The organism is Bacteroidia bacterium (genome assembly GCA_020852255.1).
Classification (GTDB): domain Bacteria; phylum Bacteroidota; class Bacteroidia; order JADZBD01; family JADZBD01; genus JADZBD01.
In genome coordinates this window covers 115343-173013 of sequence record JADZBD010000018.1, presented here as the reverse complement: position 1 = coordinate 173013, position 57671 = coordinate 115343, and the positions used below count along the sequence as shown (strand labels likewise).

Below are 57671 nucleotides of genomic sequence, written 5' to 3'. Positions count from 1 at the left end.
GTTTCTCCCTTCTCATTAATGACTACTTCAGATGAGTTCACATAGGGTGCATTCACATGTGAACGCCGGACACTGCCGGGTTCACTGATCTTATCGTTTGCGCTTCGGAAACTGCTCCTTATCGTATAGTACCCCGGCCGATAAAGCCGTTTTTCCATCATACAGGAGGGAAAGACTACGATCACGGTTAGCCACACGAAAAGTCCGACTAAGCCGCGATTAAATAGTTTCATCGTAAGACAAATGTAATAAATATATAAAAAAATCAAACTTCTACCTAAACCACTTCCCGGCCTTTGGTCTCCGGTGCGGACATCCTGGCCAGCAGCAGGGTGTACGTTTACCTGCTTCCAGTTCCTCCTTCATCCTGACAATATGTTGTTTTCTGGTATCTTCTTTTTTAACAATCGTCACCCAACATATCCACTCATTGCGCTGAATAGGAGTAAGATTATTCCAGCGTCCAGCGATTTCTGCACTTTTACTCAACATCTTTTTCATGTCGTCCGGCAGCTTGTGTAATACTCCGTTTAAAAGAGTTGTTTTCATATACTCACAGGGATTATCTTAATGAGGCACGAGGATGAAACCGGCGTATAGTATCGGCTAAGAATTTGCGGTCGAGATGAGTGTATATTTCCGTAGTTGTAATTGACTCATGACCCAGCATCTCCTGTACCGCCCGGAGGTTCGCTCCTCCCTCTACCAGATGGGTGGCAAAGCTATGACGCAAGGAATGCGGGCTGATGGTTTTCCGGATACCGGCCATCGCGGCAGTCAACTTAACAATTTTAAAAACAGAAACACGACTCATTGCTGCGCCGAACCTGTTTAAAAACAAGGTGTCCTCATGCCCCGGCTTTACGCCCCTGCGCAAACGATCGCTCTCCATGTATAGTCTGATGTACTCCTCCGCCCTGCTGCCAATCGGAACCAGCCTTTCTTTATCACCTTTCCCAATTATCCGCACAAATCCTTCTCTGCTGATACGACTGATCGGCAACTGTACCAGTTCCGATACCCGCAACCCGCAGGAATACAAGGTCTCCAGTATGGCACGGTCACGCGTACCGCCCTGGGCCGACAGATCAACCGCACCGATCATCCGGTCTATCTCCTCCACTGATAAGGTGTCCGGCAACAACCTGCTTTGTTTCGGTGCTTCAATCAAATCTGTAGGATCCTCCTTCACTATACCTTCCTGAATAAGAAACCTGTAAAATGAACGAATACCAGATAAAATCCGTGCTTGCGATGAAGCACTCATCCCAATCTCTGTGATCCATGCCAGAAATTCCTCAACATTTGCTAAACTAAGACTTGCCGGAGATAAATCATAACCCCTTAATTCCATGAAACGAACAAGCAGATTCACGTCGTGTACATAGGACTCTACTGAATGACCCGATAAGGACCGTTCCAGACGTAACCAGGAAGTAAAACCGGAGATCTCAGGAGACCAATTCATGCAACGAAAGTACAAAACATCCATTTTAGGTTAGCGTTTCTCACATTATCTATGTGTGCCGATATCTATATCCCCCTATCTTTACGCCATGAAACTTCTCATCCTCTCCGGTCCAAACCTGAATATGCTTGGAAAACGAGAGCCGGGGATTTACGGCCACCTGACTCTGGACGAGTTACTGGCCGGACTCCGGCAGGAATTTACCGCTCACCTGCTGGATCATGTGCAAAGTAATATTGAAGGAGATCTTGTAACAGCGATACAGCAGGCTGATGGAAAATACGACGGTATCATTATCAACGCGGGCGCCTATACGCACACGTCTGTAGCTATTGCAGATGCCATTGCCTCCGTGAAAATACCGGCCGTGGAGGTACACTTGTCCAATATTTTCTCAAGAGAAGATTACCGGCATGTATCCTATCTCGGTGCACGATGCGCGGGAAGCATTTCGGGATTCGGAATTGAATCCTACCGCCTTGCAATCCGTTATTTTTCGGAGAGAAAAGCCTGAATGTTTAGATCCAGGAACCGGGTCTTACCTTTAACAAAGTAATCCCACACAAGACTGCGGTCATAAATACCGCCTCGTGCATAGGATTTAATCTGTGCTTTTTCTGAAGCACGTTTGACAAGACATGAAGATAACCGGGAATAGAAACTAAAATGTGCGCGTGCCACAGCCCAAAAGTGGGCCGGTCCTCCATCTGCCAGAAATTTGAAGGCCGCGATGCCGTCCATGCTCATTCGGATCAGCATCTTAGGAAAGAAATATTCAGGAGCGTGATTCTTGCATAAGAGCACCAGGTTGTTTCGGAAATTTAAAAACGTCTTTTCCGGATTCACCTTGTTCAATGTTCCGCCGCCCATGTGATAAACCGTTGATCCCGGAACATATACTACCCTGTAACCCCGGTTACGCAATCGCCAGCACAGATCTATTTCCTCCATGTGTGCAAAAAAATCCTCATCCAGACCTGATACCTCATGGTATGCAGTGGACCGAATAAAAAGACAAGCTCCCGTTGCCCAAAAAATATCCCGCTCGTCATCGTATTGTCCTTCGTCTTTTTCGAACGTATTAAATATCCGTCCACGGCAAAAAGGGTATCCGTATTTATCGATAAAGCCACCGGCAGCCCCGGCATATTCGAACTCCTCTCTGCGGTAAAAACTCCTGACTTTGGGTTGGGCTGCAGCAATTCGTTTATCCGCATCCATCGCGGCGATAACAGGACTCAGCCAGTCGCCCTGAACCTCAACATCTGAGTTTAATAAAACAAAATATTCAGCATCCAGCTGCTTCAATGCGCGGTTGTATCCCCCCGCGTAACCTGCATTCTCCTCATTGGCGATAATCCTTACCTGAGGGAATTCTTCCCGAAGCATCTCCAGGGAACTGTCTGTACTTTTATTATCGGCAACTACTACCTCTACCCCATCGGGTTTCCCGGATAGCAAACCGGGCAGAAACTGCTTGAGAAGATCTTTCCCGTTCCAATTAAGGATGACAACGGCAACTCTCGGCACTATTTGGGATTGTTGAAGTTCTCCTGCGTTTTATCACCAAAGAGATCTACGCCGGGTTTTTCAATATCAAAGTCAGCCGAATGGAAAGTTCGTGCTTTTAGTTTCATTTGCCATCGTGAATCGTATTTCTCGCCCTTTGCATCTGAATGCAGCAAGGTATAATTGTTTGTTGCCAGATCTGTGTTATAGAAAACAAATTTTTTATTCACCTGGTCCTTTAATTTGTGGTAATGCCATATTTCGTAGGGATAGGTGCTGGGTTCATTTTCCGACACCGTGCGGTCGTTTGGCGCTCCGTACATCAGGTACACGCGACCTCTGTCAGTCTCATAACCTTTTATTGTTCCTGCTTTGAATACTTTATTCACGAGCGCCACCTCTTTCTGATAAGCGACGAAAGCAGCTTCCGGATTCATGGGCGAACGGTTAAGCCAAAAACTATAAAGGTAACGTTGCATGGTGGAAACATCAGACTTCAGTATCTGGTTGTCTGCATACTGTTTTTCGTTCTCATCGGAGACCGGACGCAGGGAACGAATAATTTCAATGAGTGAATCCTTGTTGTGAAATTTCTCTACAAATGTTCCCCCGGTATTCACGGTTTGAATATCAGGGATATCCAGCTTTGCTCCCGGGTTATTGCGCTGAAAAAAAGCTTTGCGTTCCGTGATCACCTCATTCATTTTATTTCTCATCTCTATCACCAGGTTGTAATTACCAGTGGGAAGATCCGTAATATTCATATCGGCAAGCACAATGTTAACTCCCGCTGTGGTCATCGTACTGAACTTCCGGAACGATGCCAGCCGCTGTCCGGTCATATAATTTTCGATGTGATAATTTACCAGGAACTTCTCGCCATCACCAAGAATTGCGCGGGAATTATATATCTCAGCGTAAAAAACCATCTTTTGAAGATTCGGCGGAAAGAAATTAGAAACATAAGGCACTATATCCATCCCACTTTTCGTAAGCGGACCGTCCATTTCTGCCTTTTTATAGGAGTCCACGAACTCCACATCTGAAATCACCACCTTATCCGTACGGAACGAAACCGTTACATCCACCTCTGCGGAAAACGAACGGCCCTTCTTCTTGTTTTTATCAGAGATCGTGAATTCCAGTTTATAAATTCCTTCCTTCAAAGGAATTCGCTGCACATCCACAAAATTCGGACACTTGTTTGTATCGGCTGTCTCCGGTCCGGCCAGCACATACTTCCTGTAGGCCCGAATGGAATCTCCTTGCCGGAAAAGCAGATTTACTTCCACATCACCTCTGAACATAGAAGTATTCTTTACCCGGATCTGCTCCACGGTGTTTCCCAGTACCGTAAGGTAGGTTTCAATGTAAGGCCCGTTGGCAGGGCTGTTGAATGTGGCGTAGGTGAGCAGCGCCATTACCTCTTTTCCGTACCCCGCATGGCCTGTAGCCAGGATCATTAATGCGACAAGTAATCGTTTCATTTTCAATATTTTAAGTAGAGGGATGCTTTGAATAGCGAGGGACGTTTAACAAAGGTACTAATTTGCCGGCCGGAATGCAAGCCTGGCTCCGGCTCAGTTTCCTATAACAAAGAATTCTGTCCTGCGATTCTTCGCACGGTCTGTTTCGGTGTCGTTGCTGGTCAGGGGGGCATCGGGTCCGAAGCCTTTAAAACCTGTGATCTGCTCCTTCTTCACTCCGAAGGAGATCAACGTTTCCATTACTGTGAAGGCGCGGTCCTTGGAGAGGGCCATATTATCATTTCTGTCTCCCACGTTATCAGTATGCCCGTGAATTTCGATTTTAAGATTAGGATTTTTTTTCAGCCAGGCTGCAAATTCTTCAAGCACTACCAATGATTTTTTGTCCAGTTCCGCACTTCCCGTCTTATAGTAGATATTACTCAGGCTGTATTTCTCTCCGGTTACCACCGGTTTTGGGGCAGGTACCTTCACTTTGGTAATCAGTTTGTCAGACTGAACGGAATCCTTTTTTGAAATCAGTGTGCTGGTAAAGGAATGTTTCGGCGTTTCCACTTTAACAAGAATATCATTTCCCTTATCTGCGATTATACCCCTGTATTTACCATCGGTGGTATCATACACTGCTTTGACAGTTTTTTTTGTTTGGGAATCTTTTATTTCGATTACCGCGTCTTTCAACGGTTTGCCGTTATCACCTTTCAGTTCACCTTCAAGAAAAACCACTTTTTCAGGGCGTGCCTTCTCATAAAGATCAAAGGCATAAATATCATATCCGCCCATGGATTTATTTTTAGTCCGGCGCGGATCATCCGAAGCAAAATAGGCCAGGCGACCGTCGGTGCTAACAATCAACCCCACCTCATCGCCTTTTGTATTAATCGGGATGCCAATATTTTTAGGTTCCATCCAGTTACCCTTTTCATCCATCTTGGAATAATAAATATCCATGCCTCCCACGCCGGGCCAACCACCGTCCAGCGTAACAGAAGATGGTCCGCTTGAAAAATACAAGGTATAGGAATCAGAATGCATAAAGGGTGCTTTCTCATCTCCGTTCGTATTAATCTTTGGACCACAGTTTTTAGGTTGTCCCCATAGGCCGTTCTGATCCCGCTGTACGTACCAGATGTCTGTTCCGCCTAATCCGCCCGGTCTGTCACTGGCGAAATAGATGGTATTTCCGTCTGCAGAAACAGAAGGTTGTGAATCCCATTTATCCTTTGTGTTAAGGTTAGGCACCTTTTTTATTTCACCCCATTTACCCTTAACGTTGATACAATACCAGATATCGCATTCAGCCTGCGGTCCGCCTTCATCTTTACAAATAGTAAAATACAGTGTCTTATTATCAATGGTCATCGTAGCGCCGCCCTCGTTGGTACCCCTGTTAAAAGGATCCGGCATCCAATTGCCATTGTCAAAATCTCCGTTTTCCTGTCGTTTACTCACCATGAACCTCTCAATTATCCTGTCTATATCCACTCCGGCGTCTTTTGTCTGCGGCTTCACCTGGCGGGTGAACAGCGCCGTAGTGTTATCCGGAGAGATAACAGGAAGATATTCCGGCCGCTCAGAACTAAGCCCTTTTACAAGGTTGGGATCGTACGGTACAGGATTTCCGTAAAGCTCATCATAAACCACCGACCATTTATAAAGCGATTTCATATCCACCATGAACTGCGCATATTTCTGGTCATATTTCTTCTCATCTTCAGACTTAAAATCCATATACAACTTTGAGTACTTCTTACAGTCTTTATAATTTTTTGCCTCCCATGCGATGATGGCAAGATAGTAGTACGGGTCGGAATGAAGGTTTGGGCAGGCGGCGATCACCTTTTCATAATACTTACCGGCGGAAGCAAATGAAGCATCGCGGTTTTTCATTGTGATCACAATGTGCCGCGCGTACTCAAGATTGATCCTCGCATCCTCCGGATCTTCTTCCATGGCTTTTTTCAGGAATTCCATGCGCTCCTTGTACTCGAATTTCTTCTTGTCCTGTGATTTTTTAAAATACTTCAGCGCATTGGCATTTTCGGTTTCCGGACAATCATCCTGTTTCTGTCCATCCTCTACCGGCTCTTCCTCTTTAACGGGTTTTTCCTTTTTGCCTTTTTTGGTCTCCGTTTTCACCTCCGGATCCTCCTCTCCGTCATCCTGCGCTGCGAGCGGTGCCGCCCACAACATACATAAAAACCCTATCATCCATATATTCTTCACGGTCTCAGTGTATCAAATGTTTTGCCAATTTATGGTATCCCGAACCCTAATCCGTCCTGAATCAAAAGCCGTGGGGGCTCCCCTACTTCAATGCATCCGCTTTGGCCTTCGCATCGGTCATGATCTTATCCGCTTTCGCATTTCCGTCAGTGATGATTTTATTGGCTTTTTCATCCGTTTCCTTTCTCATTTTTTCCGCCGCTTTTTTAGCGGCTAATTTTTCAATCGGATTTTTCGCTGCCTTTTCAAGTTCATCTGCTTTGGCATAGCCTTCTTTACGTACCTGTTCTGCTGTTTTTGCAGATTCATCTTTAACCTGCTGGGCCAGCTTCTCCGCGTCTTTCATGATTTTCTCTTTTTCCGCAGTCAAATCCTTTTTCACATCCTCTATCTTATCTTTAACCAGTGCTTTCACGGTATCTTTCACCATTTCCTTAACATCTTCTACCACATTACCGGCGATGTCTTTTACGTCTGTTTTAACGGTTGGTTGGGTTACGGTTCCCCCGAACAGGGCGTTCAGCTTCACCTTCTCCGGCAATTTGGCACCAACTCCGAGCATATTCGCCTTCGTAAGCATATTCCCAACCAGTTGCTGCGCACCGGGAGGCATATCCTTTGTCGGCACTTCAAATCCCATTTTATAATTGATGGCCTGATCAAAGCCTGTGGAGCCTTCCACCTCTCCGTTCACACTGCCGGATTTGAATGGGAATTTGTCATAAGATACTTTACCCTCACTGAACGCATACTTAATGGTCATGTCGGAAAAATCAGCTTTTTTGAATTTGTCAAACCCTCCCAGCGCGTCAGCAAGTTTATTCAGCGGTTCAAAGCCGGAAACAAGCACCTTACTGGTCTTCAATACTCCTTCTCCCTTCATTGTATTCCAGATGGGCATCATCGCCTGGTCGAGTGAAGATGTGTACGTTACATCAGTGCTGAATTTCCCCTGGGTATATTTAGCAATAGGCGCAAGCTTCTGCACGGTATTAAAATACTTGTAGGTTTCGGGGATATCAAAATCCTTAATATTCAACCGGAAGTCTACCTGCGGATCACGGGGATTCAGCGTAGAATAAGTGCCATTCATTTTCATACTGCCTCCCAGCAAATTCATCATCAGATCATTCAGCAACACCTTGCTGTCGCGGATCACCACAGCGCCTTTTACATTGTTCATATTGATATCGTCGTACACCAGTTTACCAATTGTCGAATTCAGTACGAAATCAATGTTACCCGGAACCTCAATGACGCTGAGGGAGGAAGTATCTGCAGTGGTGGGAGCGGGCGCTGTTGAATCAGCTGCCATGAATTCATTGAGATCAATTAGAGAAGAGCGCAGGCTGAAGGTGCCTTTCAGCAAGGAGTCTTTAAAGAAATACTGCATAAAATTTTCTATCCTTCCGTCTGCTTTATAATCACTTACTCCCATTACAGCATCGAAACCTTCCAAGGCAACGAATTTCGGGGAGAAATTCATCGTCATTGTATTAATCTTCATGGATGGCATCCCGGTGGTGGAATAATTCATATTGCTCACCTTCACTGATCCTTTCGCTTCAAAGTCTTCGTATTTTTCCTGCTCAATGCTGGAATATCTTCCGGCAAGTTTAACATCCGCATCGATCAGCCCGTTAAGTTCATCCCCTTTGTCGAGGGGTATAACATCTTTAATCGTACTAAGATCCAGCTTACCGAGTAGCTGTCCGTTTATGCCCGGATCAGAAACCGGATGTTCCACATGCATTGTCATATCCAGAGGATTTCCCGCCATTTCCATATGAAACTTCCTGAGGTCAGTTACGGTAGCATCCGGATCGCCGGTTTTATTATCCACCTTAAGATCCACGAAGATGTTGTTTACGGCTTTGGGAAGCGAAGGATACTGGAACATGGCATTATCTATTTTCAGGTCCAGTCCGAAAGCCGGAAGTTTATTCTCAGTATACATTCCTTTCGCAAATCCGCTAAACGCAAGAGCGCCGGAAGTTTTAACCGAGGCAAAATCCTTGGAATAAACGGCAGGGATCAGGGAAAGAAAGCTTCTGAATTCGCTTTGTTTGCACTTGAAAGAAAGGTCCATGTCGTATCCGTTCTCCGGCATACTAAACCATCCGTCCATTCCAAACCCCAGTTCATTGAGGGCAAGTTCATTCTCCTTAAAAGTAAATTTGCCGGCTGTCATGTCTGCCCCCAGGGCTGCTTTCACCACCATCCTTACTTTATTTAAGTACGGAATACCTTCATAGTTGCAGGAAAGGGCAGCTATGCTTATGTCATTTTCCATTACAAAGTTATCCTGAGTAAAGTCGCCGGAAAGTTTATAATTGAAACTATCTAAAGCGGCCGTGGTATTCAGACTTGCGTCGTCGTAGCGTATCCATGCGTTCACGATTTCAAGTGATTTAAGACTCATCTTAAATCTGGCGGGGGCACCGGTATCCTGAACGGCTACTATGCCGGTATCCGGACCAGCGATGGCAATATCGTAACTGGCTGTGCCATCCTTCAGTACAGTAGCCTTGATGCGGGGATGATCCAGCAGTATCTGACGTATCTCATACTGATCTCCGGACAGCACACTCATGAGATTGATGGTAGCCGAAAGGGTTTTCACCGAAAAGAGAGTATCTCCTGCAAAGGGTTCCGCATTAGCCACGGAAATATCGTTAATCGTAAGTGTCAGATTGGGAAAAGAGGAGAACACGGTTAAATCAAAATCTCCGAAATCAACTTTTGCTTTCAGATTCTTGTTAGCTTCCTCCTTCACCACTTCCACTATTTTTCCTTTAAACAGGAAGGGGGAGGCCACAATAAACCCGATCAGCAGCAAAAGGATAAGGATGGTCCAGCGAATGATCTTTCCGAAAATGTTTTTCTTCTTCATAGTATTATTCATTAATGCGTGAGGTGGCATTGCGGAGAAGGTGATCTGCCACTACCAGTGCGGCCATCGCTTCAACTACAGGAACAGCCCTTGGCAGAACGCATGGGTCGTGCCGGCCCTTGCCGAAAATCGATATTTTGTTCATTCTCTTGTTCAGGGTTTCCTGCTCCTTCATAATAGTGGAGATGGGCTTAAAAGCGGCACGGAAAATCACATTCTCCCCGTTACTGATCCCACCCTGAACTCCCCCGGAATGGTTAGTGCGGGTTCGTACCTTTTGCTCGCCGGCAGAAAAGTAAAACGCGTCGTTGTGTTCTGATCCGGGGAGTTTGGTACCTTCAAAACCACTGCCGACCTCAAATCCTTTGCAGGCATTGATAGAAAGGATGGCTTTTCCCAGATCGGCATGCAGTTTATCGAATACAGGTTCGCCCAGCCCGGCCGGCAGGCCGGTGATCAGCCCAGTAATAATTCCGCCTACGGTATCACCCGATTTGCGAGCTTTTTCAATACGTGCCAGCATGGCCCGTGCAACCAACTCGTCCGGACAGCGCACAAGATTCTTCTCGGTAACCGACAGATCCAGTTTATCCGCTTTTTTGAGCAACTTAACATTTCCCACCTGGGAGGTAAAAGCATAAACCGCTATGCCGTACTGCGCAAGCAACTGCCTTGCAATAGAACCTCCCACCACCCGGCACGCGGTTTCCCGTGCTGAAGCACGTCCGCTACCAGTATGATCCCTGAATCCAAACTTTGAATCATAGGTAAAATCTGCATGGGAGGGTCGCCAGGCTTCCAGCAAATAATCATAATCTCCGGAGCGCTGGTCATGATTACGGATAATAAAACCAATGGGTGCACCAGTAGTTTTTCCCTTGAAAACCCCCGAAAGGATCTCCACCTTATCACCTTCTTTGCGGCTTGTTGTAATCTTCGATTGACCAGGGCGGCGGCGGTCTACATCCTTCTGAATCTGCTTTAGGTCCAGTGCCAGACCAGCTGGGCAACCGTCAACAATCCCCCCGATAGCCGGACCATGTGATTCACCAAAAGTGGTAAGTGTAAAGAGGGTTCCGAAGCTACTGCCGGCCATGCAACAAATTTAACCAAAATATGAAGGCCGGACCGGTTCATAAAAATGTAGTTTTTCACCGGGAGTTTTGACGTTTCGGACATCCTTGAAGGCGAATATTTCTCATCTTTGAAAAAGAGATGTCCCGCCTGCTCATTAAGAATATCCGGCAACTGGTTGCCGTACACGATACTTCCCCGGCATTTCTGCGAGGGAAAGAGATGGGGAAATTACCTGTTTTAGAAAATGCCTGGCTGGCCTGTGAAGACGGTAGGATCTCTGCCTATGGGAATATGGAGGATTTTCCAGGGATAGCCGACTGGAGTGGATTGGAAGTAATGGATGCAGGGGAAGGCGCGGTAATGCCCTGCTGGGCTGATTCGCACACCCATCTGGTGTTTGCCGGATGGCGGGAGGGCGAATTCGCAGACCGCATTGCAGGGCTTAGCTACACACAAATCGCCGAAAAAGGAGGCGGTATACTTCACTCGGCCCGTAAAATGGCCGGGGCCAGCGAACAGGATCTCTTTGAGGCGGCCATGCGACGGTTGAATGAAGTGATTCTCCTGGGAACGGGCGCCATCGAGATCAAAAGCGGATACGGACTTTCTCTGGAAGCGGAACTGAAGATGCTTCGTGTGATCGCAAGAATAAAAGCAACCGCACCTGTTTCTGTACGTGCTACCTTTCTTGGTGCGCATGCGGTTCCGGAAGGCATGAGCAAGGAAAAATATTTGGATCTCATTATCCGCGAAATGCTACCGGCCATAGGAAGTGAGAAACTGGCCGACTACTGCGACATTTTCTGCGAAAAGGGGTATTTCTCTGCTGACGACACACTGAAATTGCTGGAAGCCGCTGCGAAGCATGGATTAAAAGGCAAGGTACATGCAGAACAACTAAGTCATACTGGTGGAGTACTGGCAGGTATCCGGTCAGGTGCACGAAGCGTAGATCACCTCGAATTCATTTCAGATGAAGATATGCAAGGGCTTGTTGAAAGTACAACCATTCCTACCCTGTTGCCCGGCGCACAGTGGTTCCTTCAGTTGCCCGCACCTCCAGCCAGGCAGATGATTGAAGCAGGACTGGGCTTGGCGATCGCGAGTGATTACAATCCCGGCTCCTCTCCCTCCGGTAATATGCATTTCATGTGCAGCTTGGCCTGCGTGCAGTACCGACTGTCGCCTGCGGAAGCCATCAATGCCGGCACCATAAACGGGGCCCATGCAATGGATCTCGGTGATGTAACCGGCAGCATCACACCGGGTAAAAGGGCGAATCTTATCATTACCGATCCTATTCCGTCTATTTCATTTATCCCTTATTCATTTGCAAGCCGGTTCATTAACCGGGTGATCATAAATGGCAAAACCTATGAAACAGCTTATTGAATGTGTCCCGAATTTCTCGGAAGGACGAGATATAAACGTTATCCGTCAGATAACTGACGCCATTGAAAGCGTGGAAGGTGTAAAGCTACTCGGTGTTGATCCCGGAAAAGCTACTCACCGCACGGTGGTTACATTTGTGGGTGAACCGGAGCCTGTGAAGGAAGCGGCATTCCGGGCTATAAAAAAGGCCGGAGAGTTGATCGACATGAGTAAGCACAAAGGCGAGCATCCGCGGATGGGCGCAACGGACGTGTGCCCGTTCATTCCTGTTTCCAATATCAGCATGGAAGACACAGCGGTGCATGCCCGTGCACTTGCAGAACGTGTAGGCAAAGAACTGCAAATCCCCGTTTACCTGTATGAAGCAGCGCAGGCGGACAAGAGCAGAAATAATTTATCGGTGATTCGTGCCGGCGAATACGAAGGCTTTTTCAAAAAGATTAAACTTCCGGAATGGAAACCCGATTTTGGCCCCTCCGAAATGGATCCGCGCAGAGGTGCTACGGTTATCGGGGCGCGTGATTTTCTCATCGCCTACAACATTAATCTGAACACTACTTCCACCCGGCGAGCCAACGCAGTGGCTTTTGACGTGAGAGAGGCGGGACGCAGCAAAAAGAACGAAAAAGGAGAAATAGTAAAGGACAAAGCAGGTCAGCCTGTGATCATTCCCGGTTCATTGAAATGTGTCAAGGCCATTGGATGGTACATTGAAGAATACGGTGTAGCGCAGATTTCGATGAATCTGACCAATATACATGTCACTCCTGTTCATGTAGCCTTTGATGAGGTTTGCAAACGGGCAACAGAGCGCGGCCTGCGCGTAACGGGAAGTGAGCTCGTGGGGCTTATTCCCCTGAAAGCTATGCTGGATGCAGGAAAATATTTTTTAAAGAAGCAAAGAAGATCTCTGGGTATCCCGGAAAGGGAAATCATTAAGATTGCGGTTAAATCCCTTGGGTTGGATGAGTTAGGTCCTTTCAACCCTGTGGAGCGCATCATCGAGTATCGTTTAGCAGAAGGAAGTAATCAAAAACTTGCCTCGATGAGTCTGGTAGACTTCGCAGATGCCACGGCGGCTGAAACTCCTGCACCCGGAGGCGGATCATCGGCGGCATATATCGGGGCGCTGGGTGCCGCACTGGGAACAATGGTTGCTAATCTCTCTTCGCATAAAGCCGGGTGGGATGATCGTTGGGAGGAATTTTCCGATTGGGCGGTCAGGGGCCAGGAAATCAAGGAACGTTTAATTTCCCTGGTAGATGAAGACACTGATTCATTCAAAGAGATTATGAGTGCTTTTTCACTGCCAAAGGGTACCGACGAAGAAAAGAAGCTACGTTCGGCGGTTATACAGGAAGCAACAAAGCATGCTACACTGGTTCCCTTCCGTACCATGGAAGCTGCTATTGCCTCACTGGATTTGATCAAAACGATGGTTGAAAAGGGAAATCCAAACTCCATAACCGACGCAGCGGTGGGTGCCCTTTGTGCCAGAGCCGCCGTGCTGGGAGCGTGGATGAATGTACGGATCAATCTGAAAAGCTTGAATGACAAGGCCTTTGCGTCGGATCTTCTGAAAAGAGGGAACGAAATGGCACTGAAGGTTCAGGAAAAGGAGAATGAAATTCTGAGAATCGTCAGTGAAAAGCTATAACCTTTTAGTGCAGATTTCGTTAGCAGGAATATGATCCGGAGCCTTCGTATGGCTTTACTGAAGCACCCCGTAATAAGGGCGCTGCTTTTCTCATTTCCGTTCCGTCTGGTACTTCTCAACTTCAAGAAAAACCTGGTTTTTCTCGTTATCTGGTCCGTTCTTTTCGGCTTCATCACCGGACATCTTGGTACACGATACGGTGTACCCTATTTGTTCCTTAACCCTGAATACCTCGAAGAAAGCGGTATGCTCGCTTACTTCATCATGGGATTTGCATGCGGTGGATTCATCATGGCTTACAATATTTCCAGCTACGTAATGAATGCTTTCCGCTTTCCTTTCCTTGCAACCCTACGCCATCCCTTCTGGAAATACTGTCTGAATAATTTTATTCTTCCCACCACCTTTCTCGCTATTTATATTACACGTATCGTTCTTTTTCTGCACCGCGATGAACTGATTGGCTGGGGAGATTCTCTGAGCGCTGCCGGGAGCTTCCTCACGGGTGCCGCATTGTTCATCGGGTGCTCCTTTCTGTATTTCTTTCGCACCAACAAGGACATTAACAAACTCTTCGGTATCCGTCATGACAAAGACATCCCGGTCCCGTCTGCACGAAAACTGAAGGCCTTCAAAGAAATGGGCGTCCGGAATCCCAATCTCATCACTGAATCTCGCGACTGGTATGTGGAAACGTATATGTCCGGACCCTTCCGTTGGAAACTGGTACGCCCCGTTAAACATTACAAACGCAGCATCCTGCGCCAGGTTTTCCACCAAAATCATAAAAACGCCTTTTTATTCGTGAGTATTGCCCTGGTGTCGCTTTTCGTACTGGGATGGCTGGATCAAGTTCCGGTACTTGCCATACCTGCCGGAAGTTCGATTTTACTTCTCTTCACCATGTTGCTGATGGTAATCGGTGCCATGTATGCGCTCTTCAGGGGTTGGGCAAACTTTGTTATGGTGGGATTATTTCTTCTGTTCAATTTTATGTTTACACTCAAGTGGTTCAACAGTACGAATGAGATCTACGGCCTGAATTATGCTCAGAAAGCGCAGTACGACAATGAAACACTGATGCGGCTTGGCACCGACAAGGAAAGTCTTGAAACGGACAGAAGCAACACTCTTTCCATTTTGCAAAGTTGGAAAGCAAGGGTGACCGGCGGAGATACCAGCCTGAAACCCTTAATGGTGATCTTCAACACCAGTGGAGGTGGTATCCGTTCTACTTTATGGACCACCTATCTCATGCAGGTAGCAGATAGCCTTACGAAAGGAAAATTCACACGTCATACCACATTAATTGCAGGTTCTTCCGGAGGAATGATCGGCGCGGCCTATTACCGCGAACTCGTGAATCTGGAAAACAAAGGGAATCACATCCCACGTAACCACCCCGTTTATTATGATAATATCTCCAAGGATCTGTTGAATCCTGTGGCGTTTACCATTGCCACCAACGACTGGTTTCTGCCTATCCGGTCCGTAGTGGTTAACGGAGAGAAGAAACCGAAAGACAGGGGATATGCTTTTGAAGAAAAGCTCAACGAGAACACATCCAATATTCTGGACGTTCCCCTCTCCTACTACAAAGATGCTGAGGCAAAGGCAGAGATTCCCATGATGGTTTTCAGTCCGGTTATTATTAACGACGGCCGAAAGTTGCTTATTTCCGCCCAGGGCATCTCTTACCTTACCCACGTACCCGATCCTGAAGAAATGAAATGGAACAAACTGCCCAACTCAGTTGAATATTCCAAGCTGCTGTCTGGTCAGGATCCGGGCAATGCCCGCATGCTGAGCATACTGCGAGTCAACTCTTCCTTCCCCTATATTTTCCCGGTTGCAGGCCTTCCCACCGAACCCTGTGTGGAGCTGATGGATGCCGGACTCAGGGATAACTACGGTACGGAAATTACGCTCAAGTATCTTTACACTTTCCGGGAGTGGATCCGTCAGAACACCTCAGGTGTGCTCATCGTTCAGGTACGCGACAAAAAAAAGATGGTGGCGGTTACGGAGAATAAGGGGAAAAGCCTGACCCAAAGCCTGTCAAAACCTCTGGGCTCCCTTTACCTGAATCATTTCACGGTGCAGGATTACAACCACGAAGATTTGCTTATGTACATGCAGGACTGGTTCGGCAGCAGCCTGCATGTGCTGGATTTTGAATTACGTAATCTCGAGGAAGATAATATTTCCCTTTCCTGGCATCTGACCAACCGTGAAAAAGAAAAGGTTCTCGGGTCACTGACTATGCCCGAGAACCGTAAAAACATGGAACTCCTGGTACGTATGCTTCGTTAACTACTGCACTGCCACCCGCAAGGTGCGTACCGAGTTTCCGGATGTAAGACGCAGCGTATAAACTCCGGAAGCCAGGTTACTCATATCCATTTTAATCTGATGATTTCCGCCGGACAAGTGCCCGGCCGCGATTTCCTGCACTATTCTTCCCAGTGCATCCGTAACCTGAAGAATTACCTGACTGCTACCGGCCAGCATGAAATTAACAGTAAACTGGTCAGTCGTTGGATTCGGATAGCCGTAAAATGCAACAATACTCTGATTGTCATCCATTCCGCTGGAGGTGAGATCCCATATTTCAAGATCATCCAGCGCTGCTTCGATGAGAGATCCTGCCCCTGCATCCTCTGCAATAAAACGGAAAACCACCTGCGAGGACGGGCTACTGACATCGGATAACTTGAAGGCATACCGGCGGTAACTGTGATCCGCTACACTCGTATATTCGATGGTATCCCAGTTCACACCGCCGTCGTTACTTACCAGCGTTTGCCAGTAATCCGTTCCCGGTGTAGCTCCCTGATCATTGCTATACCATCTCCAGTAAGATACCACCGGATTCATATAAGAAGACAAATCATATAGAGGTGATTCAAGCGTTGTACGGCCTCCGTCCACATCTTCAGCTCCGGCCCCTGCCATGGAACTGCTTGTGTTTTCCGTCACAAAACATTTTGATCCTGGAGAAGTGTGTTGTGTGCCCGGCTGAACAATGCTATTCGGATCCGGCCAGGTGAGATAAGAGGCAACAGGCGGATTGGCAAACTCCCACACACCGGTTGTAGCATTATCACCCGTAGCACCCGGAAACCAGCTGGGATTGTTTATATCATAATTTTCAAAATCATCAATCACGATCCGTATATAATCCACCAATATGTAATAAGGGATGTTCGGATTGGATGTTGCATCTGCTCCTACCGGAAGTACATTAGCAACAATTGTATTGTTGTTATCCGTAGCGGCTACATAATAACGGACAATGGTTCCCGAAGCCTGGGCAGGAATGATACCCGTCATAGCCGGTGGAGTTCCGGTCATCAGTACCTGATTCCAGGGAGATACATCATCCGTTCTCCAGAAAAGGACTGCGCCTGCTGTTCCGCAGATATAATTCGCATTTGTCAGATTCACATTTACCGCGATGGGTGCGGCAGGAGGAGCCGTGAGCACTTCTGAATGCGTCAGGTTGACGTTGGTAATAAGGGTGATCCCATGCATGGCAAATCCCTGCAGGATTTGGATACCATTGGGGGTTCCGTTACATATGTTGTTGTCACCTCCGTTGCTGGGAACATCATCGGCCTGCAGCGCCTCCACCAGAATATCATAGTAAACCTGACCTTCCGAGCCGTCAGGGCCTGTTACCAATGACCAATGCGTATCGGTGAAAAGTTTATTCATATAGTTAACGTTCAGCAGTTGGGATACATCCCACCATGCACCGGCAATGATCTCTCCGTCAGCATGAACCTCTCCGACAATATCTTCCGGGTAACGTTTGAGGTCCTGATCGTAACGCCGGATGGGATCCTGGTTTGCAACATAGAAACCAACACCGAGAAGAGGACTTTGAGTAATGGAACAACCCCAGACATCACTGTATCCTTCTCCCATTGCGCCGTTATTGAATGAAGCGCTCTGCCATTGATAAAACTTATCGCTGATGCCATGGCCGTATTCATGGTAAACCACATCGGCACACTGGGAAAGACAGTTACAGGTAGCATCTGTCTGATAAAAGTTAATGGACGGGCCATTGTAAAATGCATTGCAGCTTCCGTTTACATCTATATTCGTAGTTAGCGGGTTGTCCATACTTGGGAATGTGGGAAACCAGGATTTCATGTAATCGTGCACCATGTTTACATGATAATATCCTGATAACTCACGGATATTGGCGTTAGAATTGAAAGAAATATTGTTCACGCCTGGATTCAATGTTCCGGAAAAAGACGGCGTTGTATTATTTGTATTCACGTCGCACCAAAGACCTTCCAGGTAGAAAGTAGCGGTAGTTGGAGTGGTGTTCGTAAGACCAAGGTATCCGGTTTGGTCGGTATACTGGTTGCTGCTGTTCACATTGATGCGCATGTTCACAAGCGGAACAGAGGAACTGGGATTATATACATGACTTGTATAAACCGTTGCGCTCATGTTTACATCCGTATTGGCCGACACGGCGTGTTTCACCATATTGGTACGTGACAGGACTTTTCCGCTGTGTGCATCTATCAGGGTCCGGTAATTAACAGGAATATTTTCCGCGTCCTTACACAGAACATTTACTTCGTACACCAGGTGATACGAATAGTTACGATAGCCGGGTACAGGAAGGATAAACAAGTCCGGAGTTACGGAAGAAGAATTAATTTGATGAGTAATCCCTGTTTTTGCGGCGGTTTCAGCGGCCTGTGAGGAAAGTGATGGGATGATGCTTAACGTCGATATGTCAAACAAGTCCATCCCGAAACCAACCACTTCATGGGAAGGCGTCATTTTAACCTGCAGGCGGCTGTCGAGCACACGCACTCCTTGATAATACTGGTAAAAATTAACGAATTCGAAACCTCCTCCCACAGGAACTGATGAAAGCCGCAGATCGGACCAATTGATACGATAGCCGGCGAGATAGGTGTTCACAAAACTTTTGGCTCTCAGTTCAGCCGTAGCACCGCTCACCGGCACGGGAGCCCCGTACGCCTTGTGCGGTTTCTGACTTTCTTCATTGAATAGTACCTGCCATGATCCTGCTGATTTAAGGAATTGCTCCCATGCATGCGAGAGCCTCAATACCTGCTGGTAGGCAGGATCAGGAAGCTTTTTATTGTTTGTAACATAGCGTACCTCGTGTCGGTCGGAACTATGGTTAATTCCACCGGATATTGCCGGCAAGGTAGCCGACAGGACAATAAGGGAGAGTAATGTTGTTTTCATACCACAAATGTTATCCGGTAAATTACGGGAATTTACCATGAAAAGGCAAGTGTAGTCGCTATTTCAATACATTTGAGGCATGAGGGATTACAAACATTTCACGCCTATCCAGATACGGTTCAAGGATATAGACGCCCTTGGGCATGTAAATAACGCCAATCACATCACCTACCTTGAGCTGGCACGGATCTCGTACTTCGAAGAGGTAGTAGGGTCTAATATCAACTGGAATGAAAAAGGCATTATCCTGGCTAATTCTTCCATAGATTATCTCTCACCGGTCTACTTAAAAGAGGCGCTGAAAGTGGGGACACGCTGTTCCGGCCTTGGAACAAAAAGTTTTACTCTTGAATACAGTATGCAGGTGGAACGCGGAGGTAAAACAGTTGAAGTGGCGAAGGCCCGTACCGTATTGGTTTGCTACAACTACCGCAAGTCACAGCCTATGAACATGCCTCCTGTATGGAGGAAGAAACTCGTTGCTTTTGACCAGCCGAAGCAGAAATAGTTGTTTTATCTTTGCCATCATGAGACATCTCCTTCTACTTTCCGTCATCCTGATCCTGTTTATCTTCCCCTCCTGTTCCGGAGAATCTGAAGACAATGCCAACAGTCCCGCAGACAGTACCGCACAGGCAGGTCCTTTCAATGATTCCACGGGTTACCGCAATCCGAAATACTTCTTTAAATCGCTGCCTTCCCCCCTTGCCATGGCCGCTGTTTTTCACAGCTCCGGGCTGCCTTATATCGACGGAGTCTGTCATGATCCCAAACGGGCATCTAATTATACACTCCATAAGACCAAAGCCATTAATCTGGGCATCTATTCGGCGGATCTTGCTTACCAGGTGGTGAATGATCAGCCCCAATATGCTCTCGCCTACCTCGATGCCATCAAACGCCTTTCCGACGAGCTCGGAATTAAGACGGCATTTAACACCGAAGGCTATATTCATCGCTTCCGGAATAACGTGGGCAAGAAAGATTCCCTTGCTTTTCTGGTTGCTGAGCTCAAACAGGAAATGGATACGTTTTTAAGTTCGAATGAAAGGGAAAATACCGCACTGTTCATCTTTTGCGGGTCATGGATCGAATGCATTTATATTGCCACCCGCAGCATTGAATCCAAGCCGAACGAGGTAATTGCCAATACCATTGCCGAGCAGAAATATCTGCTGGACAATCTGGTAGAATTACTAACCGGTTATGAGAAAGAACCTAACTTCAAGGATCTTTTCGACGCGATGAACGACCTGAAAGCCAGTTTCGATCAAACGGTATCCAGCGTCGGGGAAGGAGTTTCGGTGACGGAGGTTAACGAATCTTCGCTGAAGGAAATATCCCGCAAGGTTTCCGACATCAGAAAACACCTTATTACCCTGTAATCTATTCCTTGGATTGCCGGTTACGGCTTTTCTTCAATGTACTATGCGTACGGAAATCCCCGCTTTCCGTTTTTTCAACAATATAAATTTCCCAACCATGCTTTTGCGCAAAGGCCATGGCCTGTTCAATTCCCATACCAGCCAGCGCATGTGAATACAGATCCGCAGAAGTAGCATCCTCTGCGATAACGGAAAACGAAATAAAAGAAAACGGAACCGGTTTGCCGGTGAAAGGATGGATAACCGGTAGATAATCACCGCCGGGAGTTGATACTGCTTTACGCGTAAAACCGGAAGTGGCCACAGAAGCGTCTCCCAGCTCAATGGTGCTCTCATAAAATATATCGTCAGACAATTCCGGACGTTCGAATCCAACCTTCCATGGTTTGTTCTTCATCCGTCCGGAAGTGCGGATCACCTTGTCTACCTGTACGGAATAATCACTAATTCCTTCCAGTTCCAGATACTCTGAAATCAGATCAGTCAATAATCCCCGGCACAATGCTTCGGGATCAATCATAGCGGATCGCCGCAACCGGATATTTTCCAGCCAGAATTTCTGATCTGCATTCCGTTGCTCCTCTCCTACCTGCCGCGGGGTAAAGTCCCTCACATACAAGGCAACATCTCTGTTTCGCATCTCCCGCAGCAGCGAGTCCAGTTCCTCCGGGGAGGGCTCCCGCCATCCTGGTTTCAGTTTTTTGTAATTCAAACCCCAGCGCTCTTTCAGGGCACCTGTAGTAAGAGGCAAATATCCGCCGGTTATACTATCCGCTACTTTCTGATTGCGCACGGCGCGGATCATGGTTTCCGTGAGTATGAGCGTGGTATCATTGTGGTTCAGTCTGAATAACACCGAGTTCGTGTCATCAGGTGACATACTGGCCGCATAGGACCAGACAATACTGTCTATTTCCTGAGCCAGGTCGCGCCGAAGCGTGTCGTGATACAGAACATGGTAAACCATTCCATTGTAAAATCCATCCGTTTCGAATAGTCCTGACCCTGTATCCGGGGGTCCGCATGCATTCATTAAACAGGTAGCGTAAATAATGGCACAAACCTTGGGTATATTTGCATTCAGACGCATGAGCAAAAGTACATATTTCGCACTGGTCGTACTATTCACTGCTGCCGGATTATCAGCACAAGATAGCGCGGATTATTTCGGTAAAAGACCGTTCACATATAGTGATGCTACTTATGATTCGCATATTCGCAGTGTCCTGCTTCACCCATTCAGTGACCCCACCGGCTTCCCTCTGTTGCAGCTGAATGACCCTCAGGCCAGACTACTGCTGAGTTTTGACTTGCTGGGCGGGGAAGACAAAGATTATTATTATACAGTGATCCATTGCACGCACGACTGGCAACCCTCGCCTCTTCTGCAATCGGAATATATAGATGGTTTCTACGATGAACAAATCTTTCAGTACTCCCCGTCGAGGAATACCCTACAATCCTACATTCACTATGAGCAATTTATTCCTTCTGCGAGTTTGCGCATCACCAAAACCGGAAATTACCTGGTTAAGGTATTCCCGGAAGGAGATCCCGAACATCCGGTACTCAGCAAACGCTTTCTGGTAATCGCCGGCAGACTATGGTGTTTCGCAGGAGTGAACCAAAGTTCAGAAGTGGATTCACGATGGGAAAAACAGGAGCTGGATTTTGACCTGGACTACAGTTCCCTTCCTGTAGTAAACCCTACCTCTGAATTAAAGATCGTTATCCTCAAGAACAGAAACTGGAATCGTTCAACAGCCGCTCCTGCGCCATTCAGTCACTTCGACAAAAAACTTTCCTTCCGCCTGAATGAAGCCCTGCGATTCCCCGGCGGAAAAGAATTTCGTTATTTTAACTGCAACAATATCCATTCGAAGAGCGAATGGGTGGAGGAAATCATGACGGATTCCTCCGCAAGCTACTTCCGCTTACTCCCAATGAAACCACTTAACAAAACCCACTACCTGGAATACACTGACCTTAACGGCGGTTATATGCCGGATCTTGCCTTTTCTAAACAGCCCGAAAAGGAAGCAGATTATGTTTTTGTAGAGATTACCCTGCAGACTCCGCCTTTTCCGGAAAAGGGGAATATGTATATCTATGGCCAACTCACCAACTGGGAATGCCAACCTGAATACCGGTTGAAATATGATGAATCTGCAGGAGCGTACAAAACCCGGATATACATTAAGCAAGGTTACTATAACTTTCGGTTCGCATTTCTCTACCCCGGAACGGAAATTCCGGATGAAGAAAAGGTGGATGGCACCAGTTATGAAACCGAGAATGAATACATCATCCTTGTATACAGGTCGTCCCCCGGCTCCAACTTTGACTCGCTGGAAGGCTTTAGGTTAATTAGGTCATACTACTGATATTCAAGCAAGTATACTTCTACTAATTGTCAATAAGCAACTTTGGGCACTAAAATTGGTCTTATATATGAGTTCCAACTCCTAATTTTGGCAAATGGTCACCTCAGTTACCAAAGGAATACGGATAGTAGTACGTACTCAGTATCAGGATCTTTACTCAAAACCTGACCAGGGCCACTTCCTGTTTACCTACCGGATTACCATAGAAAACAATTCCGAATACACGGTGAAATTACTCCGCCGTCACTGGTTCATCTTTGATAGTTCATCCGAACGGAGAGAAGTGGAAGGCGATGGCGTGGTTGGGCAACAGCCTGTGCTGATGCCGGGTGACATTTACGAATATGAGTCGGCTTCCAATCTTACGACAGAATTGGGTAAGATGTCCGGTTATTATATAATGGAAAGGCAGGCAGATAAACTGCAATTCCGGGTAGAGATTCCGGAGTTTGAGCTGGTGGTTCCCGCTAAACTTAACTGATTTTTCGTACGCATATCTGATTCTGCTTTTCTCAAAGAGATCCGAGCACTGCGAGAATCGCTTCCAGTTTCTTTCGCGCTACACCCGGAGCAAAGTCATAACCATTGATCATCAGCGCAAAGGAGTACGTTTTTCCTGAACCGGACCGAACATAGCCGGCATAGCTTCTTACACCAGAGATATAACCTGACTTTGAATACACAGATCCATTAGAGAGTTTGAGGCCTTTGAAGATAGCATCGTAAGCCGGTGATTTCGCGAATGAGGAGAGCATGCGGCAAAAATGAGATGCAGATACCCGGTTCCCGGGACTGAGTCCACTTCCGTCGAGCGGAAAAAAGCCAACGGTATCTATCCCGTTTTTCTTCATCCATTCTTTGATTACCCGCAATCCGCCTACTCTGCTTCCCTGTCGCTCCTTTGTTACAGAAAGCGATTTCAGTAAAGCTTCCGCGAACATGTTATGGCTTGCCCTAAGGGTAATCATTACGATCGTATCAAGCGGTGCGGAGCGGTGAACAAAAATCTCCTTTCCCGGTTCATTCACTTTACATGTTCTGTGGGTTCCATACCCGCCAGTTTTGATTCCTGCCTTTCGGAACAGAGAGTCACATACATAGGCCAGGTATTCCGCCGGATCGGGTAGTGATCCACGGACGCCGAACAGTTTTTTCTCCGGAGGAAGGGTACCTCTTATCATCCGCTTATATGTATACTCCCGGCCATAAATAAATGCTTTGTCACTGGTACCTTGTGCTGTTACTTCAGAGTAGAAAGACATTCCGGGAACAAGAGGGTCGGCATAAAGAAATTTTGCAGCTGTCCCGGTTTTAAAAGTCTGAAAGAACAATGTGTAGGAATTATCCAGATAATTCAGGCCGGCCGCACCTGCTCCGTAATAATTTCCCACATCGCTCTCCGGCCAGGATGCCGGCGCCAGAGAATCTTCCAAAACACTTCCATCAGCAATTACCTTCCCCGTGATCTCTTTGATCCCGAACCGGGTCACCTGATCGATCCAGTTCTGTAACGCCTTAATTCCACCGGGGTTCAGGTAGCGGGAGCCGGTGGTAGGATCACCGCTTCCGCGTATAATCAAATCACCGGTGAGCACACCGGTCAGCGCATCGAACTGTCCGGAATACGCAACAGCGGTGTTAAAACGATGAGCAGGGCCCATTTTATCCAACGCTGCGGCACATACAAACAATTTCAGTGCGCTGGCCGGTGTCATCAACTGATCCCGGCTCATATCAAGAATAAAACTATCCTGCCGGATATCCATCAGCGCAAAAGAAATTGTGCCGCCCTTCATCTCCGGGTCATTTTTCAAAGCATTCAGCTCCTTTTTCAGCACAGAAAGCTCACCCGAACCCGGAAAAGCAAGGGAAATCACTGCCAAAAAAAGCATTAACCCCCTGATAGACAATTTTTTGACGGCCTCCATTCTGCGGTTTGGATATTAAAAATATTCCTATCTTTGTTTCCCGATAGCATTCCCCTTATTATTTCTCAACAAGTTTAATGCAATAACCTTCCGTCCGATCCGGACATTTCCTATCCTGATTTATCCCCCCCGACCCTGCTTTATCGCCTGATCACAGGTAAACTAAACTGAACCAATCCATTTATTATGTACGATGCCATTGAATTAAACGGAAAACTCGTTGCCGAGATCAAGGAGATCGCAAAAAAGCTTGGCGTATCGAGCGAAGGAATGAAAAAGGGTGAGATAATCACAAAGATTCTTGAAAAGCAAACACTTGACAAGGCCGGACCTGCTAAGAGCAAAAAAACCGAAGAAGCGGAAGAGCCAATGGCTATTACCGAGCCATCAAAAGACAGCACAACAGGCGAACTTCCGGCTTTTGTTCAGACCACTACTTCTGCGCAAGAGCAAAAGCCACAACAACAACAGCAGCAGCATCAACATCAGCATTCCAACCAGCAGCGTTTTGAGAAGAAGCCTGAACCTTACAATTTTGACAATATTGTATCAGCGGAAGGAGTACTGGAGATGATGCCTGACGGTTATGGATTTCTTCGCTCCGCGGATTACAACTACCTGAGTTCGCCGGACGATATCTACGTATCTCAATCGCAGATTAAGCTTTTTGGTTTGAAAACAGGGGATTCTGTACTAGGAACAGTACGGCCGCCCCGTGAAGGTGAGAAATACTTCCCGCTCGTAAGAGTGGATCAGATTAACGGGCGAAGTCCGGAGTACGTCCGCGACCGTGTTCCCTTTGAACACCTGACTCCCTTATTTCCCTACGAGAAGTTCAATCTTACGGGGCACCCGCAGGAAAACTTCTCTACCCGTATCGTTGACCTGTTTACACCCATTGGGAAGGGTCAGCGAGCGCTGATCGTAGCACAGCCTAAAACCGGTAAAACGGTGCTGCTCAAAGACGTGGCAAACGCGATTGCCGATAATCACCCGGAAGCCTACCTGATGATCCTGCTGATCGACGAGCGTCCGGAAGAAGTCACGGATATGGCACGCAGCGTGAAGGCGGAAGTGATATCTTCTACATTTGACGAACCTGCAGACCGTCATGTTCGGATTGCCAATATCACTTTAGAAAAGGCTAAGCGCATGGTAGAGTGCGGACACGATGTGGTGATTCTGCTTGATTCCATTACCCGTTTGGCCCGCGCATATAATACCGTACAGCCCGCATCAGGAAAAGTACTCTCCGGAGGAGTGGATGCCAACGCCCTCCACCGACCGAAGCGGTTTTTCGGTTCCGCACGAAAAATTGAGAAGGGAGGGTCGCTCACGATTCTGGCCACGGCGCTTACCGAAACAGGATCCAAAATGGACGAGGTTATTTTTGAGGAATTCAAAGGAACCGGTAATTCAGAAATGCAGCTGGACCGTAAACTTGCCAACAAGCGCATATTCCCGGCTATTGACATTGTCTCCTCCTCTACCCGCCGCGACGATCTCATGGTGAAAAAGGAAATTCTTCAGCGTATTTGGGTTCTTCGTAATCATCTGGCCGATATGAACCCGATCGAAGCCATGGATTTTATCAGGGATCACATGAAAAACACAAAGAGCAATGAGGAATTCCTCGTTTCAATGAATAGCTGATGAACCGTCCTCTCAAATTCGGACTTATTGCCGGCGGTATTAACTCTGCCCTCTCCCTCTTTATTTATTTTTCTGACCTGAAGCCTTCTACCTTTTTTATGGTACTTCAGTTCATTCCGCTCACAGTTACCATTCTTTGCATTTTCCTTGCTGTGAATAAAGAGAGAAATAGCGGCAATGCTTTCGATTTCAAATCTGCCATCCGGGCCGGCGTCATTACTTCCCTGGCAGGTGCCGTCGTATATGGCTGCACTACCTTTTTTCTTTGGTCGATGCGGGATCCGGAAACCCTGAAGAATGACATGTACGACTATATTGAAGTACGAAAGAATGAAGTGAAGGTACCTGCGGATTCCGCCGGAAAGGCAAAACGCCTGGAAAGAGTACTGACGGCCGGAGACAGCGCTTTTGATAAACAGATCTACTCCCTCGCCATCCAGAATTATATAGAAGCCTTCGCCATTGATCCGGGGAATGAACGGGCGATGAAGAAGGTGGAGGACATGGTAAGCATCCAGAAGACCGAGTACGCCAAAGTGGGGAATACGATCAGCGGTATCGTTCAGAATATTGTTTTTCAGGTAGTGATCGGCGCTGTTATTGCCGCAATATCTTTCTTCCTGCTCAAACAGCGCTAAAGAGTTCCCTCCCCAGCGCCGCAAAATCCACTCCGTCAAAATTTCCGGAAGTCATCATCAGTAAATTCGTTGTTCCGCCTGCTCCGAATTTACCGCAGGAACGAAGACGCTTCAGCAACGCCCTGCTCTCCGTATAAACCTCTAAATCATTGCGTCCGAAGGCCGAGCGCACCTGCTCCGGAGTGACTGGCGAGAGTTTCTTGTGTTCAATTGTATGCGGATTAAAATAAACAACAGCAGTATCTGCTTCGTCCATGCTGTTTTTATACTCTGAAAGAAATGCCTCGTTCAAGGAGGAAAAGGTGTGCAGTTCCATGCAGGCCAGCAACGGACGATCCGGCCATTGTGCTTTCATGGCAGTTACAGTTGCTTTTAATTTACTGGGAGAATGAGCAAAATCCTTATAAAACACCGCCCGCTCTGTGATCGCAACAGGTTCCAGACGTTTTGCCGCCCCCTTAAAGCCCGACATGGCATGCAGAAAAGCATCTTCTTCTATTCCAAGCTCAAGGCAAACTCTTTTAGCAGCCTCCAGATTCATCAGATTGTGTTCTCCGAAAACCTGAAGGGGATAGACATTCTTTCCTGAACGCAGCACCGTTACACCATTCACCACCTGATGATCCGGTATTCCATATGGGGTGAGCTTGATGCCGGGAAACGATTCCGCACACAACCTATTTAACTCTTCGTCTTTAGCACAATAATACACTGTTCCACCGGGCATTATCGTCCGGATAAACATCCTGAATTGCTCTACATATTCTCCAAAAGTCGGGAACACATTGATATGGTCCCACGCGATTCCGCTCAGGATGGCAAGATGGGGACGGTACAGGTGAAATTTCGGGCGGCGATCAATCGGAGAAGAGAGGTACTCGTCTCCTTCAAGTATGATCACAGGAGCTTCGCGGCTAAGTCGTACCATCGTTTGAAAGCCCTCCACCTGTGCGCCCACCATATAATCAAAATCCTTGTGCAGCGTACGAAGCACGTGCAATATCATGGAGGTGATAGTAGTTTTTCCATGGCTGCCGCCAATTACCACCCGTTTTTTGTCACGGCTTTGCTCATAGAGGTATTCCGGATAAGAGAATATCTTCAATCCAAGTGCCTTCGCCCGAAGCAATTCAGGATTGTCTGCGCGGGCATGCATTCCCAGTATGACCGCATCAATTTCTTCTGATATCCGGGACGGATCCCACCCGATGGAAGAAGGGAGTAACCCTCTGGATTTAAGCCGCGAAAGAGAGGGTTCAAATATCTCATCATCCGACCCGGTGATCCTGAATCCTTTTTCGTGCAGCGCGAGTGCCAGATTATGCATCGCCGCACCCCCGATAGCGATCAAATGAATATGCGGACTCACGTCGGCAAGATAAAAAGAAAATCAGGAAAGACGCTTTTTATGAAATACGTATCTTCGGGTACATGCCGGTTCCGGCCGAAATACTGCATCAATATTGGGGATACCCCCGGTTTCGTCCGCTTCAGGAGGAAATTATCCGCGAAGTGCTTGAACGCCGCGATTGCCTTGCGCTGCTGCCAACAGGGGGCGGTAAATCCGTTTGCTATCAGGTTCCGGGCCTGCTGCTGAAAGGAACCACCCTTGTTATTTCCCCCCTCATTGCCTTAATGAAAGATCAGGTGGAAAACCTGCAGAAGAAAAATATTTCCGCCGTTGCTATTACCTCCTCCATGGACAGGCGGATGCTGAATGTTGTACTCGAGAATGCAGTGCAGGGGCAGTATCGTTTTATTTATGTTTCACCGGAACGATTGTTCACAGCCCGCTTCCGTGAGCGTATTCCTCACCTCAACGTACAATTACTGGCCGTAGATGAAGCACATTGTATTTCACAGTGGGGATACGACTTTCGTCCGGCTTATCTCGGGATTGCGGAGATAAGGGATATCCTGCCTCAGGTGCCTGTACTGGCGCTGACTGCAACGGCCACACGAGAGGTAGTAACCGATATCATGAATCAACTTGGCTTTACCAAGCCCAATATAATCAGGAAGAGCTTTGAACGTGCGAACCTTACGTACCGCGTGAGGGAGGAAGAAGATAAACCGGAACGCTTATTCCGAATTTGTGAATATTTCAAAGGCACAGGAATCATCTATATGCGCAGCCGGAAGCGCACGGAAGAATGCTCCGCATTCCTTCGAGCGAGGGGAATTACGGCAGACCATTATCATGCCGGGTTGGAGCCCGCAGTCAGGGAAAAAAAGCAGGAAGACTGGATCCATAACCGAACCCGGGTGATCGTTTGTACAAATGCCTTCGGCATGGGAATCGACAAACCGGATGTCAGGTTTGTGATACATGCTGATGTTCCGGAAAACCCGGAAGGGTATTTTCAGGAAGCCGGACGTGCCGGACGTGATGAACGGGAAAGCGTTGCAGTGCTGCTATGGAACAAAGGCGATCTGCTAGAACTGGAACAGCAGTTTGAATCTTCTTTTCCTTCCAGGGAAGAACTTCAGTCTGTTTATCAGTCGCTTGCTCATTATTATCAGATCCCTGTCGGAAGCGGTGAAGGGCTGGAGCTCGTATTGCATATCGAAGAATTCTGCAATCGCTTCGGTTTCCGCGCCGTGATGGTATATCATGCCCTGAATCTCTTCCGAAGAGAAGGATGGATAGAACTCAGCGAAAGTTATCTGCACCCCTCGACTGCTATGGTGATTGCTTCCCGTGCCGATATTTATTCATTCCAGGCCGGAGACCATCGGGCTGCGGAATTTTTGAAATTATTGCTGCGATCATATAGTGGATTATTCGATTTTCCTGTAAAGATCAGTGAAGAAGCTCTCGCACGCCGGGCCAATATCACCTGGTCTGAGGCAGTAAAAATGCTGGAACACCTTGACCGGCAAAAAATGATTGCCTACACACCGCAGAGCGGCGAACCCAGGATTACCTTCCTGGTTCCCCGGATGGATGCGAAGGAACTCTCTATACGTCCTGAATTTCTTCGTATACGTAAGGAACGCGCCCGGGCACGACTTGATTTCATGCTTCATTATGTACGATCCGGCGCCCGATGCAGAAGCCGCCTGCTCCTGGAATACTTCGGAGAAACTGACACACGTGACTGCGGTAAATGTGATGTGTGCCAAAAACAAGCCGCTTCCGGGAATACGGCAAATCAACGCACCATTGAGGACCGGCTGAAAAAGCTGAACAGCGAAGGCATACGGAAACTAAGTGACGTTATGGAACGATGCCGGGAATTCGATGAGCAAATGGTACTGGAGCTTATCCGGGAGATGAGAGACAATAACAGGATTGAAATTATTGATTGAAAATATAAAATAACTTCTATGAGATACTTATTCTGCGTACTTCTAGCTCCTCTTCTCCCCTGTTTTCTTTACGCGCAGCCCCTGGTTTGGCAGTCAAGGGGGACAGGAGGTGGTGGGGCGTTGTTCTCTCTGAGCATCAACCCTGCCAACAGCAATGAATATTATGTATCCTGCGATATGGGAGAATTATTTCACACTACCAACTTCGGGCAGTCGTATGACCAGGTGAATTTTACGGAATTGATAGGAGGACACAATTCCAGGGTTGCCTTTACGGCTGCCGGTGACCGATATTCTGTTTCCTACGCGAACAACCAGATCGTACCTATGAAGAGTACAGACGGAGGCGGAACCTGGAATCCCTTGCCCGGAAATCCGGATCCATCGGAAGAAACATTTCATATTTCGGCCGACTATAATAATGCAGCACGGGTGATTATTGCCTATTATGGATCCATTCACTTCTCCTCCAACGGAGGCAGTACTTTTACCCAGATCCATACAGCCCTCTCCGGGGCAGGCAATGTGATCGGAGGCACCTTCTTCGATGGAAATACTATTTTTATCGGCACCAATGACGGCGTTTTGGTATCAGTAAACGGAGGAGGAACCTGGAACCTGGCAGGCCTCTCCGGCCTTCCTGTAAATGAACGGATATTTTCCTTTGCCGCAGGAAAATCAGGCAATGTTACACGGCTCTTCTGCCTAACCGGCGATGTGAACGATATCTATGTAGGACTGGTGGGATCTGATTACTGGGGTTTTTACCGTGGGGTATACTCCTGTGATTACGGTTCCGGCAACTGGATACCGAAGAACACAGGTATTGTGGTTAATACAGATTATCCCATGTTTGTTGCAATGGCGGAAAACGATATTAACACCGTTTATCTTGCAGGAAGTAATTCTAACGCTGAGCCAAATATCATGAAAACAGTGAACGCCGGAAGTAGTTGGACCCGCACCTTTACCTGCGCCAACAACCAGAATATCAGCACCGGCTGGAGCGGACAGGGCGGCGACCGGGGCTGGTCCTACGGAGAATGTCCGTTCGGAATCTCCGTTAAATCCAACGACCCCAATTATGTTATTTTCGGCGACTTCGGATTTGTTCACAAGACGTCGAACGGAGGAACACAATGGCAACAGGCCTACACGGATGTCAGCGATCAGCATCCGTCCGGATCTCCCACTCCACCCAATCAATATTATCACTCCGCAGGTATCGAGAATACTACCTGCTGGCAAGTATTCTGGGCAGATGCCAGCAATATGTTCGCCTGTTATTCAGATATCCGTGGAAAACGGAGCCAGGACGGAGGGTTAAGCTGGTCTTTCGATTATACGGGACACAATGCCAACAGCATGTACCGGATCATTAAGCATCCGCAAAACAGCACTCTTTTCGCCGGCACTTCCTCCATTCATGACATGTACCAGAGTACCCGGCTCCAGGATAATCCACTGGACAATACGGATAATGAAGGCAAGATTATTTACTCCCTGAATAATGGTGCTTCCTGGAGTCTGCTTCATCTTTTCTCACATCCGGTTTTTTGGATTGCTATTGATCCGAATAATCCCAATCGTGCATACGCCAGTGTAATCCATTATAACGCAGGGAACGGGCTGGGGGGTGTTTACCGTTGCGATGACCTCCAGAACCTTTCCACTTCCACATGGACCTTGCTTCCCACCCCGCCAAGAACGCAGAAACATCCCGCCTCACTGCTGGTACTCAACGACGGAAAGCTGGTGGCAACCTACTCCGGAAGAAGAAACAGTTCCGGAACTTTTCAGAATTGCAGCGGTACATTTCTTTATGATCCCATACTGAATACATGGACAGATATTTCAGATCCCGGAATGTACTACTGGACAAAAGATATTGTGCTGGATCCAAATGATCCGTTGCAAAACACCTGGTATGTATGTGTTTTCAGCGGATGGGGAGGACCTCCGAACGGTTTGGGTGGCCTCTACCGTACGAATAACCGTGGCAGCAGCTGGGTAAAACTGACCGGAACACAATTCGACCGGGTTTCAAGTATTACATTTCACCCTTTTATTGCCACTCAGATTTATCTTACAACCGAAGGACAAGGATTGTGGATCAGCAATAATATTACTGCAGCAAATCCAACATTTACTGCAGTCGGCAATTATCCATTCCAGCAACCCGAACGCGTATTCTTTAACCCGTACAATGCTAATCATGTATGGGTAACAAGCTTTGGTAACGGAATGAAAACAGGTGATATGACGCTCGGTGAGCAACCACCAGAAGTTGTTGCACCCGTATTCGTGTATCCGAATCCCGGAACCGGTATTTTTATGGTTACCTGCGAAGAGAGTTGCACCGTAGAACTTTTTGGCCCGGAAGGCCGGCTCCTGCGCCGCATGCAATTTACGTCAGGCACCCAGGAATTGAATATAGGAGAATTGGACAATGGCCTGTATTTTCTCAAAACAGGTACCACCTGTACACGTATCCTGTTACAGAAATAAGATGAGGTAAGGTACTATAAGAAACGTATACCTTTGTTTGCAGTTCAGACGCTGAATAAAATGGAGACTGAAATACTCATTACCAAAGCATCCGGGGAACAGGAGCCATTTTCCGAGAAGCACCTGGCATCCTCGCTCCGTAAAGCAGGTGCGGACGAAGCCTCCGTCCATGCCATAGTGGCCGAAGTGAAGCTCCATCTGTATCCCGGAATTTCAACCAAGCGAATTTACCGTGATGCCTTCCGAATCCTTCGGGAACGTTCCCGCCACCTGGCCGCAAAATACAATCTTAAAAGGGCTATTCTGGAATTAGGACCGTCCGGATTCCCTTTCGAGAAATTTGTTGCGCAGATACTGCGAGCGATGGGATTTGAAACTGTTACCGGACAAATCATTGAAGGGAAATGTGTCAAGCATGAGATTGACGTAATTGCAAAACGGGACAACCATCTCTACATGGTAGAGTGTAAGTTTCACAACCGCCAGGGGATCATCTGTGATGTAAAAATTCCGCTCTATATACAAGCCCGCTTTAAAGATGTTGAGGCTAAATGGAAAGAAGAACCGGAAGGCCATTCAAGATTTTACCAGGGGTGGACCGTAACGAATACACGTTTTTCCTCCGACGCGATACAGTACGGGCACTGTGCAGGACTGAACATGCTGGGATGGGATTTTCCTTCCGGAAAAGGATTAAAAGACCTGATTGACTTATACCGGCTTTATCCTGTGACCTGCTTAACGTCTCTGAAAAAACAGGAAAAAGAATTTCTGCTGGAAAACGATCTGCTGTTGGCCGGAGAATTGTGCGACAAGGAGGATCTATTGCGTAAGCTGAACATCCGCGGTTCCCGGCGCGCCCGGTTACTGGAAGAAGCTCAATTACTTTGCCGGGAATCTCAACAGGCCGGTTAATGTAATTGTATCCCTGTGATCCATTCCTCCCCCAGCTGTTCATTAAGACCCCGTATAACCTGAGAACGTGCCATGTCAATTTCCTGGCGTACCACGGATGAATTCAGATATACGTGAAGCACCCTGTTTCTGAGTTTTAATTCTACCGTATGTTTGAGAATTACCTTCCCCATGTTTTCCGCCCAGTACTCTTTTACCCGGGCTTCACGCATCCCGTCATCCAGATGATAGGCTTTCAGCAGGGCTTTGATGGAGTCTTTCAGCGAATGTTCGTTATGCTCCGACATGTTCTCCGGTTTCAATCATTCCTTTTTCGACCTTAAATACCGTAAGCATTCCCGGTTCCTCTCTGAATAATTCCTTCACCCGTTCCGGATGAGTATCTGTAACAAAAATCTGCCCGAACGATTCCTCATTCACAAGGAGCATAAGCTGTTTCAGGCGGCGATCGTCCAGTTTTGCCGAAATATCATCAAGCAGAAGGATGGGGGTTTTTCCCGTGCCTTTACGGATGAACCGGTACTGCGCAATACGTAACGCAATGAGCAGTGATTTTTGCTGTCCTTGCGAAGCGAATTTTTTAGCGCTCCTGCCATCCAGAAGCAATTCTACATCATCTCTGTGAATACCCTGAGAAGTGTATTGGAGTCTTATATCCCTTTCACGCTGAAGTTTCAGCAATTCGGGAAAAGAGAATTCGTCAAGCCGGCTTGAAAATTCAGCAGCCGCCGTTTCTATTCCTCCGCTAACGGCTCTGTATGCATCAGCCAGCAATGGCCGGAACTGATCCAGAAATGCACAACGCTTTTCATAGATTCTCCTGCCGGGAATCATCATCTGCTCATCCAGCACTTCCAGCATGCCCTGGTCTGCTCCCGGAACTCCGTTCATGCTTTTTAAAGCTGCATTACGCTGCGCGAGTATCCTGTTGTAAGTCACCAGATCTTCCAGATACAATCTGTCAAACTGTGCGATCACTGAATCGAGGAATTTTCTCCGTTCTTCTCCGCCGCCAAGCAATAATTCCGAATCCTGAGGAGCAATCAGTACCAAGGGAATCAACCCGATATGATCGGCCAGTTTTTCATACTCCGATTTGTTACGCAAGAATTGTTTTTTCTGATTTTTTTTAATGCCACAGAAAATCTTCTCCCCGGCATCCTGCCCGTCATAGGTTCCTTCAATGATAAAAAAATCCTCTCCAAAACGGATATTTTGCGTGTCGGTCAGCTGTAGAAAACTCTTACAAAAGGATAGGTAATGAATGGCATCCAGAATATTCGTTTTGCCGGCTCCGTTCGGTCCCGTAAAACAATTCACCCCGGGACTCAGCTGTATGGAGAGGTCGCTGTAATTACGGAAATTCACCAAATGCAGTTCCCGGAGGATCATTCACCAAAGTTAGGACATAGCCCCTAATATTATGCTATTGTTTATAATTCAGGCACTTAGGATATCCACCCAGCTGATTTTTAGGCCGGATCGGATAAAATTGCTATTTTCGCACCCTTAAAATTTCAATTAAATGGCTGATAATAAAGAAGAACCGGTAGTTGATATTCAGGGTGCACTTTCCCGCTCCGAGCAGTTTGTAGAGAGTAATAAGAAGAGCCTTCTGCTGATACTGGGCGGTGTGGTGGCATTGGTGGCCATCTGGTTTGGGTATAGAAAGATGATCTATGAACCGGATGTTGCTGCAGCTGAGGAAGCCGTTTTTATGGCCGAGGAATATTTTGCAGTGGATTCACTGAACAAGGCCATCAACGGCGACGGAACCAATCTGGGATTTCTGGATGTACTGGATAAATACGGTAGCACTCCAACCGGAAATCTCTGTCATTATTACCTTGGTGTATGTTATTTTCAGCAGGGAAAGTATGAGGAGGCCGTAGAAGAACTGAGCGGGTTCGATCCAAAAGGTGTTTTATCCGGATCTGTGGTGAACTCGCTGCTCGGCGATGCACACATGGAACTGGGAAAAACAGAAGAAGGAATTGATTTTTATATCAAAGCTGCTAATATAGACCGCAACGAACTTACCACGCCAATCGCTCTTATGAAGGCAGGCAAAGCGTATGAGGATCTCGGCAAATTCGCAGAAGCAGTGAATCTCTATGAGCAGATCAAACTTGAGTTCCCGGATTCGAATGAAGGGAAGGAAATTGACAAGCACCTCGCTTACGCGAAGACCCGTGCAGGAATAGAATAATTCCACACGGATACAGCCCGCCTATCCATGACCCGTCTTTCGAAGAAAAAGAATCTTTCCTCCTTCCCTGCTGAATCGGTACCCGGAGGAAAGGGGAAAAAGATCGGCATCGTCGTCTCCGGCTGGAACCCGGGAATCACATCCGCACTATGGGAAGGAGCTGTTCAAACCCTTCTCAAATACGGTGTCAATCAGAAAGACATCCTGCTGCACCATGTTCCCGGATCATTTGAGCTGCCTTTCGGAGCCATGATCCTTGCTTCTAAAAAGAAAACAGATGCCGTAATCTGCCTGGGTTGTATCATCCGCGGAGAAACAAAACATTTTGATTTTATTGCGCAGGCCTGTGCCACCGGGATTATGCAGGTAGGATTAACCTACCGCAAACCGGTGATTTTCGGAGTACTCACGACGGAAAATATGGAACAAGCCATGGCGCGGGCGGGCGGCAAACACGGAAATAAAGGTGTTGAAGCCGCCATTACAGCTCTTCAGCTGATTGGGTGATTTATACATCTACTGCTTTTACCCTCATCACGAGCAGAAAGCTCAGTAAGCCGAATAATACAGACAGGTATCCGGTATATTCAAAATGAATATATGTGCCGGCTGTTGTTTTGTCAACGATTAATCCCCCGATGACGGCTGCGAGTCCGGTAGCCAACTGCATAAGAGAAGAGTTCAGGTTCATAAAACTTCCTCTCAAATTTGGTTTTACCAGGGAGGAAATAAGCGCTTGGGCCGGTATCATCCTTCCACCTGCGAAAAAGAAAAACATGGAGGCAATCACTAACACGTGCCAAAGTGGAACTACCTTTAAATGCGTCATCAGAATCACCGGAATAAAAGACAAAAACATGGTTACGCCAAAGATCTTATGCTTCCCGAATTTATCCGCCAGCTTACCGATCAGCGGAGCTGCCACGAGAGATGAGAATCCTCCTACCATATACATCAATGCCACCTCTTCTTTGCTCACTCCCACGTTTACTTCCAGGAAAGGCGCTATAAATGGAATGGTCAGAAAATGTCCGAGCACAAGCATAAAGGCCATCAATAATCCCCATTGCATGTTCCGGTCTGAGAACAGTGCGCCGTATATGGCACCTGTTTTACCCCTTTCTGCAATATGAGAAGTTACGTTTGGCACCAGCGCAAGAATAAATGGAATGAGCAAAAATCCAAAGGCGGCAATAAAGATGAACGGCATCTGCCAGCCGAAATCTTTCGCGATCCACAACCCGGCAGGCACTCCAACCACCGCAGCCAGCGCAAAGGCGCCCATCAATGTGCCCATCGCTCTACCTCTCTTCCCGTAAGGGAATAAATCACCTACAATGGATTGCACCTGTGCAGATATCATTCCTCCGAACAATCCTGCCACAATGCGGGATGTCATCATCCAGCCGTAAGTAGGAGCAAATCCGCAGCCCAGTGTGCCCGTTAAAAATCCGATAAAGGCAAAGAGTAAGAGCTTCTTCCGGTCGAACCTGTCCGCAAAAAAGGTTGCGGAAAAGGAGGAAACGAATGCAGAAACAGAATAGGACGCGACCAGTAAATTAAACTCGAACGGTGAAACATGAAAGACCGGAGCAAGATACTCCTGCAGTGGCATCATGATCATAAAATCCAAAATGCTTGCGAAGTTGATACAGGCCAGAACAAAAAGGAGCGTCCTTTCTTTACCGGTCATACCTTAATTGGCCTTTTCCGGAAATGATATTTCAATCGGTCGCTTTACCTTTTCACGAAGCAGTGCGATGTCGAGCACTTCGGTCATGGCACTGACATAATGAAAACTCAGTCCTTTAAGATATTCCTGCTTAATTTCCTCCACATCTTTCCGGTTATCCGCAGAAAGCACAATCTCCTTAATGCCGGCCCGGCGGGCCGCAAGAATCTTTTCTTTGATCCCTCCTACAGCCAAAACCCTTCCTCGCAAGGTAATCTCTCCTGTCATTGCCAGATTCTTTTTCACCTTTCTCTGTGTAAAAACAGAAGCCAGGGCTGTAAGTATTGCGATACCTGCAGAAGGTCCATCTTTCGGAGTAGCACCCTCCGGAACATGGATATGGACATTCCAGTTCTCAAAAACCGCGGAAGACAAGCCAATCAGTTCACTATGTGCTTTGAGGTATTCCATGGCCAGGGTCGCACTTTCTTTCATCACCTCTCCTAGGTTTCCGGTAAGGGTTAGCTTTCCGCCCTTCGATCTGCTCAGAGAAGATTCAATGAATAGGATATCTCCACCCACCGGTGTCCAGGCCAAGCCGGTAACCACACCGGCTACATCATTCCCCTGGTAGCGGTCTCGCTCATGTGAAGGACCCAGAATTTTTATGACAGCCTCCTCCGTGAGTTTGGTGAGTTCCTTCTTATTCATAGCAACCTGCTTCGCAACATTTCTTGCTAATTTTGCAATTTGTTTCTCCAGCCCTCTGACACCGGATTCGCGCGTATAGTTTGCAATCACGTACTCCAGTACCTTTTCTGAAATCTGCAGCTGCTTCGCTTTCAGGCCATTCTCTTCGCGCTGCTTTGGCAACAGGTGCCGCTTTGCGATTTCCATTTTCTCTTCCACCGTATATCCGGATATTTCTATGATCTCCATCCGGTCGCGTAAGGCCGGCTGAATGGAAGAAAGATTATTCGCAGTGGCCACGAACATAACTTTGGAAAGGTCATAACCCATTTCCAGATAATTATCATAAAATGTATTGTTCTGCTCAGGGTCCAGTACTTCCAGTAAGGCAGATGATGGATCTCCATGAAAATCGGTTCCCACTTTATCAATTTCATCAAGAACAAATACGGGATTCGAAGACTTCGATTTCTTCAGATTCTGCAGAATCCGTCCCGGCATTGCGCCAATATATGTTTTCCGGTGCCCTCTGATTTCTGACTCGTCTTTTAGTCCTCCCAGAGACATTCTGACATATTTTCTCCCCAGTGCTTTCGCTATCGATTTTCCCAATGATGTTTTTCCAACGCCCGGAGGACCGTACAGGCAAAGGATGGGAGACTTCATGTTTCCTTTTAACTTTAACACCGCGAGATGCTCAATAATCCGTTCTTTTACCTTCTCCAAACCGAAATGGTCCTCATCCAGGATCTTCTGAGCCCTCCGGAGATCGAAGTTGTCCGTAGTGTATTCTCCCCAGGGAAGATCCAGCATTAACTCAAGATAGTTGTTCTGAATGGAATATTCTGCCGCATTGGGATTCATCCGCTGCAACTTCTTCAACTCCTTATGGAATTCCTCACCCACTTCCTTTGACCACTTCATCTCCTTTGCTTTCTTCTTCATCTCTTCTACTTCCTGCTCAAAACTATTTCCTCCCAACTCCTCCTGGATGGTTTTCAGCTGCTGGTGAAGAAAATATTCCCGCTGCTGTTTGTCAATATCCGTCTTCACTTTTGACTGGATCTGGTTTTTCAACTCCAGCATCTGCAACTCTTTGGTAAGATGTGATAACACTTTCGTGGCCCGTTCCTTCAGATCCGGCACTTCGAGCATTCCCTGCTTCTCTGAAACCCCGGCGTTCATATTGGAAGAAATGAAGTTTACCAGAAAGGATGGACTTTCTATATTCCGTATTGCAAAGCTTGCTTCGGTGGGTATATGGGGACTTTGCTTAATAATCTGCATGGAAAGATCACGCAGAGAACCGGTAAGTGCTTCAAATTCCTTATTCCCTTTTTCGGGACGTTTATCCGGAAATGATGAGATTTTTCCTTTGAGGTAAGGATCCGTCTGTACTACAGAATCAAGCTTAAATCTTTTCTTACCCTGTAGAATAACCGTAGTATTTCCATCCGGCATCCGTAACATTTTCAGAATAAAGGCTACTGTCCCCACCTGGAAAAGATCATCCGGACCCGGATCTTCCACCGTATCGTTCTTCTGTGCCAAAACGCCGATGGTCTTGTCCTTTTTGAACGCCTCTTTAACCAAATGTATGGACTTGTCTCTGCCAACGGTGATTGGAGTAACTACTCCCGGAAACAGCACCGTGTTTCTCAATGGCAGGATAGGAATTTCTGAGGGAACCTCTTCCGCATTAAATGAATCTTCGTCTTCCGAAGATAACAGGGGAATAAACTCCGGCTCATCGTCCTGATTCACACTAAAATCAAAGCCTTCGATCGTTAACTTCTCGCTCATTATTGATTATTTGAAGTGCATGGTCAATACCTGTGCCATCAGGACAATTAATGCCTATTTGTCAGACTACAGCAGTAGTGTTATTTCTTGATTATCAAGGCTTTGGAAATGACTCCGAATGGGGTTTCCAGCACTACCTGATAGGCGCCGGAATGAAATACGCTCACATCTGTTTGTATGACAAATTGAGCGTTCAGGTCGTTTTGTCCGCTGTTATAGACCTCCCTGCCTACGATATCCAGTATTCTTAGAACACCCGTGCAGCTACCCGGCATAAAACCGGCAAGAATAAACCCGGTTGATGCAGGATTGGGAAAAATCTGTGCCGGGAATACGTCGCCGGGCTCCGCTATTCCTATCAGCGTATTGGACGTTCCGGTACATCCGTTGGAATCTGATACAACTACATAATAATTACCGGGCGCCTGCACCACATAACATTGCTGATTGGCACCATTCACCGGACTGCCGTTCAAGTACCATTGATACATAACAGCAGGGCTTGAGCAAAAAGTATCTCCGTTCTGCGTAATTACCGATGAGGGAAAGGGCAAAATCGTAATATCCACCGGAGCAGAGGTTGCACTGCAGCCAAACATATCTGTTACGGTTACAGCATAGGTTCCGGATGCTGCCGGACTGATCATATGGGAAACCTGGTTGTTCGGGCTCCAGAGGTAAGATGCGCCGGCACTTGAAATGAGAAGAAGCGGTTGATTATCGCACACTGTATCATCATTGGTAAGCATAATGGTGGGAATGCTGAGGGGCGAAACCGCAATGTAACTGTATCGAGTCAGGGAATCGGATCCGTTCGCATTGGATGCAACCAGTTTTACATTATTGTAAGACCCCGGCGTATTATAGACTACTACAGGGTTTTGCTGGTTGGAAACAGAAGGTATGCCTCCCGGAAAGGACCAATTCCAGGAGGTGGGACTATTTGTGCTCATGTCGGTAAACTGAACAGAAAATCCGGGACAGCCTGCAAGGTCATTTGCGGTAAAGTTGGCAAGCGGCGCAGTGGAAGCAGGATTATAGAGTGATGTTTCCCATAGTCCGCGACCGTAGGTGGCAGCCCGCAACTTACCTGAACCATAATGTATTTCCAGTTCGTCAACAATTACATTCGGCAGGCCGTTCGAAAAATAAGACCAGTTCTGAATCAAATCATCATAATAAAAAACACCGACATCTGTTCCCACGTATACTCCCCCGCTTGTACCTGTCTGGTGTACTATGGTGTTGCAGTTCACATTAGGAAGTCCGGTTCCTGTGATATTGGTCCACGTGGTTCCACCATCTGCTGATTTGTAAACCTTTTGCCCGCCAAAATATCCTCCGAAACAAACCCAAACGTTGTTGGGATTGCCGGCATCAATAGCCACAGAGTTCAGGAATGCCATAAAAGGAAGATTCACCACAGACCAGGTAAATCCCCCGTTGGTGGTCTTATAAAGCACATTTTGACTGCCCGCCCAGATGATTTGATTATTAGAAGGTGCCAGTTTCAGCACCGTGATTCCCAAGGGCCCGAAGTTTGAAATTGCATTCCAGCTGGCGCCCTGATCCGTACTCTTCCACACATTATTGAGTCCGGCATAAATGGTTCCGGGAACCGAAGGATCCTGACACCAGGGCGTTACCCAAGGCGCCGCTTCATTGGTAAATCCTCCGATACCCATAAAAGAATTTCCTCCGTCTGTAGATATCTGAAAACCGCCATACTGGGTTTCACAGTACATCACCTGATCGGTGGACCAGTCAACAAAACACTCCATGCCGTCACCCCCGTAAATTTGTCCCCAGCTTCCGGAAGAATACAGATTAGTGCCGTTGTCTTGCCAGCCTGTAACGGTAATGTTGGCATTCGTAGCGGCTGTACCCAGGCGGTACATTTGCGCAATCTGTAATCCGGCACTTAGATCTGTAAAGCTGCCACCACTATTGCTGGTGAATGCCAATCCGCCGTCAGAGGCTACATAAAACGAAGTTCCGTTCACATACCTGAGATCATGAATATCCGCATGCACATAGGGAGCACCTCCACCTCCATACCAATGAGCATTCAGTGTCCAGGTATTTCCCGCATCGGTCGACCGCCAGATATTTACTCCACCCACTATGATCTCGTCGCGGTTAACAGGACTCGCGTCAATAGATAAGGTGTACCATCCCTGTCCATCCGTATCGTTCCCGCTTGGTGCCCAACCCAGTACATTGGGAGAGCTCGACTGAATGGAGAATGAATTTCCGGAATTCGTGGAAAGATATAATCCCATAAAACCATTATTAGAATTACGGGAAGCGAGCACATATACATAATTGGGGTCAGCCGGAGTTACAGCGATGGCTAAACGGCTGGTAGAGCCGCTGCCAGGAAGGCCGCCTGAGACAAGGTAGAAATTCACGCCACCATTGCTGGACTTATAGAATGCACTGGCGGTTGCCATATAAATAGTGTTAGGATCTCCCGGCTTGAATTCCATATCTTTTACACCACTGGAAAATATCTTGTACCAGCTCACGCCACCATCCGTTGTTTTATAGATCCCGTTATTGGTGCCGGCGTAAAGAATGAGCGGATTTACAGGATGCATTAACATACGCGTAATTCGGCTGCTCTGTGTGGTATTAAAAGAAAGGCCTGTCATGCTCCAGGTTTGTCCTCCGTCCTGCGACTTCAATACACCGCAGGAATAAGTATCTCCGGCATCATTGTCTCCTGTACCTATGTAAACGATTGCTGGATTCGTATAATCTATCACTACTTCAGATACACCGATAGAAGCCAGCTGATCTGTGCTAGTATTCCAGGTCAGACCACCGTTGACAGACTTCCACATGCCTCCTGCCGGAGCTCCGACATAGATCACATTGGGATTCGTAGGATCTATGCGAACCACATTCAACCGTCCGCTGCCTCCTCCATTCGAAGGAATAGTATTCACAGGTCCCAGTAAGGTCCAGTTGCCGGATTGCTGTACATCCGGATTCTGACGAGCTGTGGTGTTGAATACCAGATTTTTCTCGCCGGCCAGGTACAAGGAAGTGCGGTCGCCGTCAGGGAATACCCGTGGCTCCATAAACCACTCCCATCTTTTATACATTGTATATCCGGGAATTTCTTCTTCATATGCTTGTCCACGCTTTACAGCCCTGCGCTGTTTTCTTTTCTGTTTGAGCAAATATTTATTGAATTCCTTTTGTACCTGGTAAAAATTAACAGAAGGATCTTTCATCATATCATACCAGGTCTGACACATGATATCCATGTGAAAAGCAATAAGAAGGATCAGGATCGAAGCGCGCATGAATGATTAGGTATATATTGTGACTGGTTTACTGTACTCAATAAAGGTAAGGATTTTGAATTACTTAACAGATCTAATTTGCGGCTAATGGTACTGGCGTTCAAGATATTAAGCTCTCTACTTTTTCAGGAATTTTATCAGCTCGGCGGTATAGTCCTTGCAACCCGGACAGTAAAGAATTCCCTTGCGGTCAAATAATGCAGCGAGTTTGTTCTTTTCGCAAAACTCCCTGACCCTCAGCTGAAGTTCTTTGTCGAGAGCCGTCCTCATTTCCATCTCCATCTGTTTCATGATCTTGTCGGAGCGAAGCTGAAAAGCTACCATATTGTCCTGGTGAAATTTTATTGAATCATCCAGAGCGAAGGCATGCAGGCTATCCAGCATATAGGAACGTTCCAGACAGGAAGAATACCTTGAGATAAAAATTTGCTGAGAATCCAATTGCTGTTTACTGCGTTTGGCATAGGATTCTATCAACACAGAATAGCCGGGCAATACGTGTTGAACCTGCAACGGATCAATCACGCCTACCTGCGCGAAGAGATAACCGCTGCAAAACAGGAGCAGGAATAAGTATCTTTTCATAGGCTTTGGTCTTAAAGTTATTGCTTAAGAAAATACTCCCGGACTCTCAAATCTACATTGAGACGTATGTCGAGCCAGAACAGATTATAATCTGCTGTATGATAATTTCGAACATTCTTCATATAGTTACCTTTACGAGGCTTGGTGACAAAGAGGAGTCCATCACCGTCGCCACATCCTGCACACACATGCTGAGGATGTATGCCCTTCAGTTTGTATGGCGAGCCCCCTTTGCTATGAGATTTATTCGTCGCAGAACCGTTTATTTCCCACGAAACAGGATTTACGCAAATCAGATTTTTCTTTCCATTATAAGGATCTTTCGCTCCCCACTTCATACTATTCCAACTTACGAAACAACCAGTTTCAGAAGCTCTCCCGCAGGGCTGAAGTACCGAAAAAGCACCCCATTCTGTTCCTCCTCCGATCAGATAAGCTGCGACAAGCCGTTTCATCAGTGTTGAATCCTTTTCAACCAACTCGCCGATTAGTGTGCGTGCGTGCCATGTTCCCTGAGAATGAGAAGCAATAATAAACGGTCTTCCTTTTGAAAAATGATCCAGGAAATATATAAAAGCAGTCCGGACATCGGAATAAGCGAGGGCCATTGCCTTCTCACCATTTTTGTTTTCCGACCTACGCTTTCCATATAAGTCTACGAAACTATACAATGTGGCTTGTCTGTATCGGGGAGCGTACACTGCACATGAACCGTTGAAAACAGTAGCTTGATTCAGAATACTTCCAATATTTGTACGGTTATTTGTGGCTCTGTGTTTTAAATCCTGATTCCAGCATTTACGTGAAAAATTACTGGTAGGGTGGATAAAGAACACATCCACCTTTGCGTTTTTTTGCCCGTCGCTAAGTCCGGAATTCCGAGGTACCACATCAGCTGAATCCCTGATCCAGGGTAGAGCTGCCCAGCATGACTCCTTCGAATAATCCGGAGCATCTGGTATTTTATAACTCTCAATGTCGCGTCCGGGCCGGATGCAGGAGCAAAAGAAGAAAATCAGTACCGCAATTTTAATATGCATTCGCAATGTTAGGAAAATTTACGGAGCAGATCCAGCTTCCGGTTCAGTTCTGCACTTTCCGGAAAATTAAGCGTTTGCTGACCATCACTGAAAGCTTCTTCCGGGCTAGGATGTACCTCATAAATCACGCCGTCAGCACCAGCAGCCAGGGAGGCCAGAGCAATGGCAGATACATGATCGCGCAGACCGATCCCATGCGACGGGTCCGCAATAACAGGAAGGTGGGACTTTTCTTTCAGCACCGGAATGGCATTGATATCAAACGTGTTTCGATACGCTTCTTCGTAGGTTCTGATCCCGCGTTCACAAAGGATGATCTTCTCATTTCCATGAGAAAAAATATACTCCGCTGATTGAAGCAATTCATCAATAGTACCGCTCATTCCTCTTTTCAACAACACGGGCTTATCTACCTTACCCAATTCATCCAGAAGGTTAAAATTCTGTGAATTTCTGGCGCCCACCTGGTAGATATCAACATAGTCGTGCATTTCTGCAATTTGGCTCACCTGCATCACCTCTGTAATAAGCTTTAGCCCAAATTCTCTGCACACGAGATGAAACATCTTCAATCCTTCAATTCCAAGCCCCCGAAAAGCATATGGAGAACTACGCGGTTTGAACACCCCACCCCGCATAATCCGGATATTGTTATCCTTCAGATGACGGGCTATGCTTCTCACCTGTTCTTCGGATTCGATGCTGCAAGGCCCGGCCATTATGGCGAAATTACTGCCACCGATGAACAGGTCATCGCCCACAGGTACCGATGATTTACCCACTTTCCATTTTGATGAAACCAACTTATAGCTATCACTCACCCGGTGAACATCCTCTACCCCCGGAAGAGACCCCAGCGTACGGATATCGAATTCTTTTTTTCCGATACAAACGAGGTAACGGCGCGAACGCGTGTTTACTTCCGTCGCTTTGTAACCGGCCAGAGCTACCGCTTCAAGCACCCGTTTACGTTGCAGCTCCTCTATTCCCACTTTGACTTGAATTATCATGTGTTTTGGAATTGACGAATGAATGGCGAAATGTTTTCTGTTCCGTGTGTTTTTATATACTGAATAAATGCTGTTCCCGAAATGGCGCCGTCCAGAAAACGCATCACCGACATGTAAGCGGCATTGTCAGAAATTCCAAATCCTGCTACGATCTCATTCTTTAAACCCATCGAACTGATTCGTTTCATAAACTCCTCTCTGTTGGCCGGATCAATCTTTCTTCCGGTGGTTGCTGAAACAGAAACCGCATAAATAAAGTCTGTCGAGAGTGAATCAACTAACCGGATTCGCTGGTCTGAAGTTTGCGGTGAAATAAGAAAGATGCAGCTCAGCCTGTATTTCTCAAACATATGTGCGTACATCTTAGCATAGATTTCCGGGGGCAGGTCGGGAAGAATTACACCGCGCACTCCGCATTCTGAACACTCATTTAAAAAATTCTCCATACCAAAGCGGAGCACAGGATTCAGGTATCCCATCAGGTAAATTTTCGTTTTAGAAGACCGGGGGCGTTCTTTTAGTTGTTCAAAAAGGATGCGCAGCGACATTCCGTTCTTCAGCGCCACCATGCTGCTTTCCTGGATAACAGGACCGTCAGCCAGAGGGTCGGAAAAAGGGATACCGATTTCTACCCTCTCTATTCCCTCCTTCTCAAGTGACGAAAGCAAGGGAAGCGTATCGTTTAACTGCGGGTATCCGGCTGTAAAGAAAACAGAAAGACTCATGCTGAATGATTTAAATAGGTTTCCATATCCTTATCGCCTCTGCCGGATAAACACAGCACAGCTATCTCTCCCTTTCCAAATGTTATCTTTTTCAACGCAGCAAGAGCATGTGCACTTTCCAATGCGGGAATGATACCCTCCAGTGCCGCCAGTTCAAATCCGGCTGTCAGTGCTTCTTTGTCAGTCACGGCATGATACACTGCCCGGCCACTTTCAAAAAGGTGTGCATGCAGGGGGCCGATGCCTGGGTAATCAAGTCCGGCAGAGATGGAATGTGGTTCTGTGATCTGACCGTCTTCATTCTGCATTAGAATAGTCATGCTGCCATGAATAATTCCATGCTCACCTCTGGCAAGAGTGGCAGCCGTTTTTCCTGAATCCAGTCCCATACCGGCCGCCTCAACACCGTGCAGGCGCACCTTTCCGGAATCCAGGAAATGAAAGAAAGCGCCGGCAGCATTGCTCCCACCTCCAACACAAGCGATCACATGATCCGGCTCATCCCGGGCCTCCTTTTCTTTCAACTGCTTCCTTATTTCTTCGCTGATCACACTCTGAAAGCGGGCAACCATCTCCGGATACGGATGCGGCCCCACCACCGAACCGATGAGATAATAGGTGCCCAGAGGATCATTGATCCAATCACGAATGGCTTCGTTGGTCGCATCTTTCAGCGTACAACTTCCGGAGACAACGGATCTTACTTCCGCTCCAAGCATTTTCATGCGGGCCACATTGGGAGCCTGACGACGTATATCTGTCTCTCCCATATATATAACACAGGGCATGTTCATGAGAGCACATACTGTTGCAGTTGCAACTCCGTGCTGCCCGGCTCCGGTTTCAGCAATGATTCGCTTTTTACCCATTCTCCGTGCCAGCAGTATCTGACCCAACGTGTTATTAATCTTATGGGCCCCTGTATGGTTCAGATCCTCTCTTTTCAGATAAATTTTTGCGTCGTACTTAAACGACAAGCGCTCAGCGTAATATAACGGCGAAGGCCGTCCAACATAATCTCTCAGCAAGGCATAGAATTCATGGAGAAAGGCATCATCTACGATGGCCTCTCGATAAAAGCGTAAAAGTTCCTCCACATTTGCATGCAACATTTCCGGAATAAATGCCCCACCAAAGGCTCCGTAAAAACCATTTTCGTCAACATTATAATCTTTCCCGGTCATTTGTGTTTTCATGTGAGCAGAGATTTTAACCTTTTAATGTCCTTGAGTCCCGGCCGGATCTCAAATTTGCTGTTAAGGTCCAATCCGGCCATCATTGGAAAGGGACAGAAGTTCCTGTAACCAGTAACTTCGTGTTCACCGATACCACCACTGAGAAAGAAGGGAGTATTGCCGGAATAATTCTCCAGCAATAGATGATCGAACTTTTTTCCCGTTCCGCCATAAAGCGCAGATCGGTTATCGAAAAGCAGATGATCTACCTCTCCTTCAAACTGCGCAGCGCACCGGATATCTTCGGCACAGGTTACGGCAATGGCTTTCATTACTTTGGTTTCTTTTTTCAGCTGCCTGCAAAATGCGGGAGATTCATTTCCATGGAGCTGGATCATATCCAGGTTGTATAAATCGCGGATTTTAAAAATGCCGGAAAGATCCGCATCTACAAAAACGCCCACTCGAATGATGCCGGGTGTAAAAATTCCGCGGGGCATCTCCCCCGCATAGCGTGGAGAATTCCGATAAAAAATAAATCCGATCATATCCGGCCGCAGCTGCGCAACAGCTTCAATATTTTCCGGATCCCGCAAGCCGCAAACCTTCAGTCTCATGCTTCGGAAAGTGTTTGAATAAATCGTTCGCATGCTTTTTCAGGACGGCCGAATCTCATAAAGAATTCACCCATCAGAAAGCCGTTAAAACCCGCCTTTCGTAACCTGATCACGTCCTCCACCGACTTGATCCCGCTCTCCGAAATGCGGGGCCTATCCTGAGGCAACCGGGGTATGAGCGACTCCGACACTTCCAACGACACGCTCATCTTCTTCAGATTTCGGTTGTTTACTCCCACCAGGTTAACTTCGTCACAGACATAGCCGGTCTCTTTTTCGTTGTGAATTTCCAGCAGCACTTCCATTCCCAATGAACGGGCAAGACCTCCAAGTTTTTTAACCTCGGTTGGACTTAAAACAGAAGCAATAAGAAGAATCGCATCCGATCCGATGCTTCTTGATTCCAACACCTGGTACTCATCAATGATGAAATCTTTTCTCAGCACCGGACAATAATTGTATTTTCTGGCACATGCGAGGTCCTTATTCGATCCGCCGAAGAAGTGCTGATCGGTCAGTATTGAAAGAGCGCTGGCACCGGCCATCATATATCCGATCGAGGTTCGTTCTACGTCGGCATGGATATTTATTGCACCGCCTGAAGGTGATTTTCTTTTAAACTCAGCAATGATTCCGTGTGAGCCCGTTCGCGTCAGGTAATGACTCAAACTTACCGTGGGAGCGTGAAAATGGACTGAGCGTTCCAGAAGATTTACGGGATAGAGTGATTTTCGTTCTTCAACCTCTTTCCTTTTAAAATCTATGATCTCTTTCAATATGTCAGCCATGGGTCAATAATGTTTGCAGTGCTTTAAGTGCTTTTCCCTGGCTAAGTGACTCCACTGCCATTTCAAGTGCCTCAGCATAATCCTTGTTCAAAGCCCCTGATATGGCAAGAGCTGCATTGGCGAGTACAACATTCCGGTGTTCCTGCGGACAACTTCCCTCCAGCACATTCCGGAAAATGGCAACGGCCGTTGCAACGCTGTCTCCTCCATGGATCGCCCCCGGATTACAATTTGGAAATCCAAAATCTTCCGGAGACAAAGTTCTTTCTCCGGTTCGAGAGAAAACTTTCACGGCTCCTGTCAGCGAAATCTCATCATAGCCATCATAGGTATGCACGACATTGAAAGTGCCTTCATCCGCTGAAAGTATGTAGCGGTAGAGCCTCGCCATTTCCATGCTGTAAACACCTGTGCACTGATAATACGGGCGGGCCGGATTTACCAGCGGACCGAGCATATTAAAAAATGTTTTGACTCCCAACTCTTTCCTTACGGGTCCTATGCTTTTCATCGCCGGGTGAAAAAGCGGGGCGTGCAGAAAACAGATGCCTGCTTTTTCCAGCTGACACCGCAAGACAGAACTTTGATTGGTGAATTTCACGCCCATCGCTTCCAGTACATTGGATGAGCCGCTAACGGAGCTAACGCCATAATTCCCGTGTTTAGCCACCTTAACTCCAGCACCAGCAACAACAAAAGCTGCAAGGGTAGAAATGTTAAAAGTGTTTTTTCCATCACCACCGGTTCCGCAGAGATCTATCACAGGAATACCTCCAAGATCTGCCGGAAGGCAGAGGTTCAACAACGCAGATCTGAATCCCTGCAGTTCTTCTGTTGCCGGAGTCCGCATAATATATGCGGTCAGGAAAGCAGCCATACGCGACTGGTTCATCTCCCCGGAAGCGATTGCCGTGAGTGAATTACATGCTTCTTCCCGGCTGAGCGTTCTATGAGCAAAAAGGGTAGTTAAAGCTTCTTTCATTCTATTTCAGTCCAGTTTCTGATAAGTTGTAATCCGTGTTCAGTCAGGATACTCTCCGGGTGAAACTGTACGCCCCGTACATTATATTTCTTGTGACAAAGCGACATCACCCTGCCCTCACGGTCGGTGGCTGTTACCTCCAGTTCTTCCGGCAGACTATTCAAATCCACCACCCAACTATGATACCGGCCGGCATTAAAAGAGTGGGGAATTCCTTTGAATAAAGAAGAATCCCCGTGCACATCCACGGGGGTTGCTACCCCATGATAAACTTTCTCCAGATTCACAATTCTTCCGCCGTAAACTTCACCAATAGCTTGCAAACCAAGACATACTCCTAAAATGCTGTGCGTAGCACCACAGGTCTCGATCAGACGCTTCATTATTCCTGCCTCCGAAGGGATTCCGGGTCCCGGTGATAGTAGTATCTTACTGAACCTTCCCGTCTCTTCTACCGAAATGGCATCGTTACGGAATACTTCCACAGGTTCGTCTGTTACCTGCTCAATGTAATGCACCAGGTTGTAGGTAAAACTATCGTAATTATCAAGTACGAGAATTGACATATCAGGCAGATTGAAGTTCGTTCGTAAGGATGTACTTATTACCAGCAAAGCCCTTCAGCGCTTTGTGCAGGGCGGAAAGCTTGTTGTTGACTTCTTCCAGTTCACCGCTTTCTTCGGAGGCTATTACAATTCCGGCGCCTGCTTTGAAAGACAACGTATTATTCCGGGAAAGGAACGAACGAATGATAATACATTTATTGACCTCACCGTTAAATCCAAGGAATCCTAAGGCCCCGCCGTAATATTCTCTTTTTTCTGTCTCCAGCTCATCGATTAATTGCATCGCTCTGAATTTAGGCGCTCCCGAGAGTGTTCCTGCCGGAAAGGTAGCGGCCAGTACATCCACGGAGTGAACAAAATCTCTGAGCTTCCCGCTCACTTTCGATACCATATGAATCACATGCGAATAAAACTGTATCTCTGCCAGACTTTCCACGCTCACCCCGTTACAGCATACAGACAGGTCATTACGGGCAAGATCAACCAGCATCATATGCTCCGCATTCTCCTTAGGATCCGCTTTTAATTCCTCTGCTCTTTTCATATCAACAACTGCATTTCCAGTACGGCGAAATGTTCCTGCGATCGGAAAGATATACGCTTTCTTCTCCTTTACCACTAACTGCGCTTCCGGCGAAGAGCCGAAGATGCGAAAATCACCTCCGTCATAATAGAACAGATAGGGTGAAGGATTAATGTTTCTCAAGGCCCGGTACACATTGAACTCATCACCGGAAAAAGGTACGCTGAATTGTCTGGATAAAACCACCTGAAAAACATTTCCCTGACGGCATTCCCGTTTTCCTGCGGAAACCATGTTCCGGTAAGCTTCATCCGGCATGGAAGGAAGCACCTCATCGTTTACTGAAAAAGGAAATTCCGGGACATAGCGCGGGTTAAGATCAGCGATAAAAGCTTCCATCTGAGAAGAAGCTCCCTCCGGAATATTTTCAACAACAAATAATTCACTGTTAAAATGATTGATCCCGATAACAAACCGGTAAAAAGCATACTGCGCCAATGGTATTCCTGTGCCAGGCTTTTCCCTGAACTTCAGAGAAGAGTCAAAACAGGCTGCTGCCTCATAAGAAATATATCCGTAGATGCCATTCACCGGTGAGGCTTCCGCTCCGGATTGTAGGTGCATGCCCATGTATTCTTTTAGGGCATGTTTAAAATCAATCACAGTTGTTTTGTGAATTTCACTCTGCTGCCGGAGAATTGCCTCCCGGCCTGTGAAGACAAATTCTGTCAGTGGCTCACAACAGATATATGAAAAGCTGTTCTCTTCACCATGATAATCCGAACTCTCAAACAACAATGTGCGGCGGTATTTATCCCTCAAAAGAAGGTAAAGACCCACCGGGGTAAGAGTATCTGCCAACTGGCGGTGTATTTTTACATTGTATTTCATTTCCATTTTTCTCAAAAAAAAAGCCCGCTGTAAAGAACAGCGGGCGTGATATAGTTTAATAACGACAGAGCTGCTCAACTATGAGTTGACAGCCACCACCAGTTATTCTTGTTCATTTTCATTCGGCAAATATATAGCCCTTTTGTTCAAACTTCCAAATTTGTTCAGTAATTCCCGACTGAAAGCATAACGAGGGTACAGGCTTCCAGTACCTCAATTCCGGCTTTCCTGGCAATCTCCCTGAATCCCGCCTCCTCCGTTCCAGGATTGAAAATGAGGCGTTTAGGCTTCAGAGACAAGATATAATCCTCCCATTCCGGCAAATGCCGCGGGGATATATAGAGGCTTACCGTGTCTACTTTTTCAGGGCGCGGACGATCCGTATGAATAGTTAACCCGGATATGACACCATTTTTAATTCCTAAGGGGTAAACGACTTCCCCCGCAGCAGCGAGACGTGTAACTGCTTTCCACGAATAACGGGAAGGATCTTCAGATGCACCAATAACCACCGTAACGCCCATACATTAATTTTCCAGGGCTCCTGCCTCTATCCAGCAGCGAATTCGCTGCTGATCAGCTACCGGAAGTTGCGGTGAACTGGCAGGAGGCATGTTTCCCAATTCAAATAATCTTTCTTGCAAAGAACCGGACAGAACAGAGGCATTAACTCCTGTATAGTCCAAATAGTTGGCGGAACTGAAACTGGCGTCGTGACAGGCCGGGGTAGCACAATAAGTATTGATCAGGGGCTGTACGTCAGCGGTCCATTCATGAGAAAGACTGGAACAGGCCATGGCGGCTGACGGACCCACATCCTTTGTACAGGTGCTCAGCGTAACGATCAGAAGCAATCCACTAATGAACAGTATGGTTAATCTGACAGTTCCCTTCATTGTAAACGATTCGGTTTTTCGTGAAATTCTTCCTGTAAAGTTACGCTTAAAAGTTAAAATGAAGATTTAGCATTCCTCCACATAATCCAGATCTTCCGAAAAAGATTCTTTAATGGACCAGGTGGCCCAAAAAGCCAGCGCCAGACAAACCGCGCCCACGATGAGTGCAGAAGATACCGTTCCAACAGGTATAACCAGGTATTTAAACGCATTGGTAATCGGAGGAACGGATCCGCGTACAAAGTTGGGAACAGTGTTCGTAACGGTAGAGCGGATGTTTGTGCCAAACTGCTCCGAAGAAATCGTGACGAATATCGCCCAATATCCTGTTGCAGTTCCCAGCAGAAAACACATCAGGTAATACACGGACGTGGAAGCACCATTCATTCCGAAAAGAAAGACAAGGATTAGCAGCAGCGATAACACAAGGTAAATGTAAACCACTTTCTTCCGGCTCCGCAGAAACTGACTGATCATTCCAGACAGCAAATCTCCTACAGACAATCCAATGTAGGCATACATAATCGCTGTTCCGTTTTTAATTCCTTCAATTCCGAATTCCTTTGAAAAATAATCTTCCGACAAAGCGATTAATACACCGATCGTGTACCAGATGGGAAGACCAATAAGAATACATTTCAGATATTTTTGAAAGCGCTTTCTGTTGTTAAAAAGTATCCGTATATCACCTTTTCTGACGCTGCTCTGCTTCATACTATGGAACATGCCGGATTCAAGCGTACCAATACGAAGGATAAGTAAAAGCAGTCCGAGTCCGCCGCCGACCAGATACGCTACCTGCCAGTTTTGAATGGCGAAACCCGTAATGTTCTGAAAAATACCGGCAAACCATGCACCCTTATCAGCCACCTGTGACGCCAGAACAGCACCTAAAGCGCCAAAGGTTACAATGATCATCGTACCATAGCCTCTTTTTTCTTTGTGTAAGGTTTCTGCCACCAATGTAATTCCGGCACCCAGTTCGCCGGCTAAACCGATTCCCGCGATAAAGCGGACCACCGCATAGGAAGTCAGGTCGAATGTAAAAGCATTTGCGATGTTGGCAGCCGAGTACAGCAGAATAGAACCAAAGAGTACCGATATGCGCCCTTTTTTATCTCCCCATATACCCCAGAGAATTCCTCCCGCCAGCATACCGAACATCTGCATATTAAACAGAAAAATCCCCTCTTCTTTGACGACAAAATCAAGGCCCTTCAATGCCCGTATATACTCCAGGCTTTCCCGTTTCACTACATTGAACAAAACCAAATCGTAGATATCCACGAAATAGCCTAAAGAGGCAACCACCACCAGAAGAAGGGCCTTTCTATTGGGAAATATTTTCTCCACAGGCGGCAAAGGTAAAAATTATATACTGAGAAAAGTCATTCGGTTACTTGACCGGAGTCATTCATCTTCAATGCCTTTGATGCCGAATTTTGAGTCAAATAATCCACTATGAAAATCACCATTAACGATCATCGAAAGATTCATGCGATTAAGGAGGAATTCCAGGAAGTGTTTCCTTGTCTGAAACTGGAATTCTTTAGCAAACCGCATAAGGAGGGTGCTCCCTCGCCGAAAAAACTGATGAATTCCGATTCAAAAACACTTGGGGAATGTCGTATTCAGCATAATAAAGGGACACTGACCGTTTCACCGGAAATGACCGTAGGTGAACTCGAAGCCGGGTTCAGGGATGTGTACGGACTCTCCGTTCAGGTTTTCAGAAAGTCCGGTAAAAACTGGCTGGAAACAACTGCCACAGACGGATGGACACTTGCCAAGCAAAATCAAACAGCTCAGGAAATGGAACAGGCACCGGAAACATTTAATGATTAATATAAGACCAATCCACCTATCACTCATCTCAAACCGCAGCAAAGACTTCTTCTCTTTGTACGCCTATCCATTAAGGAAGTGCAGGTAAGATAACTTACTCCGCCATTGGATATCCCTTATCTATCCAGTTAACTTTCAGGTTTTGGGGAATATCCAGCAGGCGGTGATTCGTGAATCCCATTTCATTGAGGAGTTTAAATGAGGGCCGGATGTTGGGGCAGTCTGCGAAGGGGCAGCATCCGCAGTAAATTACCACTTGAGTATCCTTGGGAATTTTTGTCAATTCTGACTTCAGTTTCAGAAGGTTTTCCTCGTCCTGAGCCGGACCGATCTCAATTGCGTACTTAATGAGGCCGGATGGTCCAATGCTGAAAATCACCGGCATCTGAGCGTTGCCGCCCTGAACGGACTCTGCGAGAGCCTTAGGAGAGATCAGCTGTTCTGTGGTCCAGGGCTCTCCGGTTTCAGCATGTGTTGAATCTATGATTGACCCGGGCACGGTGTCTGCACCCTCTTTCGTATCCCCTGAGCATGAAGCCAGCAGGCAAACTGCGCCCAGAATAATGCTTAGTACGTTGAACTTCATGTTGTATTTTCTCAAAGCTAAAGACAAATTATACACTTAACCCCCGCAATTGCGGGGGTTAAGTTACTTCTGCGGGAAAGGAGGTCTACACTTCGAACTTCAATCCCCAAGATTTACAGTTAATAATTGATTTTATAGAAAAGAACTTGGACGAATCCATTTTTGACTGTCCAAAGGTATAAAAAGCTATTTAAAGGGTTAAGAGGGCATCGGTTGTGGGAAGCCTAAAAACGTCTCCAAAGTCTGCTAAATAGCCCTTACGCAGGTAAAAGAAAACCCATGTTATGCAAACAGGGGGTAAACTGGCAGGGTGATGTATTAGGCTATTTTTAGTGCAGACTCTCCTTAAAAATGAGAATCTCCCCTCCTTGATTGAACCTCCCGAACTGAACCGCCTTTCCGCATTCGCAACAAGAAGCAATTTGATTTAATTTGAATAATACTAAAACAAAAAAACTTCTACGCCATGATTTATCCCTACCTTACAAAAAAAGGAACTTCATCGGAAGTCATACGTTTTAAAAGTTACCTGATTAACTCCTTCCTTCTTTAAGAATCTCCAGCAGAAAAGTGACTTCCTACTGTGGTGATGTGTGAATTATGTAACTTATTTAAAAGGTTATGTTAAAATAAATCTATGATTGAAGTTAAAAAAGAAGGCATCCTGCTGAACAAAACTATCTACAGTTTTGAAAACGAAGGGGTATTAAATCCCGCAGCAATACGTGAGGGCGGTTGCGTTCACCTTTTTTACAGGGCGGTGAGTAAAGGCAATTATTCAAGCATAGGCTATTGCAAGCTGAATGGACCCCTCACGGTTGAGGAACGTTTTGATACTCCCGTGCTATTTCCTCACTTCGAATATGAATCACATGGCGTTGAAGATCCTCGAATCACCAGGATTGACGACCTGTATTATCTTACGTACACTGCCTATGATGGAGTGAATGCGCTGGGCGCATTGGCTACTTCAAAAGATTTGCAGCATTTTGAAAAGCACGGATTAATTGTGCCGCAGCTCGCTTATGATGAATTTAAGCACCTCGCGGAATGCAAAGGCCCTATCAATATAAAATATTCTCGCTATAATAACAGCAACCATCTCTCCCCGAAACCTGATAGAAATATTTTCGTGTGGGATAAGAATGTGATTTTTTTCCCAAGAAGAATAAACGGCAAGCTGTTTTTCCTTCATCGCATAAGACCCGACATACAAATAGCAGCGGTAAATAATTTAAATGAACTCACAAAAGAATTTTGGGAGCACTACTTTCTTCATCTCGATAAAAATATTGCGCTTGCTCCCCGGCACAGGCACGAGGTAAGTTACATTGGCGGAGGCTGTCCCCCTATAGAAACAGAACACGGATGGCTGTTAATTTATCATGGCGTGCATGATACAACGAAAGGATACGTGTATTCGGCCTGTGTGGCTTTATTGGATTTAGAAAATCCCCTTAAGGAAATTGCGCGGCTACCCTACCCATTGTTCAAGCCAGAGCACGAATGGGAATTAAAAGGCGAAGTGAATAATGTGTGTTTTCCAACTGGAGCTGTTTTGTTTGAAGACACACTGTATATTTATTATGGTGCTGCCGATGAGCGTATAGCATGCGCCTCCGTAAGTTTATCTGCGCTCTTGGCTGAGTTGTTGCTTAATACTAAGTAAGATGAAAAATGAAATTACTACAAGTGCATTATTTCCCAGGGTCATCTGTCAACTGAGGGATGGCGCGCAACATCCTGCTGATGATCATGCCCTGCCTGAAATTTTATTCATCACTTCCTATCCTCCGCGCGAATGTGGCATTGCAACATTCTCACAGGATTTGATAAAGGCACTGAACAATAAATTCGACCATTCATTCACCATAAGAATTTGTCCACTGGAATCGGAAAGCGAAAAACATAATTATACTGATGAAACAAAATACATCCTTAATACAGATCATCCGGGGGCATTCGGCAAATTAGCCAAAATAATCAATGATGATGCAGCTATCCGGCTGGTTATGATTCAGCATGAATTCGGGTTCTTTGAAAAAAAAGAAGATAATTTCCAGCGATTTTTA

49 protein-coding genes (2 of these 49 running past the window's edge) are annotated in these 57671 nt (G+C 46.7%); 18 read left to right on the top strand and 31 right to left on the bottom strand.

Annotation, left to right across the window (positions count from 1 at the left end):
* The 3 genes in view from IT233_10965 to IT233_10955 are tightly spaced (at most 40 nt apart) and all read right to left on the bottom strand, a layout consistent with a single transcriptional unit that may run on beyond the window.
* A protein-coding gene (locus IT233_10965; protein ID MCC7303152.1) for a hypothetical protein crosses the window boundary here: on the bottom strand, nt 1-233 show its 5' end (the start). The gene continues 253 nt to the left of window position 1, outside the view; the window shows 233 of its 486 coding nt (coding positions 1-233); its start codon is at nt 231-233; its stop codon lies beyond the left edge, outside the window.
* A 40-nt stretch (nt 234-273) separates the two neighbouring features.
* Nucleotides 274-549, bottom strand: a complete 276-nt coding sequence (locus IT233_10960) for a YdeI/OmpD-associated family protein (GenBank protein MCC7303151.1) — start codon at nt 547-549, stop codon at nt 274-276.
* A gap of 13 nt (nt 550-562) precedes the next feature.
* On the bottom strand, nt 563-1468 hold the full coding sequence (locus IT233_10955) for a tyrosine recombinase XerD (GenBank protein ID MCC7303150.1): 906 nt from the start codon (nt 1466-1468) through the stop codon (nt 563-565).
* 88 nt (nt 1469-1556) lie between these two features.
* Here IT233_10955 and aroQ point away from each other — a divergent pair, with 88 nt between their 5' ends.
* Nucleotides 1557-1982 (top strand): type II 3-dehydroquinate dehydratase, encoded by a 426-nt coding sequence (gene aroQ, locus IT233_10950; GenBank protein ID MCC7303149.1) that lies wholly within the window; start codon nt 1557-1559, stop codon nt 1980-1982.
* Here aroQ and IT233_10945 read toward each other — a convergent pair.
* The 5 genes from IT233_10945 to aroC all read right to left on the bottom strand — a co-directional run bounded on the left by IT233_10945 (nt 1958) and on the right by aroC (nt 10679).
* On the bottom strand, nt 1958-3001 hold the full coding sequence (locus IT233_10945) for a glycosyltransferase family 2 protein (protein MCC7303148.1): 1044 nt from the start codon (nt 2999-3001) through the stop codon (nt 1958-1960). The genes aroQ and IT233_10945 overlap by 25 nt on opposite strands.
* Complete coding sequence (locus tag IT233_10940; GenBank protein ID MCC7303147.1) at nt 2998-4464, bottom strand: GWxTD domain-containing protein; 1467 nt, start codon at nt 4462-4464, stop codon at nt 2998-3000. Before IT233_10940 ends, IT233_10945 begins: the two co-directional genes overlap by 4 nt.
* Nucleotides 4465-4557: 93 nt before the next feature.
* Nucleotides 4558-6690, bottom strand: a complete 2133-nt coding sequence (locus IT233_10935) for a PD40 domain-containing protein (GenBank protein MCC7303146.1) — start codon at nt 6688-6690, stop codon at nt 4558-4560.
* Nucleotides 6691-6772: 82 nt separating this feature from the next.
* The gene (locus tag IT233_10930; GenBank protein MCC7303145.1) at nt 6773-9583 is read right to left on the bottom strand and encodes an AsmA family protein; all 2811 of its coding nucleotides are present in this window, start codon (nt 9581-9583) and stop codon (nt 6773-6775) included.
* 4 nt (nt 9584-9587) lie between these two features.
* Nucleotides 9588-10679: a chorismate synthase gene (gene aroC, locus IT233_10925; protein ID MCC7303144.1), complete on the bottom strand. Its 1092-nt coding sequence runs from the start codon at nt 10677-10679 to the stop codon at nt 9588-9590.
* A 119-nt stretch (nt 10680-10798) separates the two neighbouring features.
* Between aroC and IT233_10920 the strand changes: the two genes are divergently transcribed.
* Genes IT233_10920 through IT233_10910 form a run of 3 tightly spaced genes read left to right on the top strand, consistent with a single transcriptional unit; the run spans nt 10799 to nt 16022 of the window.
* Nucleotides 10799-12052, top strand: coding sequence for an imidazolonepropionase (locus IT233_10920; GenBank protein ID MCC7303143.1), 1254 nt, complete (start codon nt 10799-10801; stop codon nt 12050-12052).
* On the top strand, nt 12024-13709 hold the full coding sequence (gene ftcD, locus IT233_10915) for a glutamate formimidoyltransferase (protein MCC7303142.1): 1686 nt from the start codon (nt 12024-12026) through the stop codon (nt 13707-13709). Before IT233_10920 ends, ftcD begins: the two co-directional genes overlap by 29 nt.
* Before the next feature lie 30 nt (nt 13710-13739).
* Entirely contained in the window at nt 13740-16022 is a 2283-nt protein-coding gene (locus IT233_10910; protein MCC7303141.1) for a hypothetical protein, read from the top strand.
* On the opposite strand, the gene IT233_10905 is transcribed toward IT233_10910, so the two are convergent.
* The gene (locus IT233_10905; protein ID MCC7303140.1) at nt 16023-18959 is read right to left on the bottom strand and encodes a T9SS type A sorting domain-containing protein; all 2937 of its coding nucleotides are present in this window, start codon (nt 18957-18959) and stop codon (nt 16023-16025) included.
* 79 nt (nt 18960-19038) lie between these two features.
* On the opposite strand from IT233_10905, the gene IT233_10900 reads away from it, so the two are divergent.
* On the top strand, nt 19039-19467 hold the full coding sequence (locus IT233_10900; GenBank protein MCC7303139.1) for an acyl-CoA thioesterase: 429 nt from the start codon (nt 19039-19041) through the stop codon (nt 19465-19467).
* A 19-nt stretch (nt 19468-19486) separates the two neighbouring features.
* Nucleotides 19487-20344 (top strand): hypothetical protein, encoded by an 858-nt coding sequence (locus tag IT233_10895; protein ID MCC7303138.1) that lies wholly within the window; start codon nt 19487-19489, stop codon nt 20342-20344.
* A gap of 1 nt (nt 20345) precedes the next feature.
* Here IT233_10895 and IT233_10890 read toward each other — a convergent pair whose 3' ends face one another.
* Nucleotides 20346-21434, bottom strand: coding sequence for an FAD:protein FMN transferase (locus IT233_10890; protein ID MCC7303137.1), 1089 nt, complete (start codon nt 21432-21434; stop codon nt 20346-20348).
* Between IT233_10890 and IT233_10885 the strand changes: the two genes are divergently transcribed.
* Together IT233_10885 and apaG are read left to right on the top strand one after the other, a co-directional pair.
* Nucleotides 21433-22728: a DUF5103 domain-containing protein gene (locus tag IT233_10885; protein MCC7303136.1), complete on the top strand. Its 1296-nt coding sequence runs from the start codon at nt 21433-21435 to the stop codon at nt 22726-22728. The two genes, IT233_10890 and IT233_10885, sit on opposite strands and share 2 nt — an antisense overlap.
* A 94-nt stretch (nt 22729-22822) precedes the next feature.
* The gene (gene apaG, locus IT233_10880; GenBank protein ID MCC7303135.1) at nt 22823-23209 is read left to right on the top strand and encodes a Co2+/Mg2+ efflux protein ApaG; all 387 of its coding nucleotides are present in this window, start codon (nt 22823-22825) and stop codon (nt 23207-23209) included.
* 31 nt (nt 23210-23240) lie between these two features.
* On the opposite strand, the gene dacB is transcribed toward apaG, so the two are convergent.
* Complete coding sequence (dacB, locus tag IT233_10875; protein MCC7303134.1) at nt 23241-24611, bottom strand: D-alanyl-D-alanine carboxypeptidase/D-alanyl-D-alanine-endopeptidase; 1371 nt, start codon at nt 24609-24611, stop codon at nt 23241-23243.
* A gap of 231 nt (nt 24612-24842) precedes the next feature.
* On the opposite strand from dacB, the gene rho reads away from it, so the two are divergent.
* Nucleotides 24843-26309 (top strand): transcription termination factor Rho, encoded by a 1467-nt coding sequence (rho, locus tag IT233_10870; GenBank protein MCC7303133.1) that lies wholly within the window; start codon nt 24843-24845, stop codon nt 26307-26309.
* Nucleotides 26309-26947, top strand: a complete 639-nt coding sequence (locus IT233_10865) for a DUF4199 domain-containing protein (GenBank protein MCC7303132.1) — start codon at nt 26309-26311, stop codon at nt 26945-26947. The genes rho and IT233_10865 overlap by 1 nt, the downstream gene beginning before the upstream one ends.
* Here IT233_10865 and IT233_10860 read toward each other — a convergent pair.
* Nucleotides 26934-28274 (bottom strand): peptidoglycan synthetase, encoded by a 1341-nt coding sequence (locus IT233_10860; protein ID MCC7303131.1) that lies wholly within the window; start codon nt 28272-28274, stop codon nt 26934-26936. The two genes, IT233_10865 and IT233_10860, sit on opposite strands and share 14 nt — an antisense overlap.
* A gap of 104 nt (nt 28275-28378) precedes the next feature.
* Between IT233_10860 and IT233_10855 the strand changes: the two genes are divergently transcribed.
* From IT233_10855 to IT233_10845, 3 genes are read left to right on the top strand one after another with little or no spacing between them, the layout of a single operon-like run.
* Complete coding sequence (locus tag IT233_10855) at nt 28379-30259, top strand: RecQ family ATP-dependent DNA helicase (protein ID MCC7303130.1); 1881 nt, start codon at nt 28379-28381, stop codon at nt 30257-30259.
* Between the two features lie 18 nt (nt 30260-30277).
* Nucleotides 30278-32767: a hypothetical protein gene (locus IT233_10850; protein MCC7303129.1), complete on the top strand. Its 2490-nt coding sequence runs from the start codon at nt 30278-30280 to the stop codon at nt 32765-32767.
* A 60-nt stretch (nt 32768-32827) separates the two neighbouring features.
* A complete protein-coding gene (locus IT233_10845) occupies nt 32828-33682 on the top strand; it encodes a restriction endonuclease (protein ID MCC7303128.1) in 855 nt (284 codons plus the stop codon).
* Here the strand turns inward: IT233_10845 and IT233_10840 are convergent.
* Together IT233_10840 and IT233_10835 are read right to left on the bottom strand one after the other, a co-directional pair.
* Nucleotides 33679-33969, bottom strand: a complete 291-nt coding sequence (locus tag IT233_10840) for a DUF721 domain-containing protein (protein MCC7303127.1) — start codon at nt 33967-33969, stop codon at nt 33679-33681. The two genes, IT233_10845 and IT233_10840, sit on opposite strands and share 4 nt — an antisense overlap.
* Nucleotides 33956-35074 carry a DNA replication/repair protein RecF gene (locus IT233_10835; GenBank protein ID MCC7303126.1) on the bottom strand — a complete coding sequence of 373 codons (1119 nt, stop codon included), beginning with the start codon at nt 35072-35074 and terminating at the stop codon, nt 33956-33958. Before IT233_10835 ends, IT233_10840 begins: the two co-directional genes overlap by 14 nt.
* 133 nt (nt 35075-35207) lie before the next feature.
* On the opposite strand from IT233_10835, the gene IT233_10830 reads away from it, so the two are divergent.
* Together IT233_10830 and IT233_10825 are read left to right on the top strand one after the other, a co-directional pair.
* The gene (locus tag IT233_10830) at nt 35208-35891 is read left to right on the top strand and encodes a tetratricopeptide repeat protein (GenBank protein MCC7303125.1); all 684 of its coding nucleotides are present in this window, start codon (nt 35208-35210) and stop codon (nt 35889-35891) included.
* A 27-nt stretch (nt 35892-35918) separates the two neighbouring features.
* The gene (locus tag IT233_10825; protein ID MCC7303124.1) at nt 35919-36398 is read left to right on the top strand and encodes a 6,7-dimethyl-8-ribityllumazine synthase; all 480 of its coding nucleotides are present in this window, start codon (nt 35919-35921) and stop codon (nt 36396-36398) included.
* Nucleotide 36399: 1 nt separating this feature from the next.
* Here IT233_10825 and IT233_10820 read toward each other — a convergent pair whose 3' ends face one another.
* The 16 genes from IT233_10820 to IT233_10745 all read right to left on the bottom strand — a co-directional run bounded on the left by IT233_10820 (nt 36400) and on the right by IT233_10745 (nt 54530).
* Nucleotides 36400-37584 carry an MFS transporter gene (locus IT233_10820; GenBank protein ID MCC7303123.1) on the bottom strand — a complete coding sequence of 395 codons (1185 nt, stop codon included), beginning with the start codon at nt 37582-37584 and terminating at the stop codon, nt 36400-36402.
* Nucleotides 37585-37587: 3 nt separating this feature from the next.
* Complete coding sequence (lon, locus tag IT233_10815) at nt 37588-40056, bottom strand: endopeptidase La (GenBank protein ID MCC7303122.1); 2469 nt, start codon at nt 40054-40056, stop codon at nt 37588-37590.
* Between the two features lie 80 nt (nt 40057-40136).
* Nucleotides 40137-43370, bottom strand: a complete 3234-nt coding sequence (locus tag IT233_10810) for a PKD domain-containing protein (protein ID MCC7303121.1) — start codon at nt 43368-43370, stop codon at nt 40137-40139.
* A 117-nt stretch (nt 43371-43487) separates the two neighbouring features.
* Entirely contained in the window at nt 43488-43955 is a 468-nt protein-coding gene (locus tag IT233_10805; protein ID MCC7303120.1) for a hypothetical protein, read from the bottom strand.
* A 17-nt stretch (nt 43956-43972) separates the two neighbouring features.
* Entirely contained in the window at nt 43973-44995 is a 1023-nt protein-coding gene (locus tag IT233_10800; protein ID MCC7303119.1) for a DUF3089 domain-containing protein, read from the bottom strand.
* Between the two features lie 8 nt (nt 44996-45003).
* Nucleotides 45004-46005 carry a bifunctional 3-deoxy-7-phosphoheptulonate synthase/chorismate mutase gene (locus IT233_10795; GenBank protein MCC7303118.1) on the bottom strand — a complete coding sequence of 334 codons (1002 nt, stop codon included), beginning with the start codon at nt 46003-46005 and terminating at the stop codon, nt 45004-45006.
* Nucleotides 46002-46730, bottom strand: coding sequence for a tryptophan synthase subunit alpha (locus IT233_10790; GenBank protein MCC7303117.1), 729 nt, complete (start codon nt 46728-46730; stop codon nt 46002-46004). The genes IT233_10795 and IT233_10790 overlap by 4 nt, the downstream gene beginning before the upstream one ends.
* Nucleotides 46727-47914, bottom strand: coding sequence for a tryptophan synthase subunit beta (gene trpB / locus IT233_10785; protein ID MCC7303116.1), 1188 nt, complete (start codon nt 47912-47914; stop codon nt 46727-46729). The genes IT233_10790 and trpB overlap by 4 nt, the downstream gene beginning before the upstream one ends.
* 8 nt (nt 47915-47922) lie before the next feature.
* Nucleotides 47923-48522: a phosphoribosylanthranilate isomerase gene (locus IT233_10780; GenBank protein MCC7303115.1), complete on the bottom strand. Its 600-nt coding sequence runs from the start codon at nt 48520-48522 to the stop codon at nt 47923-47925.
* Nucleotides 48519-49310: an indole-3-glycerol phosphate synthase TrpC gene (gene trpC, locus IT233_10775; GenBank protein MCC7303114.1), complete on the bottom strand. Its 792-nt coding sequence runs from the start codon at nt 49308-49310 to the stop codon at nt 48519-48521. The genes IT233_10780 and trpC overlap by 4 nt, the downstream gene beginning before the upstream one ends.
* Nucleotides 49303-50292: an anthranilate phosphoribosyltransferase gene (gene trpD, locus IT233_10770; protein ID MCC7303113.1), complete on the bottom strand. Its 990-nt coding sequence runs from the start codon at nt 50290-50292 to the stop codon at nt 49303-49305. Before trpD ends, trpC begins: the two co-directional genes overlap by 8 nt.
* Nucleotides 50289-50858 (bottom strand): aminodeoxychorismate/anthranilate synthase component II, encoded by a 570-nt coding sequence (locus IT233_10765; protein ID MCC7303112.1) that lies wholly within the window; start codon nt 50856-50858, stop codon nt 50289-50291. Before IT233_10765 ends, trpD begins: the two co-directional genes overlap by 4 nt.
* 1 nt (nt 50859) lies before the next feature.
* Entirely contained in the window at nt 50860-52278 is a 1419-nt protein-coding gene (locus IT233_10760) for an anthranilate synthase component I family protein (protein MCC7303111.1), read from the bottom strand.
* 158 nt (nt 52279-52436) lie between these two features.
* Nucleotides 52437-52796 (bottom strand): CoA-binding protein, encoded by a 360-nt coding sequence (locus IT233_10755; protein MCC7303110.1) that lies wholly within the window; start codon nt 52794-52796, stop codon nt 52437-52439.
* Nucleotides 52797-52799: 3 nt separating this feature from the next.
* Entirely contained in the window at nt 52800-53168 is a 369-nt protein-coding gene (locus IT233_10750; GenBank protein ID MCC7303109.1) for a hypothetical protein, read from the bottom strand.
* A gap of 66 nt (nt 53169-53234) precedes the next feature.
* Nucleotides 53235-54530 (bottom strand): MFS transporter, encoded by a 1296-nt coding sequence (locus IT233_10745; GenBank protein MCC7303108.1) that lies wholly within the window; start codon nt 54528-54530, stop codon nt 53235-53237.
* 99 nt (nt 54531-54629) lie between these two features.
* Between IT233_10745 and IT233_10740 the strand changes: the two genes are divergently transcribed.
* Nucleotides 54630-55013, top strand: a complete 384-nt coding sequence (locus IT233_10740; protein MCC7303107.1) for a hypothetical protein — start codon at nt 54630-54632, stop codon at nt 55011-55013.
* Nucleotides 55014-55107: 94 nt separating this feature from the next.
* Here IT233_10740 and IT233_10735 read toward each other — a convergent pair whose 3' ends face one another.
* A complete protein-coding gene (locus IT233_10735; protein ID MCC7303106.1) occupies nt 55108-55599 on the bottom strand; it encodes a rhodanese-like domain-containing protein in 492 nt (163 codons plus the stop codon).
* A 637-nt stretch (nt 55600-56236) separates the two neighbouring features.
* On the opposite strand from IT233_10735, the gene IT233_10730 reads away from it, so the two are divergent.
* Together IT233_10730 and IT233_10725 are read left to right on the top strand one after the other, a co-directional pair.
* Nucleotides 56237-57268, top strand: coding sequence for a pesticidal protein Cry7Aa (locus IT233_10730; protein ID MCC7303105.1), 1032 nt, complete (start codon nt 56237-56239; stop codon nt 57266-57268).
* Between the two features lies 1 nt (nt 57269).
* Nucleotides 57270-57671, top strand: partial view of a glycosyltransferase gene (locus tag IT233_10725; protein ID MCC7303104.1) — the 5' portion only. The gene runs 1917 nt beyond the window's last position; the window shows 402 of its 2319 coding nt (coding positions 1-402); the start codon lies at nt 57270-57272; its stop codon lies off the right edge, out of view.

What these genes read in the sequence shown, in the direction of transcription:
- IT233_10960 (MCC7303151.1), bottom strand. Translation starts at nt 549, where the DNA reads ATGAAAACAACTCTTTTAAACGGAGTATTACACAAGCTGCCGGACGAC.
- IT233_10955 (MCC7303150.1), bottom strand. Translation starts at nt 1,468, where the DNA reads ATGAATTGGTCTCCTGAGATCTCCGGTTTTACTTCCTGGTTACGTCTG.
- aroQ (MCC7303149.1), top strand. Translation starts at nt 1,557, where the DNA reads ATGAAACTTCTCATCCTCTCCGGTCCAAACCTGAATATGCTTGGAAAA.
- IT233_10940 (MCC7303147.1), bottom strand. Translation starts at nt 4,464, where the DNA reads ATGAAACGATTACTTGTCGCATTAATGATCCTGGCTACAGGCCATGCG.
- IT233_10930 (MCC7303145.1), bottom strand. Translation starts at nt 9,583, where the DNA reads ATGAAGAAGAAAAACATTTTCGGAAAGATCATTCGCTGGACCATCCTT.
- aroC (MCC7303144.1), bottom strand. Translation starts at nt 10,679, where the DNA reads ATGGCCGGCAGTAGCTTCGGAACCCTCTTTACACTTACCACTTTTGGT.
- IT233_10920 (MCC7303143.1), top strand. Translation starts at nt 10,799, where the DNA reads ATGTCCCGCCTGCTCATTAAGAATATCCGGCAACTGGTTGCCGTACAC.
- ftcD (MCC7303142.1), top strand. Translation starts at nt 12,024, where the DNA reads ATGGCAAAACCTATGAAACAGCTTATTGAATGTGTCCCGAATTTCTCG.
- IT233_10910 (MCC7303141.1), top strand. Translation starts at nt 13,740, where the DNA reads ATGATCCGGAGCCTTCGTATGGCTTTACTGAAGCACCCCGTAATAAGG.
- IT233_10905 (MCC7303140.1), bottom strand. Translation starts at nt 18,959, where the DNA reads ATGAAAACAACATTACTCTCCCTTATTGTCCTGTCGGCTACCTTGCCG.
- IT233_10900 (MCC7303139.1), top strand. Translation starts at nt 19,039, where the DNA reads ATGAGGGATTACAAACATTTCACGCCTATCCAGATACGGTTCAAGGAT.
- IT233_10895 (MCC7303138.1), top strand. Translation starts at nt 19,487, where the DNA reads ATGAGACATCTCCTTCTACTTTCCGTCATCCTGATCCTGTTTATCTTC.
- IT233_10885 (MCC7303136.1), top strand. Translation starts at nt 21,433, where the DNA reads ATGAGCAAAAGTACATATTTCGCACTGGTCGTACTATTCACTGCTGCC.
- IT233_10890 (MCC7303137.1), bottom strand. Translation starts at nt 21,434, where the DNA reads ATGCGTCTGAATGCAAATATACCCAAGGTTTGTGCCATTATTTACGCT.
- apaG (MCC7303135.1), top strand. Translation starts at nt 22,823, where the DNA reads ATGGTCACCTCAGTTACCAAAGGAATACGGATAGTAGTACGTACTCAG.
- rho (MCC7303133.1), top strand. Translation starts at nt 24,843, where the DNA reads ATGTACGATGCCATTGAATTAAACGGAAAACTCGTTGCCGAGATCAAG.
- IT233_10865 (MCC7303132.1), top strand. Translation starts at nt 26,309, where the DNA reads ATGAACCGTCCTCTCAAATTCGGACTTATTGCCGGCGGTATTAACTCT.
- IT233_10860 (MCC7303131.1), bottom strand. Translation starts at nt 28,274, where the DNA reads ATGCATAATCTGGCACTCGCGCTGCACGAAAAAGGATTCAGGATCACC.
- IT233_10855 (MCC7303130.1), top strand. Translation starts at nt 28,379, where the DNA reads ATGCCGGTTCCGGCCGAAATACTGCATCAATATTGGGGATACCCCCGG.
- IT233_10850 (MCC7303129.1), top strand. Translation starts at nt 30,278, where the DNA reads ATGAGATACTTATTCTGCGTACTTCTAGCTCCTCTTCTCCCCTGTTTT.
- IT233_10845 (MCC7303128.1), top strand. Translation starts at nt 32,828, where the DNA reads ATGGAGACTGAAATACTCATTACCAAAGCATCCGGGGAACAGGAGCCA.
- IT233_10840 (MCC7303127.1), bottom strand. Translation starts at nt 33,969, where the DNA reads ATGTCGGAGCATAACGAACATTCGCTGAAAGACTCCATCAAAGCCCTG.
- IT233_10835 (MCC7303126.1), bottom strand. Translation starts at nt 35,074, where the DNA reads ATGATCCTCCGGGAACTGCATTTGGTGAATTTCCGTAATTACAGCGAC.
- IT233_10830 (MCC7303125.1), top strand. Translation starts at nt 35,208, where the DNA reads ATGGCTGATAATAAAGAAGAACCGGTAGTTGATATTCAGGGTGCACTT.
- IT233_10825 (MCC7303124.1), top strand. Translation starts at nt 35,919, where the DNA reads ATGACCCGTCTTTCGAAGAAAAAGAATCTTTCCTCCTTCCCTGCTGAA.
- IT233_10820 (MCC7303123.1), bottom strand. Translation starts at nt 37,584, where the DNA reads ATGACCGGTAAAGAAAGGACGCTCCTTTTTGTTCTGGCCTGTATCAAC.
- lon (MCC7303122.1), bottom strand. Translation starts at nt 40,056, where the DNA reads ATGAGCGAGAAGTTAACGATCGAAGGCTTTGATTTTAGTGTGAATCAG.
- IT233_10810 (MCC7303121.1), bottom strand. Translation starts at nt 43,370, where the DNA reads ATGCGCGCTTCGATCCTGATCCTTCTTATTGCTTTTCACATGGATATC.
- IT233_10805 (MCC7303120.1), bottom strand. Translation starts at nt 43,955, where the DNA reads ATGAAAAGATACTTATTCCTGCTCCTGTTTTGCAGCGGTTATCTCTTC.
- IT233_10800 (MCC7303119.1), bottom strand. Translation starts at nt 44,995, where the DNA reads ATGCATATTAAAATTGCGGTACTGATTTTCTTCTTTTGCTCCTGCATC.
- IT233_10795 (MCC7303118.1), bottom strand. Translation starts at nt 46,005, where the DNA reads ATGATAATTCAAGTCAAAGTGGGAATAGAGGAGCTGCAACGTAAACGG.
- IT233_10790 (MCC7303117.1), bottom strand. Translation starts at nt 46,730, where the DNA reads ATGAGTCTTTCTGTTTTCTTTACAGCCGGATACCCGCAGTTAAACGAT.
- trpB (MCC7303116.1), bottom strand. Translation starts at nt 47,914, where the DNA reads ATGACCGGGAAAGATTATAATGTTGACGAAAATGGTTTTTACGGAGCC.
- IT233_10780 (MCC7303115.1), bottom strand. Translation starts at nt 48,522, where the DNA reads ATGAGACTGAAGGTTTGCGGCTTGCGGGATCCGGAAAATATTGAAGCT.
- trpC (MCC7303114.1), bottom strand. Translation starts at nt 49,310, where the DNA reads ATGGCTGACATATTGAAAGAGATCATAGATTTTAAAAGGAAAGAGGTT.
- trpD (MCC7303113.1), bottom strand. Translation starts at nt 50,292, where the DNA reads ATGAAAGAAGCTTTAACTACCCTTTTTGCTCATAGAACGCTCAGCCGG.
- IT233_10765 (MCC7303112.1), bottom strand. Translation starts at nt 50,858, where the DNA reads ATGTCAATTCTCGTACTTGATAATTACGATAGTTTTACCTACAACCTG.
- IT233_10760 (MCC7303111.1), bottom strand. Translation starts at nt 52,278, where the DNA reads ATGGAAATGAAATACAATGTAAAAATACACCGCCAGTTGGCAGATACT.
- IT233_10755 (MCC7303110.1), bottom strand. Translation starts at nt 52,796, where the DNA reads ATGGGCGTTACGGTGGTTATTGGTGCATCTGAAGATCCTTCCCGTTAT.
- IT233_10750 (MCC7303109.1), bottom strand. Translation starts at nt 53,168, where the DNA reads ATGAAGGGAACTGTCAGATTAACCATACTGTTCATTAGTGGATTGCTT.
- IT233_10740 (MCC7303107.1), top strand. Translation starts at nt 54,630, where the DNA reads ATGAAAATCACCATTAACGATCATCGAAAGATTCATGCGATTAAGGAG.
- IT233_10735 (MCC7303106.1), bottom strand. Translation starts at nt 55,599, where the DNA reads ATGAAGTTCAACGTACTAAGCATTATTCTGGGCGCAGTTTGCCTGCTG.
- IT233_10730 (MCC7303105.1), top strand. Translation starts at nt 56,237, where the DNA reads ATGATTGAAGTTAAAAAAGAAGGCATCCTGCTGAACAAAACTATCTAC.